The following is a 45268-nucleotide window of genomic DNA, read 5'->3' as shown; positions in this document are numbered from 1 at the left end:
GCGATGGGGCAGCCTCGACGAGGCGCCCGGCCTGGTGGTGCCGTTCAAGAAGGCGGTCTGCGAAGCCGTGGGGGACCGCTGCCTCGAATTCGGGGGCCGGCCCGGCCGGGCGGGCCCGGCGGGGGTTCACCGCGGGGGGGGCGGGGGCACACAAACATCCGCAACGCCCTTTTGTTAGGTGGACCACCGCTCGTACGACGCTCTCGGCGCGTCGGTCGGTACCCCAGACGCGCCACCAGGTGTCCACAGGTACAGCGACGCGATGCCTGTCCACAGCCTGGAGACGGAGGGCCGAGCCGATGGACGGTCAGCGTGGCCGAATCAGGCCATGTTCGCGATTCCCGAGCCCCTGCTCCACGGCCCGTTCGCGCGGGCGACCGCCCTTGACGCCCGGGTGCCGGAGCGCGTCCTCGAAGGCACTCGCTTCAGGCGGCTGCACAAGGGCGTGTACTGCCATCGCGACCACGAGATGACATGGGAGGACCGTGTCCTCGCCGCGCAGCTCGCGCTCCCGGCCGGGGCGCGTACGACGGGTGTGACCCGGCTCCAGCAGCTCGGGGTGGACGTCGGCTCGCGCGACACCCTGCATTTCGTCGTCGAGGGTGACCTCCACCTGGTGCTGGACGGCGTGTTCCTGCATCGCACGGTGAAGATGCCTCCGCACGACGGCGACGGCGTCACGGTGGAGGCAGCCTTCGTCGCCTTCTGCGCCGACGCCCGTCTGGTCGACGCCATCAAGGTCGGCTGCTTCCTGCTCCACAAGGGGTGGCTCGACGGCCACCTGCTCGACCGGCTGCTGACCGAGGAGAAGTGGCGCCGCGGCGTGCCCGAGACGGCGTACGTCCTGCCGTTCCTCGACGACCGGCCGCGCTCGGTCCCCGAGGGGGAGCTGCTGGCGTACGTCGTGTTCTCCGGCCTGCCGACGCCCGAGGTCAACGAGACGATCTCGCTCGCCGATGGCACGGAGCTCGCGCCGGACCTGTGGTTCGAGCACTACGAGATCGCCGTGGAGTACGAGGGTGGTCAGCACCAGGACGACCGCGGGCAGTACGTCGCCGACATCGATCGCTACGCCGCCTACCGCCGCAACCGCGTCGACTACGAGCAGGTGACCAAGGAGCTGATGCGCTCGCCGAAGGCGACCGTGCGTCGGGTGCATGCAGCCCTCGTGGCGAAGGGGTACGACGGTCCGCCGCCGAACTTCGAGGACGCGTGGCCGCTGCTCTCCATGCGGCTGACGGACGTCGTACGGCCGCTGCGTGCGGCGTGAGCGTCGCGGTGGTCCACCCACATTCCTGACCTGCCGAATGTAGGTGGACCACCGCCACCGGGCGTGTCGTGGACAAACGCGCGGGTGAGCGGTGGTCAGCCCACATTCCGAGCGCGGGAAATGTAGGTGGACCACCGCCCGGCAGGCGCGGGTACGACGAAGGGCCCGGGGAGACCCCGGGCCCTTCGTCGTGCGGATCGATCAGTGGCCGTGCTTGATCGCGGTGCGGAGGTCCTTGTTGAGCTGGGAGATCACGTCGAGCGGGATCTCCTTGGGGCAGGCGGCGGTGCACTCGCCGATGTTGGTGCAGCCGCCGAAGCCCTCGAAGTCGTGCTGGGCGACCATGTTGACCACGCGCTCGTCACGCTCGGGCTGGCCCTGGGGGAGCAGGCCGAGGTGGGTGACCTTGGCGCCCATGAAGAGCGAGGCCGAGCCGTTGGGGCAGGCGGCGACGCAGGCGCCGCAGCCGATGCAGGTCGCGACGTTGAAGGCGCGGTCGGCGTCGTCCTTGGGCACGGGCACCGAGTGGGCCTCCGGGGCCGAGCCGGTGTTGACCGAGATGAAGCCACCCTGCTGGATGATCCGGTCGAAGGCGCTGCGGTCGACCACGAGGTCCTTGACGACCGGGAAGGCGTCGGAGCGCCACGGCTCGATGGTGATGGTCTCGCCGTCGCTGAACGAGCGCATGTGCAGCTGGCAGGTCGTGGTGACCTCCGGCCCGTGGGCGTCGCCGTTGATCATCAGGCCGCACATGCCGCAGATGCCCTCGCGACAGTCGGAGTCGAACGCGATCGGCTCCTCGCCCTGGGCGTTGAGCTGCTCGTTGAGCACGTCGAGCATCTCGAGGAACGACATGTCGGGGGAGACGTCGGCGAGCTGGTAGGTGTGCATCGCACCCGGGGTCGCGGCGTCGGGCTGGCGCCAGATCTTCAGGGTCAGGTTCACTTGTAGCTCCGCTGCTTCATCTCGATGGCCGTGTAGACCAGGTCTTCCTTGTGCAGGACAGGTGCTGCGTCCTCGCCGGCCCACTCCCACGCGGACACGTAGGCGAACTCGTCGTCGTGGCGCAGCGCCTCGCCGTCCTCGGTCTGCGACTCGCCACGGAAGTGGCCGCCGCAGGACTCGCGCCGGTTGAGCGCGTCGATGCACATGAGCTCGCCCAGCTCGAAGAAGTCGGCGACGCGGCCGGCCTTCTCCAGGGACTGGTTGAGGGTCTCGGCGCCGCCGAGGACCTTCACGTTGCGGTAGAAGTCCTCCTTGAGCGACCGGATCAGGTCGATGGCCTTCTTCAGACCGGTCTCGGTCCGCTCCATGCCGCAGTACTCCCACATGATGTTGCCGAGCTCGCGGTGGTACGAGTCCACGCTGCGCTCGCCGTTGACCGTGAGGAAGTGCTCGATCCGACCCTTGACCGACTCGCGCGCCTCGACCACCGCGGGGTGGTCCTCGCCGATCTCCTCGAACGGCCCGTCGGCGAGGTAGTCGCGGATGGTGTGGGGGAGAACGAAGTAGCCGTCGGCCAGGCCCTGCATCAGCGCCGAGGCGCCGAGGCGGTTGGCGCCGTGGTCGGAGAAGTTCGCCTCACCGGTCACGAACAGGCCGGGGATCGTGGACTGCAGGTCGTAGTCGACCCAGAGGCCGCCCATGACGTAGTGCACGGCCGGGTAGATGCGCATCGGCACGGAGTACGGGTCCTCGCCGGTGATCCGGGCGTACATGTCGAACAGGTTGCCGTACTTCGACTCCACGGCGTCGCGTCCCAGACGGGCGATGGCGTCGGCGAAGTCGAGGTAGACACCGCGTCGTACGCCGTCCACCTCGGGCCCGACGCCACGACCGTCGTCGCACTGGTACTTCGCCGCACGCGACGCGATGTCGCGCGGCACCAGGTTGCCGAAGGAGGGGTAGATCCGCTCCAGGTAGTAGTCGCGGTCCTCCTCGGGGATGTCGCGCGGGTTCTTGTCGCAGTCGGCCTGGTTCTTGGGCACCCAGATCCGGCCGTCGTTGCGCAGCGACTCCGACATCAGCGTCAGCTTGGACTGGTGCGTGCCGGTCACCGGGATGCAGGTCGGGTGGATCTGCGTGTAGCAGGGGTTCGCCATGTAGGCGCCCTTGCGGTGCGCCCGCCACGCGGCGGTGACGTTGGAGCCCATCGCGTTGGTGGAGAGGTAGAAGACGTTGCCGTAGCCACCGCTGGCCAGGACCACCACATCGGCGAGGTGGGTCTGGATCTCGCCGGTGATCATGTCGCGGGCGATGATGCCGCGGGCCTTGCCGTCGACGACGACGAGCTCGAGCATCTCGTGGCGGGCGTACATCGAGACCGTGCCGGCCGCGACCTGGCGCTCGAGCGCCTGGTAGGCGCCGATCAGCAGCTGCTGGCCGGTCTGGCCGCGGGCGTAGAAGGTGCGGGACACCTGCACGCCACCGAAGGAGCGGTTGTCGAGCAGGCCGCCGTACTCACGGGCGAACGGCACGCCCTGCGCCACGCACTGGTCGATGATGTTCGTGCTGACCTCGGCCAGGCGGTAGACGTTGGACTCGCGCGAGCGGTAGTCGCCGCCCTTGACCGTGTCGTAGAAGAGCCGGTGGACGGAGTCGCCGTCCTCCTTGTAGTTCTTCGCGGCGTTGATGCCGCCCTGCGCGGCGATCGAGTGCGCACGGCGCGGGGAGTCCTGGTAGCAGAACGTCTTCACGTTGTAGCCGGCCTCGCCGAGCGTGGCGGCGGCCGAGGCGCCGGCCAGGCCGGTGCCGACGATGATGATGTCGAGCTTGCGGCGGTTGGCCGGGTTGACCAGGCGCGCCTCGAACTTGCGGTTCTGCCAGCGGTCCGCGATCGGGCCCTCGGGCGCCTTCGCGTCGACCAGCGGCGAGCCGGGGGTGTAGTAGCCGGCGGCGTCGTCGTAGTCGCCGTCGAGCGACCCGCTGGCCGAGGCCTCCGTCGAGGTGACGGTGTCGGGCATGTCCATGTCGTGGCTCACGAGTGAGGACCCCTTACTTGGTGATGATGCCGGCGAGGACGGCGAGCGGGACGAGGGAGAAGCCGACCGAGACGATCAGCGCGATGACGAAGGCGATCGTCTTGGCGCGGGCCCGCTTCGCGGCGGTGCCGGTCCAGCCGAGCGTCTGCGCGGCGCTCCAGATGCCGTGGTGCAGGTGGGCACCGAGGGCGAGCATCGCGACGAGGTAGATCAGCGTCAGCCACCACACGTCGAAGGTGTCGACGAGGAGGTTGTAGGGGTCGTTCGTCTCCCCGCCCTGCACGTTGACCTTGCCGATGGTGAAGTTGAGCAGGTGCCAGATGATGAAGAGGAGCAGCGTCACGCCGCCCCAGCGCATCAGCCGGCTGGCGAAGATCGCGCCGGTGTGCTTCTTCATGACGTACTTGGTGGTGCGGGCGTTGGCCGCACGACGCCACAGCACCGCGGCGCAGTAGACGTGGACGACGAGCGCGAGCAGCAGGCCAGCACGCAGGATCCACAGCGCACCCTCGTGCGGGAGCATCGGCTCGCCGAGCTCGCGGAGGTGGTGGGCGTACTCGTTGAACGCGTCGTGGCCGCCGAAGGCCTTGAGGTTGCCGTACATGTGCGCGAGCACGAAGCCGAGGAAGACGATGCCGCTGATCGCCATGCCCATCTTGAGGGCGATGGTGGTCCGAGAGGCCCGTGCGCCCTTCACCAGGGTCGGGGGAGTGAGTTGGGTTGCCACAAGGGCACGGTATCCCCTCGCTGCGGGGCGCGACGCGCCGCGTCCGTGTGACGTTTTCCTTGGCGCGTTGACTTCCGCTGGAGTGTGACACAGGCCATAGTCGGGGGCGTTGCCCCGACCCCTTTCCGGGCCTCTTGGAGGACGCATGGCATCGACCGACCAGGGCGTGAGCAGTCCGGGACGTGCGCGCATCGATGCGCGCACGTTGCGCGAGGACCGGTGGTGGCTCCAGCCGCTGGCCACCTTCGTGGTCTTCTCGGGCTTCGTCGTCTTCGCGACCATCCGCGCGTTCATGGGCCGCGACTACTACGCCGAGCCCTACCTCTCGCCGTTCTACTCACCGTGCCTGGGCGACTGCGTCGAGGGCGCGTCCGACTTCGGCCAGCCCTTCGCGTGGTGGCCGCTGTCGGCGGCGCTGATCATCCTGATCTTCCCGCTGGGCTTCCGGATGACCTGCTACTACTACCGCAAGGCCTACTACCGGGCGTTCTGGCTGAGCCCGCCCGCGTGCGGGGTCGCCGAGCCCCACCAGGCCTACTCCGGCGAGTCCCGCTTCCCGCTGGTCCTGCAGAACGTTCACCGCTGGTTCTGGTACGCCGCGGTGCTGGTCGGACTCGTGCTGACGTTCGACGTGGTCCTGGCGTTCCGGCCGATGCCCGCGGAGTACGCCGTCGGCGACGGCGAGACCAGCGGCGTCCACATGGGCCTCGGCACGCTGCTGATGATCCTCAACGTCGCCTTCATCTGGCTTTACACGCTCTCGTGCCACTCCTGCCGGCACATCGTCGGGGGCCGGTTGCGCCACTTCTCCAAGCACCCCGTCCGCTACAAGCTGTGGACGTGGGTCTCGCGGCTCAACGAGAGCCACGGCAAGTGGGCGTGGTACTCCCTGTTCTCGGTCGCGATCGTCGACTTCTACATCTTCCTGCTCGCCACCGGGACGATCCAGGACCTGAGGTTCTTCTGACATGACTGAGACACGACACCCGATGACCGGCAACGAGATGTCGCCCGACGCCCGCGCCGGCATGGAGCACCACGAGTACGACGTCGTGGTGATCGGCGCCGGTGGGGCCGGCCTCCGGGCCGCGATCGCCGCCCACGAGGCAGGCGCCCGCACGGCCGTGGTCTGCAAGTCGCTGCTCGGCAAGGCGCACACCGTGATGGCCGAGGGCGGCGCCGCCGCGGCGCTGGGCAACCGCTGGCCCGAGGACAGCTGGAAGGTCCACTTCCGCGACACCATGCGCGGCGGCAAGATGCTCAACAACTGGCGGATGGCGCAGCTGCACGCGCAGGAGGCGCCCGAGCGGGTGCTCGAGCTCGAGGACTGGGGCGCGCTCTTCGACCGCACCGAGGACGGGCTGATCTCGCAGCGCGACTTCGGCGGCCACAAGTACGCCCGGCTGGCGCACGTCGGCGACCGCACCGGCCTGGAGCTGATCCGCACCCTCCAGCAGCGCACCGTGCAGCTCGGCATCGACGTCTACATGGAGTGCACGGTCACCGAGGTGCTCAAGGAGGGCGACCGCGTCGCCGGCGCCTTCGGCTACTGGCGCGAGACCGGTCGCTTCATCACCTTCGAGGCGCCGAGCGTGATCCTGGCGACCGGCGGCATCGGCAAGTCCTACAAGGTCACCTCGAACTCGTGGGAGTACACCGGCGACGGGCACGCGCTCGCGCTGCGGGCCGGGGCCAACCTGATCAACATGGAGTTCGTGCAGTTCCACCCGACCGGCATGGTCTGGCCGCCGTCGGTGAAGGGCCTGCTGGTCACCGAGTCGGTGCGCGGCGACGGCGGCATCCTGCGCAACTCCGAGGGCAAGCGGTTCATGTTCGACTACATCCCCGACTTCTTCAAGGCCGAGACAGCCGACACGGAGGAGGAGGCGGACCGGTGGTACGACGACAAGAAGAACAACCGTCGACCACCGGAGCTGCTGCCGCGTGACGAGGTCGCCCGGGCCATCAACTCCGAGATCAAGGCGGGCCGCGGATCACCGCACGGAGGCATCTACCTCGACATCGCGAGCCGCCGCGACGCCGACTACATCCGCAAGCGGCTGCCGTCGATGTACCACCAGTTCAAGGAGCTGGCGGACGTCGACATCACCGCCGAGCCGATGGAGATCGGCCCCACCTGCCACTACGTGATGGGCGGTGTCGAGGTCGACCCCGACACCCAGCAGTCCGCGGTGCCCGGCCTCTACGCCGCGGGCGAGGTGTCCGGCGGCATGCACGGCTCCAACCGGCTCGGCGGCAACTCGCTGTCCGACCTGCTGGTGTTCGGCAAGCGCGCCGGCGAGGACGCAGCGGCGTACGCCACCTCGGGCGCCCGCCCGGCGATCGCCGAGGCGGACGTGAAGGAGGCGCAGGCCAGTGCCCTGGCGCCGTTCGAGGTCGAGGGCGGGGAGAACCCCTACACGATCCAGCACGACCTCCAGCAGTCGATGAACGACCTGGTCGGCATCATCCGCACCGCCTCGGAGCTCGAGGAGTCGCTCGCCGAGCTCGAGACCTTCAAGCAGCGGGCGGCCGGGATGGTGGTCGAGGGGCACCGGCAGTACAACCCCGGCTGGCACCTCGCCCTCGACCTGCGCAACATGCTGCTGGTCAGCGAGTGCATCGCCAAGGCGGCGCTCGCCCGGCAGGAGTCGCGGGGCGGCCACACCCGCGACGACTTCCCGGGTCCCGACCCCGCGTGGGGCGCGAAGAACCTCGTGCTCTCGCTCAACGCCACCGGTGACGGCGTCGACATCGCCGAGAAGCCGCTGCCCGTGATGCCCGACGAGCTCAGCCAGCTGTTCGAGGACAAGTGAGGGGACGGCCATGGCCTATGACCTGAAGATGCGCGTCTGGCGCGGCGATGCCGAGGGCGGCGAGCTCACCGACTACACGGTGGAGGTGTCCGAGGGCGAGGTGGTGCTCGACGCGCTGCACCGGCTGCAGGCCACCCAGACCGGTGACCTGGCGATCCGCTGGAACTGCAAGGCCGGCAAGTGCGGCTCGTGCAGCGCCGAGATCAACGGCCGCCCCCGGCTCATGTGCATGACGCGGCTCTCGGACTTCGACCAGGCCGAGACGATCACGGTCACGCCGATGCGGACGTTCCCGGTGATCCGCGACCTCGTCACCGACGTGTCCTTCAACTACGAGAAGGCCAAGCAGCTGCCCTACGCCGAGCTCGGCCCGCGCGACGCCGACGGCAAGCGCCGGATGATGCAGGTCGACGTCGAGCGCGGCCAGGAGTTCCGCAAGTGCATCGAGTGCTACCTGTGCCAGGACGTGTGCCACGTGGTGCGCGACCACGAGGACAACAAGCAGCACTTCGCCGGCCCGCGGTTCTTCATCCGCTACGCCGAGCTCGACATGCACCCGCTCGACACCCACGACCGGCGCGCGCTCGCCCAGGGGGCCGCCGGCCTCGGGATGTGCAACATCACCAAGTGCTGCACCGAGGTGTGCCCCGAGGGCATCCACATCACCGACAACGGCATCATCCCGATGAAGGAGCGGGTGGTGGACCGCAAGTACGACCCGCTGGTGTGGCTGGGCAACAAGATCGGGATCCGCAACAGGGACAACGACGGCCGCACCGAGGTCTGATCAGCCGACCCTCCTCGCGCGGGTGAGGCGCCGGAGGTAGCGGTGCCCGAGCCGGGCCGCGAGGCCGTGGTCGTCGGAGCGGCGCAGCACCCACCTGCCGACGCCGAACCCGCCGGCACGCACCCGGCTGCCGAGGAGCTCCGCCGGGCCGGGCACTCGACCCTCGCGGGCCGCGACGTCGCGCCGGTAGCGGCGGAACAGCCGACCGTGGTCGAGGGCCAGCGACGCGAGTGCGGCCTCCGTGGCGGTGAGCAGCTCGTCGTCACGGACGGCGTCAGGTGGACGCGCGTCGGACCCGCCGACCGGTTGTGGCACCAGGTCCGTGAGCGGCCCGACGACCTGCAGGCCCCGGCGCTCGACCTCGGCCACCAGCTGCTCACCCTGGGCCCGGGCCCACGCGCGGTGCTCGGCAGGGAGGACGAGGGGACGGCCACCGCCATCCGCGAGGCGCGAACGGATGCCGGCCTCGATGACGAAGCGGTGCTGGCTGGCGTTCAGGCGACCCTCGACAGCGCGATTCATCCGCCGGATGGCTTCGAGCTCGGCCGCGCCGAGCGCGACGTTGCGTCGGGCCGCAGGAGCCGAGGCCGCCGTCCACCCGGGGAGCGCAGCCGCCTCGCAGAAGCGGGCCAGCAGCACACTCGCGTCGGCGCCCGGCGGCGGGACCGTCACCAGGCGCACCCGATCGGGAGGGACGTACGCCGTCCAGGTGTCGACCACGCGGAACAGGTCGTGGCCCCTCCAGAAGGCGATCCCCTCCCGCGGCGGGGCCGTCGGGTCGCCTCTCACGGACCCGATGAAGTCCGGCCACGGGGTGGTGCCCCCGTTGACGATGCGCTGCTGCCACGCCGACACGAGGGTGCGCGCCAGGTCGCGCACCCCCACCACAACGAACACCCGGTGCCCGGACAGGCCGCGCAGCAGGCGGCGCACGTGGCGCGGGCGGCAGAGCGAGAGCTCCTCCTCCGACACCACCACGTGCGGCCCGTCGTACGCCGCGACCTCGGCGAGGAGCCGGTCGAGCGCGCCAGCGACGACCTCGTCGAGGTCCCCGCGCACCCGCTGGCCGAGCAGGTCGTAGACGGCCGTCCGCTGGGCCCGGTGGCCGCCGCCCGGGATCAGCACGCCCTCGTCTGCGAGCCGGGGTGCGGCGGCGTCGAGCATCCCCTGGATGGTCGTGGTGCCGGTCTTGGGGAGCCCGATGTGGAGGTGGACGTCAGCCATGCCGGGACGCTAGGAGCGGGGCCGCTCCCGGGGCATGGGTCCAGAGGCCCGACCGACCGGGACGTCGCGGCCGTCCCGGTTGTTCAGCGGCGTCAGTCGGTCGACGGCTTGCGGCGCGCCCTGGTGGGGCGGGTGCGGTGCGCGACCTCGATCCGGGTGTCGTCGCGGTCGGCGGCCGCGCCCTGCACGGTGATGGTGACCAGGCCGTCCTCGAAGGCCGCCTCGATCTGCTCGCTGGTGACGCTCTCCGGCAGGGTGATCGCTCGCCGGAACTCGCCGTGGTAGCGCTCGCGGACGAGGAACTCCGCGCCCTCGTCGCCGGGCACCTCGCCGGCGTGGCGGGTGCCGGAGACGGTGAGGACGCCGTGGCTGAACCGCAGGTCGACGTCGGCGGGGTCCACCCCGGCGAGCTCGATCCGGATCACCAGGTCGTCGCCCCGGGCGAGGATGTCGGTGCTGGGCACCCACGCGGACGCGTGCGTGCGCTCGGGGTTGTCGGCGGAGGTCTCGAGCGCTCCGTGGATGCCCAGGGAGCGCATGCGGTAGAGCTCGCTGACGAAGTCGGTCACGCCCTCGAACGGGTTGCGGCGGTCGGGCATCGGTCCTCCTGGTGTGGGTGGGGCGCAGTCTGGCCTAGCGGCGCAACGGGGTCATCAGCCCGACCCGGCGCAGGAACGACCGGGCGACCTCGGCCTCGCTGCGGCCGTCGGTCACCTCGCCGTTCATGGCGACCATCGCGTCCTCGGTGAGCTCGGAGTTGACGGTGTCGATGACGTTCATGAAGGCCTCGGAGTCGATCGAGTCGAGCTTGCCCTCGTCGACGACCATCACGACGTTCTGCGAGCCGAAGAGCAGCTCGGGGTCGTCCAGGACCGTGTACGCCCCGCCGCGCAGCTGCGGGTCGGTGGTGAAGGCGTCGACGGCGTCGGCCTCGCCGTCGTCGAGGAGGGCGTACTGCTCACCCAGCTCGGCCGGGACGAACTCGGCGTTGTCGAGCCCGTAGACCTCCCGGAGGCCTGCGAGGCCGAGCTGCAGGTCCTCGAACTCCGGGCGCGCGCCCAGCACGAACGAGTCGAGCTCGGCGAGGTCGGCGATCGAGGCGAGCCCGTTGGCCTCGGCGTACGCGTCGGTGACGGCGATGGCGTCCTTGTTCTCGAACGGCGTCTGCTCGCTGACGACCATGTCCTGGTCCTCGTAGTAGTCCTCGACCGCGTCGTAGGTCTCGGTGGGGTCGAGCCCGGAGACCTCCTGGCCGGCGACGATCGAGAGCACGGTGCCGGTGTAGGCGACGTAGCCGTCGACCTCGCCCGCGCGCAACGCCTCGTCGAGGTCCTCGGCAGGACCGACCGCCTTGCGCAGGTCGACGGTGTAGCCGTTGACCGCCAGCGCCTGGCGCCACAGCTCACCGAGCACGAGGGCCTCGGGGAACGCCTGCGTGCCGATGGTGACCCGCAGCGTCGCCCCCTGCGGCTGCTGCGAGGCGTCGCGCTCGGAGTTCTCGCCGCAGGCCCCGAGCAGGAGGAGCGCCGCGAGGGCGAGGGCCGCCGGCAGCGCGCGGCGGCTGGTCACGACGCACCGCCGGAGCGCACCCGCTCGCGCGAGCCCACGTCGGGTTCCGGCTCCTCGCGCGTCTCCTCGCGCAGCGCCTTGATCCAGCACCACGCGACGCCGACGAGCACGAACATGAACGGCACCGACCCGAGCACCGCCGCCTGTTGCAGCGCGGTCAGGCCGCCGACCAGCAGCATCGCGCAGGCGATCCCGCCCATCAGCAGGCCGAGCACCACGACCACGAACTTCGAGGGGCGGATCGAGCCGCGCGAGGCCATCGTCGCCATCACCACCGACGCCGCGTCGGCGCCGCTGATGAAGAACAGGGCGATCAGCACGATGCACAGCGCCGTGCTGACGACCGGCAACGGGAGGACGTCGAGGGCGGTGAAGAGCACCAGCTCCGGCGTGGAGAGCGAGCCGACGATGTCGGCCTGGCCGGTGCGCTGCAGCTCGATGCCGGTGCCGCCGACGACGGCGAACCACAGGAAGCCGAAGCCGGTGGGCGCCGCGACGACGCCGATGATGAACTCGCGGATGGTGCGCCCGCGGGAGATCCGGGCGACGAACATGCCGACGAAGGGCGCCCAGGAGACCCACCAGGCCCAGTAGAAGATCGTCCAGCCTGCCATCCACTGCTCGTCGCCGACGCCGGTCTGGAGCGACATCGGCAGGACCTGGAGGACGTAGGTGCCGATCGACTCGATGCCCTGCGAGATGACCAGCACGGTCGAGCCGCCGACCGCGAGGAAGAACAGGAAGAGCCCGATCGTGGCGAAGGAGCCGAGGTTGGCGAGGAAGTTGATGCCCTTCTCGACGCCTGAGGTCGCCGAGACGACGAAGAGCAGCGTGACGACCAGGATGATGCTGACGGCCACGGCGTTGGACTTCGGCACGCTGTCCGTCAGGTAGTTCAGACCGCTGTTGAGCTGGAGCCCGTTGAGCCCGAGCGCGGTCGCGGTGCCGAAGAGGGTGGCGACGATGGCCAGCGCGTCCACCAGCCGGCCGAGCGGCTTGTTGGAGGCGTCGTCGCCGAGGACCGGGGTGAACGCCGAGCTCACCAGGACCGGCAGGCCCTTGCGGAAGCTGAAGTAGGCCATCGCGCCGCCCATGACGGCGTACATCGCCCAGCCGTTGAAGCCCCAGTGGAAGTAGGTGTAGCGCAGCGCGACCAGCGCCGCCGCCTCCGACTCCGGCTCCGCCAGGCCGTGCGGCGGGGACGACCAGTGGGAGACCGGCTCGGCGATGCCGTAGAAGAGGAGCCCGGCGCCGAGGCCGGCGGCGAACATCATCGAGATCCACGAGAACGTGCCGAACTCGGGTCGCGAGTCGTCGGGCCCCAGGCGCAGCCGGCCCCAGGGGTGGAGCACCAGGAAGATGCAGAGCACCAGCACGGAGAAGGCGATGAGGACGAACATCCACCCGAAGTTGCCGATCACCCAGCCGAGCGCGCTCCCCATCACCGAGCCCAGGCTGGTCGGGGCGAGGAGGCCCCAGCCGACGAAGCCGGCGATCAGCAGGGCCGACCCCCAGAAGACGATCGGGTCGACGTCCTTGAGCATCCGCTTCACGGTCGAGCTCCCCCCCCGCTGCACGGGCGAGGACTCACCCGAGATCGATCCACCATGGTGGCGGCCTCGTCGGCCTGTCAATGGATTGACCTGTTCTTGAACTGGATTTGTCCGGTTGGGTCACGCCGGCGGGTCGACCCAGATCGGCGAGGACCACGCCATCTCGCCGTCGACCTGGAAGACCCGCGCGTAGTAGAACGCCGAGCGGCCCGCGGGCGGGTCGAGGTCGGTCCAGGTGAGGTCGAGCGAGCTCGTGCCCAGGGACGAGAGGCCGCCGATGCCGGGCTGGAGCCGGAGGTGCCCGGGACCCGCACCGGGCACCTCGTGCACGGCCTGCACGAGCAGCTCGGCCAGGGTGACGTCCGTGGCCCGGTCGCCCACCCGGATCGTGACGGTGGCGTCTGGCGGGCCGGCGACGGTGACCTCGACGCCCCCGCGCTGGGAGCCGTAGGGCTCACCGAAGCTCGCGGTCGTGCACGCCCACCGGAGCGAGGTGTCCCGCACCTCGACCACCTCGGGGCTCCAGAACGGCGTACGCACGACGCGGCCGCCGGTGACCTCGAGCGTGCCGTCCCACGACGTGGTCCGGTCGCTGCCGCCCCACTCGACCCGCACCGGCACGCTGACCTCGCCGTCCGCCACCACGTGGCCGGGGTCGGTGGCGTGGACGACGACGCCGTCGCGCAGCACGTCGACGCGGGCGAGGTCGGTGTAGCCCTCGGCGTGCACGCGCAGGGTCACCGGGCCGTCGGGCACGACCGCCTCACCCATCAGCGCCTCCCCGAGGCGTACGTCGATGAGGACGTCGCGGGTGGTCGCCGCGAACGTCCGGCGTGCGTGCAGCGCCTCGAAGATCGAGGCCCGGTCGAGGGACTCGGCGAGCGCGCCGACGTAGCTGGCGCCGTGCCCGTGGTCGGAGGAGGCGATGAAGCCGAAGCGGTGCCCGCGGTGCAGCCCGTCGAGCACGAAGGTGCCCTCCTTGGTCGCGTCGCTGTACTGCCGGAACGCCCCGAGCGCCTCGTAGTTGCCGCGGCAGGCCTGGAAGATCTCGACCAGCCGGCTGTAGTCGGGGTGGTGGTAGTCCCAGTCGTTGTGGACCATCGCCGACCCGGGGTGGTGGGGGATGGTGATGGCGGGGAAGTCGGGGTGCTGCTCCATCCGCGCCCACAGGCCGGCGGGGTCGGTGGTGCCCTCCGCGAACGCGGAGAAGATGGGAGCTCCGCGGGCGACGTCGCCGAAGATGACGTTCTGGTGGCCGGTGTCGGCCGAGGTCCACTCGAAGCCGTAGAGCGGGACGAAGCGGTCGTCGATGTGGAACAGGTCCGCGATCTTCTGGATCGACCACCACTGGTGGTCCGAGGAGTTCTCCGAGTGGTCGGTCACCGCCCAGAAGTCGTACTCGCAGACGTCCCACGCGTAGCGGTAGAAGTCCTCGAGCGAGGGCTCGTCGCCGGCGGTGCACCGGCTGACGAGCGAGTGGCGGTGCAGGTCGCCCCAGTAGAGCCGGTAGGTGCGGTCGCCGGCCGTGACGGCGTACCGCTCGCGGCGGGCCGCGCGGGCGACCGGCTCCGCCCAGCGCCGGGCGTCGTCGCGGTCCCCGGCGTGCACCCGGCTGGTCCGCGCCTGCGCCGACGACGGGGCGCGGGCGACGCCGGCGGACGCCGTGCGCCCGAGCACGACCGTGCCGATGCCGTGCACGCCGTGCCAGACCACGGACCCGTGGTGCTCGTGCAGGTAGGGGCACTCCCGGCCGCCGAAGCCCTCGGTCCAGTCGAGCGCGACCTGGAGCCGCTCGTCGGTCTGTGCCGCGATCACGACCTGCGCGTCGGGACCGGCGGCCGCGGAGATCTCCTCGAGCGTCCCGTCGGTGCCGCTGAACGTCGTCGGCGGGAGCCAGCCACCCGGCCCGAGCGCCTGGGCGGCGACCTCCCAGTAGTAGGTCATCAGCGGGAGCCGCCGGTGGATCCGGTAGGCCACCACCAGCCCGCCGTCGTCGGTGGCCACGAGCTTGGGCAGGCCGGCCGGCACCACGTCGAGGGTGGGGGCGAGCTCGCCGGGCGCCTCGAGGACGCCGTGCCCGGTGACGGCCACCACCCGGATCGAGGCCGACACGTCGGGCAGCAGCTCGGGCGGCACGTTCTCGCTGCCGGGCCGCACGCCCTCCACCACGGCGGGGTCGGCGCCGACCTCGGCGTCGGCGCGCAGCCTGGTCGGGCCGCTGCCGCCGTGGCCGACCACGGTGATCAGGTCGAAGGCGCACCACAGCTGCTGGTCGCGGGTCACCGCGAGGTGCGGGTGCAGCGCGTAGTCGCTCCCCGAGGTCAGGTCCTGCGGCACGCCGAGCTCGCCGTCGGCCGAGCGTCGCCGCACCACGACCCGGTAGGCGCCGTCGGCGTACTCCGACCAGGCGTACGCCGTCGCGCCGTCGGCGAACGCCGTCACGGTCGGGTCCCACACGTTGGCCTCGACGCCGACGCTCACCCGGACCGGGTCGGCCCACCCGCCGGCCGGTGTCCAGCGGCGGGAGTGGATGGCGAAGCGGTCGTCGTCGCGGGCCTGCCAGCAGACCTCGATCCCGCCGCCCGGCAGCGCGACGACCTCCTGGTTGAAGGCGGGGTGCCCGCCCTGGCTCACCGGCTCGGGCGCGGTCCAGGCCTCGCCCCTCCAGCGGGTGCCCCAGACGGCGACGTCGCCGTCGTCGCGCCGCCCGAACAGCACCCACGCCACGCCGCCCGTCGTGATCGCGGCGGTCGGGCGGTAGACGTCCGCGAGCTCGCCGGAGACGACGGTGGACTCGCCGGCAGCGACCTGGTCGCCCAGGGCCGCGCGCACGTGCTCGCCACGGTCGGGGACCCACTCGGTCCACGCGACGAGGCGGGTGCCGTCCGGGCCGACGGCGACCGTCGGGCGAGCGGCGTCGTGCGCGCCCCGGACCACGTCGACGCCGGCGCGCGCGTGGCCGTCGTGCCGGGGCGCCTGGTCGAGCACCGCGTGGGCGCCCGCCATCATCTCGGCGACCTTGCCCTTGCCCTCGTCGACCCACATGAACCGCAGCGGGTCGGGGTCGAGCACCTCCTCGACCGCGCGGACGTCGAAGCGGTCGTTGATCGCCTCCGACATCCGGCGGTTGAAGGCCAGCACCAGGTCCAGGTCGGCCCGCTGCTGCGCGGTGTAGTCGCCCCGGTGGTGGTCGGGACCGCCACAGACGTGCGCGTGCGCGTGCCCGGTCGCATGGGAGTGCCCGTGCTCGTGACCGTGCATGCCCGCCAACCTAGCCACCGGAGGTGGACGCCGTCTCCCCGTGGGCGGACCGGTGGAAACGCGCCGACGGCGCCTCCGGAAGATCCGGAGACGCCGTCGACGAGGTGGCTGGTGCTGCTACTTCACCTTGCCGATCTTGACCTTCTCCACCACGGTGGGGAAGCCGGCGAGCCGGTAGGTGATCTTCAGGCTGAGCTTCTTGCCCTTGTCGGCGCGGACGACCTTGTAGGACGACTTGGTCGCCTTGCGGATCGCCTTGCCGTTGCGCAGCCACTTGTAGCTGATCTTGACGCCCGCCGGGGTGACGGTGCCGGGCTTGGCCTTCAGCTTCTTGCCGACCTTGGCCTTGCCCGTGACGCCCGGCTTCGTCACCGTGATGACGGCCGGCGGGGTCGTCGGCGTCACGGTCGGCGTGACCGTGGGGGTGACGGTCGGCGTGACCGTCGGGGTGACGGTGGGCACGGAGAGCGACCAGGCGAGCTTCAGGTTCCCGGTGTCGCCGCCGTAGCCGGCGCCGGCGATCCGGTACGTGGTGCCGGCGGTGACCTGGGCGACGACCCGGCTGGTGAGGACGTCGGCGGTGGGGTCGTCGTCGTTGGCCGCAACCTGGGTGAGGGCATTGACGGCCGCGCCGGTGTAGAGACCGAGCACGGTGTCGTAGTTGCTGCCCGCGGTGGTCAGCGTGGCGCTCCCGGTGGCGGGTGCGGTCCAGGAGAACCACACCGAAGCCGCGCCGTTGCCGGTGGGCGACGGCTCACCGGGCTCGTCGGTGGCGTACTCGGTGGACTGGCTCTCGGACCCGCTCGCGCCGTTGATGACCTTCGCGTCGGCGAAGTCGTCGTTGGCGGGCGGTGCCGGCGGCGGCGAGGCGGCGCCGGGGGTCACGTCGATGACCATCGGAGAGCCGCACGCGGTGGAGTCCACGTGGACGTCCAGGCCCGACGCCACGCCGGTGTGGAAGGCGGTGTTCGGGTCGCTGGTCGCGTCGAGGTCCTGGTTGCCGCTCGTGCCGGGGTAGGGGTCGCCGCCGGTGCCGCCGTAGGTCGTGCCGTTGTCCAGGCTGTGGCTCCCGTCGGCCTGAAGCACGCCGACCAGGCGGTTGGTCTCGTCACTGTTTGCGAAGTTGCTCGACGTGACGGTCTCGTTGATGCGGTAGGCCACCAGCCCGCAGCCGGGGAGGCTGGCGTCGAAGCCGGTCTGCGCCCGGTTCTCCACCAGGAAGTACTCACCGGTGCCGGCGTGCTCGCCGAACACCCAGTCGACCCCGTTCGGGTTGGGGGAGAGGAGCGCGGCCTTGCCGGCTTCCAGCTGGAAGTTGTCGGTCGGGGCGGTGATCGCCTCGGGGCTCAGCCAGCCCTGGTACCAGCGGGACCAGGCGTCCGGCAGGCTCGGCGAGGAGCCGTCCAAACCGCCCGCGCTGCCCCACGAGCCACTGGCCATCAGGCTCCAGTAGCCGACGCCCGACGAGGAGCCATCGACGTCGTAGAGGTCGGGCCAGTTGATGTCGTGGCCGATCTCGTGGGCCATGATGCCCATCGTGGCCATGTGACCGCCGTCGCCCTCGCTGTCGGCACAGTGCCACTCGCCGAAGGTGGTGTAGCCACCCCTGCCCGCGATGACGCCGTCGACCTCAGGGGCCACGACATCGGCCGAGTCGAGGTCCCACTGGTGTCCCCACGTGCTGGGACCGCAGACGTCCTCCTCGCCGGAGTAGGACGTCTCGTAGCCGGCGGTGATCACGGTGATGTGCAGCTCGTCGGTGTCGAGGTTGCCGTCGCCGTCGCCGGCGGCGTCGAAGGAGGCGAAGTCGACGAAGGGGTCGGCCGCCTCGATCGCGTCGGCGACGTAGTCCTCGGTGGCGCTGCCGTCGACGCCGCTGTCCGGGTGGGCGTAGGGCAGGGTCACCCAGCCCACGACGCCATTGCTGGGACCGTCGGTGTCGGCGGCCGGGGCGAGGCCGTACACATCGCCGCTCGCCTGGTTGTAGAACGCGTCGACGCTGCCGCCGGCGCCGAAGAACGAGTTCGACCAGTCGGCCTGGGTGCTGTCCACGGAGGACTGGTCGGTGAACTGGGCGAGGATGACCAGCGCCTTGTCGTCACCGGTGCCGGCCTTGGGCGCCCGCGGCGAGGTGGCCTTGGCGGTCGGCGCCGGAGCGAGGCCCTTGGCCGCCCGGGGCGCCTTGCCGGCGCCCGCGACCACGCTGGACGCGACGAGCGCGCCGTCGGCGTCGCGGCCGGAGGCGTAGCGCCAGAAGCCGTCCTTGCCCTTCACGAGGGCGTTGTCGCCCTTGGCGGTGACGACGCCCCGCGTCAGCGAGTCACCGATGTTGCGCACCTCGATGGTGGTGCCGTCGGGCTGCGTGAGCGTGTAGGGGGCGGGGTTCACCGGCGCGCCGGCGTACCCCTTGGTGGGTGTGCTCTTCGGCGCCGTCGGGGCAGCCTCGGTGGCCGTCGTGGCGAGCGCCAGGCTCGCGGCGGCGAGGGCGCTCGACGCGACCGCGGCCACGGCGGCCCGGGTGCGTGCGTTTCTGGAGATGGTCATGGTGGCGGATGTTAGGTACCTCACGCCGCCTCGTGTGCGGTTACCGCGAAATTCGGACGGAACCTCCGAGGTGGGTGAGGTATCCCATAGGTCCGGCAGGTGCCCGCGACGTGACGCTCGTCCTATCCTGCGCAGCATGACCGACCTCGAAGGTGGACTGGACGAGCCCGAGGAGCTGCAGCCGGCCGAGGGCTCGCTGAAGCTGGTGGGTGCGGACGACGCCTACGACGCCTCCGCGTGGGAGGCAGCGACCGCCGCCGTGCTGCGCAAGGCGCGCCGGCTCGGGGACGACGCGCCCGACTCCGACGTCTGGACCGCGCTGGCGCGCACCACGCTCGACGGCATCGAGGTCGCCCCGATCGGGCAGCAGGCCGACCTGGAGGGACTGACCACGAGCGGCCGTCCCGGACGCCGGGGGGCGTGGGACGTGCGCACCCAGGTCGAGGTCGTCGACGACGGGGCCGCCAACGAGGCCCTGCTCCAGGACCTGGAGAACGGCGGCACCTCGCTGCTGCTGCACCTCTCCGAGGAGACGCAGCACGACTGGTCCGCGCTGCTCGACGGCGTGCTGCTCGACCTGGCTCCCGTGGCGCTCGACCGCGCCTCGACCGGGCAGGTCGAGGCGTTCGCCGACTTCCTGGAGGGCGTCGACGGCGCCCTCCACCCCGGCACGAACCTCTCCTTCGACCTGCAGACGCTCGAGATGCTGCACTCCCGCGTGCGTGACGACGGCGCGACGGCGCGCGACCTCTTCGCACCCGTCGCGCGCCGCGGCTTCCAGCTGGGTGTCCGTGCCCTGGTGGTCGACGGCACCGCGCTGCACGACCAGGGCGCCAGCGACGCCCAGGAGCTCGGCTGGGCTGTCGCGACGGGCGTGGCCTACCTCCGCCTGCTCGCCGACGAGGGCTTCTCCGCCGAGCACGCGGCCCGGCTGGTCGAGTTCCGACTGGCCGCCACCGACGAGCAGTTCCCGACGATCGCCAAGCTGCGCGCGGCTCGCCGGCTGTGGGCGCGGGTGCTGGAGGCATCCGGCGCGAGCGGTGAGATGTCCCTCCACGCGGTCACCAGCCGGGCGATGACCAGCCGGCGCGACCCCTGGGTCAACATGCTCCGCGGCACCGTCGCCGCCTTCGCCGCCGGCGTCGGGGGCGCCGACGCCGTCACGGTCGTGCCCTTCGACGAGCCGTTGGGCGCGCCCGACGCGTTCGGCCGCCGGATCGCGCGCAACACCTCCTCGCTCCTGATCGAGGAGTCGCACGTCGCCGCCGTCACCGACCCGGCCGGCGGCTCGTACGCCGTCGAGAAGCTCACCGACGACCTCGCCGTCGCCGGCTGGGCCGAGCTCGGCCGGATCGAGGCGGCCGGTGGTGCGCTCGCCGACGACGCCCGGGCGGGCGTGAAGGAGCGGGTGCGGGCGGTCCGCGCGGCGCGTGACGCGCAGGTCGCGGACCGGTCGCGGCCGCTGACCGGCGTCTCGGAGTTCCCCGACCTCGCCGAGGTGCTGCCCGAGCGGGACGACCGCCCGCACCGCTACGTCCACCACTACGGCTGGGCCTTCGAGGACATGCGCGCCCAGCCCGCCGAGCGGCGGGTCTTCCTGGCCACGATGGGTCCGATCTCCGCGCACACCGCGCGCGCCACGTTCGCCACCAACCTCCTCGCCGCCGGAGGCGTGGCCGTCGAGTCGGCCGGTGCCACCTCGGACGTCGCCTCCGTGACGGCGGCCTACGCCGGCCAGCCCGTGGTGTGCCTCGCCGGCACCGACGCGGCCTACGCCGAGTGGGGCGCCGACCTGGTCGCCGCGCTGCGGGCGGCAGGAGCGTCGTACGTCGTGCTGGCGGGCAAGCCGGGGGAGAAGACGGTCACCGACGTCGACGACTCGTGCGCCCTGGGGGTCGACGCGCTCGGCTTCCTCGGCCGGATCCGAGAGGAGCTCGCCCGATGAGCATCCCGAAGAACTTCGCCGAGGTGGAGCTGGGTCTCGACACGCCTCGTTCCTCGGCTGCTCGACCAACTGATGAAGGCCCGTGGGCGAGCCCGGAGGGGATCGACATCCTCCCGGTCTACGGCCCCGAGCACCTCGAGGGCCTCGACGGCCTCGACACGTGGCCGGGCCTCGCGCCGTTCCTGCGCGGGCCTTACCCGACGATGTACACGACCCAGCCGTGGACGATCCGGCAGTACGCCGGCTTCTCCACCGCCGAGGAGTCCAACGCCTTCTACCGCCGCAACCTCGCGGCAGGGCAGAAGGGCCTCAGCGTCGCCTTCGACCTCGCCACCCACCGCGGCTACGACTCCGACCACCCGCGGGTGCGCGGCGACGTCGGCATGGCCGGTGTGGCGATCGACTCGATCTACGACACCCGCACGCTCTTCGACGGCATCCCGCTCGACGAGATGTCGGTGTCGATGACGATGAACGGCGCGGTGCTGCCGGTGCTCGCGCTCTACATCGCGGCGGCCGAGGAGCAGGGGGTGAAGCCGGAGCAGCTGGCGGGGACCATCCAGAACGACATCCTCAAGGAGTTCATGGTCCGCAACACCTACATCTACCCGCCCGCGCCGAGCATGCGGATCATCAGCGACATCTTCGCCTTCACCTCGCAGAAGATGCCGCGCTTCAACTCGATCTCGATCTCCGGCTACCACATCCAGGAGGCCGGGGCGACGGCCGACCTCGAGCTGGCGTACACCCTGGCCGACGGCGTGGAGTACATCCGCGCGGGCCTCGGCACCGGCATGACGATCGACCAGTTCGCGCCGCGCCTGTCGTTCTTCTGGGCCATCGGGATGAACTTCTTCATGGAGGTCGCCAAGATGCGCGCGGCCCGGGCGCTGTGGGCGCGGCTGGTCGACGACTTCGACCCGCAGAACCCCAAGTCGCGCTCGCTGCGCACGCACAGCCAGACCTCGGGCTGGTCGCTCACCGCGCAGGACGTCTTCAACAACGTCGGCCGCACCTGCATCGAGGCGATGGCCTCGACGCAGGGGCACACGCAGTCGCTGCACACCAACGCGCTCGACGAGGCGATCGCGCTTCCGACCGACTTCTCCGCGCGCATCGCCCGCAACACCCAGCTGCTGCTGCAGCAGGAGAGCGGCACCACGCAGGTGATCGATCCGTGGGCCGGCTCCTACTACGTCGAGAAGCTCACCCACGACCTCGCCGAGCGCGCATGGGCGCACATCCAGGAGGCCGAGCGCGCCGGCGGCATGGCGAAGGCGATCGAGCAGGGCATCCCCAAGATGCGCATCGAGGAGGCCGCGGCCCGCACCCAGGCGCGCATCGACTCGGGCGCGCAGAAGGTCATCGGCGTCAACACCTACCGCCTCGCCGCCGAGGACAAGCTCGACGTGCTGCGCGTCGACAACGACGACGTCTACCGCCAGCAGGTCGCCAAGCTCGAGCGGCTGCGGGCCGAGCGCGACGACGACGACGTACGCCGTGCGCTGGAGGCGCTGACCGCCTCGGCCGAGCGCGGCCCGGTCGGGGGCGGCTCGCTCGAGGGCAACCTCCTCGCGCTGGCCGTCGACGCGGCGCGCGCCAAGGCCACGGTCGGCGAGATCTCCGACGCGCTGGAGAAGGTCTACGGCCGGCACCAGGCCGTGATCCGTACGATCAGCGGCGTGTACCGCGACGAGGCAGGCACCGCCGGCGACACCAAGGTCGCCGAGGTGCTGAAGGCCACCGAGGAGTTCGAGGCAGAGGAGGGCCGCCGCCCGCGGATCCTGGTCGCCAAGATGGGCCAGGACGGTCACGACCGCGGCCAGAAGGTCGTGGTCACCGCCTTCGCCGACCTCGGCTTCGACGTCGACGTGGGGCCGCTGTTCTCCACGCCCGAGGAGGTCGCCCAGCAGGCGATCGACGCCGACGTGCACATCGTCGGCGTCTCCTCGCTGGCCGCCGGCCACCTGACGCTGCTGCCCGCGCTGAAGCAGGCGCTGGCCGACCAGGGGCGCCCGGACATCATGGTCGTCATCGGTGGCGTGATCCCGCCCGACGACGTCCCGGTGCTCGAGGAGATGGGCGCCGCCGCGGTGTTCCTGCCCGGCACGGTCATCGCCGAGTCGGCGCTCGACCTGCTGGCGCGGCTGCGGGACGAGCACGCCTCCTGATGGCCCGTCCGGTCGACGTCGCCGCGCTGGCGGAGGGGGTGCGAGCGGGGCAGCGTGCTGCCGTCTCCCGCGCCATCACGCTCGTCGAGTCGTCCCGCGGCGAGCACCGTGCCCTGGCCCGTGAGCTGCTGACGTCGCTCGCCGCCGGCGACGCGCCGCTGGCCACCCGGGTGGGCATCTCGGGGGTGCCGGGCGTGGGCAAGTCGACGTTCATCGAGTCGCTCGGCACCCGCCTGACCGCGGCAGGCCACCAGGTCGGGGTGCTGGCCGTCGACCCTTCGTCCGTCCGCACCGGTGGCTCGGTGCTCGGCGACAAGACCCGGATGGCGGCGCTCTCGGTCGACCCCCACGCGTTCATCCGGCCCTCGCCCTCGGCCGGCACCCTCGGCGGGGTCGCGCGCGCCACCACGCAGGCGATGCTGGTGCTCGAGGCCGCCGGCTACGACGTGGTGCTCGTCGAGACCGTCGGCGTCGGGCAGTCGGAGGTGACCGTCGCCGGGATGGTCGACACGTTCCTCTTCCTCACCCTCGCTCGCACCGGCGACCAGCTCCAGGGCATCAAGAAGGGCATCCTCGAGATCGCCGACGTGGTCGCGGTCAACAAGGCCGATGCGCAGGGCGGGGAGGACCACGAGGGCGAGGCGCGCGTCGCCGCCCGGGAGCTCGCCGGTGCGCTGCGCCTGGTCCGCGGCCACGCCGAGTGGGCCCCGCCCGTGGTCACCTGCTCGGGCCTGACCGGCGCCGGGGTCGACGACGTCTGGTCCCGGATCGGGGCCCACCGCGACCACCTCGGCGTCGACGGGCTGGCCCACAAGCGGGCCGGCCAGCAGCTGGACTTCACGTGGGCGCTGGTCCGCGACGAGCTCGACCAGCGGCTGCGCTCCTCACCGGGCGTGGCGGCCGTGCGCGACGACGTACGACGTGCGGTGCTCGCGGGCGAGCTGCCCGCTCCACTGGCCGCAGATCGGCTTCTCGCCGCCTACGACGGGGACAGCAACTAGGCTGGACCGGTCATGCCGAACCCCGCGAACCCCGCCACCGCCGTCATCGCCGAGGCCGTCGACAAGTACGCCGACGAGCTCGTCGCGCTCCGCCGCGACCTCCACGCCCACCCCGAGCTGAGCTGGCAGGAGGACCGCACGTCGGAGTCCGTGACCATCGCGCTCGAGGACGCCGGGTGGTCCGTGACGCGCCCCGAGGGCGGGGGAGTGCTGGCGGAGATCGGCTCCGGGGATGCGCTGGTGGCACTCCGCGCCGACCTCGACGCGCTGCCCGTCGACGACCTGACGCCCGACCCGTGGAAGAGCACGACGCCCGGCGTCGCGCACGCCTGCGGGCACGACGTGCACACCGCCGGCCTCGTCGGCGCGGGGCTCGCGCTCTCCGAGGTCGCGGCCCGCGGGCTGCTGGCCGGCCGGGTGCGGCTGCTCTTCCAGCCCGCCGAGGAGGTCATGCCCGGCGGAGCGCTGCACCTGATCTCCACGGGGGCGCTCGAGGGGGTCAGCCACATCTTCGGCCTGCACTGCGACCCGAGCCTCGACGTGGGGCGCATCGGCCTGCGCGAGGGTCCGCTCACCGGCGCCGCCGACGCGCTGACGGTCAAGCTCACCGGCAAGGGCGGCCACACCTCCCGCCCGCACCTCACCGAGGACCTCACCTTCGCGCTCGGCAAGGTGATCACCGAGCTGCCCGCGATCCTCAGCCGCCGCCTCGACCCCCGTGCCGGGGTCAGCGTGGTCTGGGGCACGGTGCGGGCGGGCTCGGCCCACAACGTCATCCCGCACACCGGCGTCGTCGCCGGCACGGTGCGGATGCTCGACGCGGTCGCGTGGTCCGACGCCGAGCACCTGATCCGGCAGCTGATCACCACGATCATCGCGCCCTACGGCGTCGCCGCGGAGGTGACCTACCAGCGCGGCGTCCCGCCGGTGGTCAACCACCCGGTCTCCACGGCCCTCCTCGGCACCGCGCTCGACACGGTCCTCGGCCCGCACGGCCACGTGTCCACCGCGCAGAGCCTCGGCGGCGAGGACTTCGGCTGGTACCTCGACTCGGTCCCGGGCGCCATGGCCCGCCTCGGCACCCGCACGCCCGGCGGACCGACGTACGACCTGCACCAGGGCAACCTGCGCGTCGACGAGGCCGCCACCGGCATCGGCGCCCGGGTCCTCGCCGAGGCCGCGGTCACGGCGCTCAGCCTCTGATCGCGCTCAGCCGACCGGTGCTACAGCTCGTGGTCCCGGCGGACCCAGCTCGACTCGGCCGAGCCCTGCGACAAGGTGTCGGCGACGGACCTCGGCGCCGCGTAGCGACGGTGGCCGCACCGTCGGCAGACCCACTGCTCGGTCTGGCCCTCATTCGCGCGGACGTGCCGGTAGCGGTGCTCGAGGAAGGGAAGCTCGCACAGCCACCAGCCGCGGGCCTGCGAGGCCGCCGCGTCCGCCTGCTCAGTCGCGGATCGGAGCCGCAGGAACCCTTCGAGCATCGAGTAGACGGCCAGCACGTCGAGGGCCAGCAGGATCAGCATCACCCCGAGGGGCGCCTGGTCGAGCAGGAGCGTCGGCAGCCCGCTCGCCACGGCCACGACTGTGCCGAGGGTGAGGCCGAGGGCGCCGGGCCGGCGGATCCACCGCGGTTTGCTCATCCCACCACTCTCCCACCTCGTCAGTACGTCGGAGCCCTGTCGCGCCGCCGCTCGATCGTCTGGAAGACCCAGAACACGGCGATGAAGGCGATCAGGATCGCCTCGACGACGAAGGTGGCGTGGGAGTCGAGCCAGCCGGAGAACAGCCCGACCTCGTCGCCGCCCTTGAAGACGACGGCCGTCACGACCATGGCCACGCCGAGGGATCCGTAGAGCCAGAACCACTGGTGGCGCTGCGGGTCGTTCCGGTTCTCCCGCGCGGCGAGGAAGACCGCCACGATGACGAGGCCGACGGCGATGTTCGCGGACCACCCGTGGACGTCCTGGTTGAAGGCGCTGTCCGGGTCGTCGGCGTCGCGGTACAGCCAGTAGAGCAGGGCGACCACGGCTGCCGCCGCCAGCCAGGTCGCGAGGTACGCCGCCCGCATGCCCGCGCTCGGCTTCCGGCCGGCGGCCCAGGCCCGCAGCGTGAGGATCGCGACGAGCACCAGGATCACCACGAGGGCGAAGAGGAGCGCGGTGAAGCTGCGGGCCACCGTGTCCGCGTTGGCGCTGATGAGGTCGCTGTCGGAGATCCGTGCGGTCCCTGTCGTGGCCTCGCCGCCGCCCGCCGACGCGGGCACGCTGCAGTAGTTGGCGTCGAGCGTCGGGACCAGGGCGACGACCGACAGGAGCAGGCCGGCGATGTTCAGCACCGCGTCCTCGAGCGCGGTCTTGCCCCACATCACGATGAAGGCGAAGCCGATGAGCAGCAGGGCGCCCACGAAGACCGGTCTGACCGGCGTGTAGAAGTACGCGCTCAGCGAGCGTTGGACGCACGCCTCCTGCGAGCTGGCGATCTCCCGCCACACGGCGAAGCCCAGGGCGAGGATGACCATCACCACCCCGAGCCGGATGCCGGAGTAGGTGCGACGGGCGATCTCTGGTGCGGTCGGATCGGACATGGTTCCCCCCAAGAGCTGCGGCGGGCCCCCCGCCCGGCCGCGCGTCTCTCAGCGTGCACCCCGGTCCGCGGGGCGCGAATCGCTCACATGGGGGAAGTCGGCGCCTCGTCCGTGGTGAGGGGGAGGGTGACGGCGAAGGTGCTGCCCTCGCCCAGGGTGGAGGTGGCCGTCAGGCGCCCACCCATCAGTGACACCAGCTCGTGGCAGATGGTGAGACCGAGGCCGATGCCCTGGCGGTCCCCGGCGACCCTGGGCTCGACCTGCCGGAACGGCGCGACGAGGGTGGGCAGGTGGTCCTGGGAGATCCCGATGCCGGTGTCGCGGACCTCCACCTCGAGCCAGGCATCCGGCTGGGCATCCGGCTGGGCATCCGGCTGGGCCTCGCGCGCGCTGACCCGTACGTCGACGCCGCCGGCCTCGGTGAACTTGATCGCGTTGTGGACGAGGTTGGTCACCACCTGGTTGATCCGGCGGCAGTCGCCGATCGCGGTCGCGGGGACCGACGGGTCGACGGCGACGGTCGCCTCGAGGCCGCGCGTGTGGGCGAGCGAGGTGGCCCACTCCTCGATGTCGGAGACGAGGGAGCGGAGCCCGAACGGCCGCGGGTGGAGCACGGTCTGGTGGTTCTCGAGCCCGGAGAACTCGAGGATGTCCTCGACCAGCCGCATCAGCCGCTCGCTGGAGCGGTGCACGATCTCGGCGTAGTGCTCGGCCTCGGGCGGCAGGTCGATGTCCATCAGGAGGTCGGTGGCACCGACGATGGCGGCCAGCGGGGTGCGGACCTCGTGGCTCACGGTCGCGAGGAACAGCGTCTTGGCGGCGTTGGCCTCCTCGAGCTCGCGCAGGACCTGCTTGGCCTCGGTCACGTCCTCGCTGATCCCGTGAACCCCCACCACCTCGTCGTGGACGACGACCGGGATCGCGGTGCAGCGGATGTCGGTGACCTCGCCGTCGGCGCTCAGCACACGTCCCTCGAGCAGCTGTGGCTCACCGGCCATCACCCGCCGGAAGCCCTCCTGGAAGCGGTCCAGGTCGTCGGGGTGGATGACCTCCACGAAGTTCGCCTGCCGGAACTCGTCGAGGGTCAGGCCGGTCATCTCCAGCGCTCGCTGGTTGCCGTCGGTGAAGAAGCCCTGCTCGTCGAGCGACCAGGCTCCCTGCGGGTGGTGGGTGAACAGGGAGGCGTAGCGGGCTGTCGCCTCAGCCAGGTGGTCATCCGTCATCAGAACCTCCGAGTGTCCGATCGCCACGCAGGCTACGCACCCGCGTCCGTCCCGGTGGTACCCACCTCGGCGATCCGGAGTCCCTCAGCGCGTCGCCTGCCGGTGGTGCAGCTCGCGCAGCTCGTCGGTGAGCTCCGCGGCGGGACCGGCGACGGGGAGGCCGGGGGCGATCGCAGTGATCGGGAGCGGGGCGACGGGACCCGGGGCGAGGCCCCAGTCGGCGCGCCACGCGGTCAGCTGCTCGGTCGAGGCGGCGTACACGATGCGCCCGAGGCCGACCCAGGCGTGCCCGGCGGCGCACATCGGGCAGTGCTCGCCCGAGGTGTACACGGTGCAGCGGGGGCGTACGTCCGGGGCCACGTGGGTGGCCGCCCAGCGGGCCAGCTCGAGCTCGGGGTGGCGCGTCTGGTCGCCGTCCGCCGTGCGGTTGCGGTCCTCGAGCAGCACGGCGCCGTCCGGGTCGACCAGCACCGAGCCGAACGGCTCGTCGCCCGCGTCGAACGCCTCGCGGGCGAGCTCGACGCAGCGACGCAGGTGGGTGAGGTCCGCGGGCGTGAGGTCGGGCATGCCTACTGCTGTCGGTAGGGGACGCCGTCGGCCGCGGGCGGTCGCGAGCGACCGACCAGGCCGGCCACCGCGAAGATGGTCACCAGGTAGGGGAGCATCAGCATGAACTGGCTGGGCACGGGCGAGCCGATGGCCGAGAGCACGCCCTGGAGGTTGGACGCGAAGCCGAAGAGCAGCGCGGCGAGGGTGGCCCGGATCGGGTCCCACTTGCCGAAGATGACCGCCGCCAGGGCGATGTAGCCGGCGCCGCCGGTCATCTCACGGTTGAAGCCCGCGACGGAGACCAGGCTGAAGTAGGCGCCGCCCATGCCCGCGATCGCACCGGCGAGCAGGATCGTGCGGTAGCGGGTGCGGTTGACCTTGATGCCCACGGTGTCGGCGGCCTTCGGGTGCTCACCGACCGCGCGGACCCGGAGGCCCCAGCGGGTGCGGTAGAGGGCGTACGCCACGAGCGCGACGACGATGTAGAGCACGTAGACCAGTGCGGTCTGGCGGAAGAAGATCGGGCCGACGAGCGGGATGTCGCCGAGCACGGGGATCGGGACCCGCGAGAACCGCTCGGGGGAGTTGAGGGACTCGGCGTTGGGGGTCAGCACCTGACGGAAGAGGAAGTTCGTCAGGCCGACGACGAGCACGTTGAGCACCACGCCGACGATCACCTGGTCGACGAAGTAGGTGATCGCGAACAGGCCGAGGATCAGCGCGACCAGCGCACCGGCCACCATCGCCGCGAGCAGGCCCGCCCAGGGGGAGCCCGTCAGCGACGCAGTGATCGCCGCGGCGAAGGCGCCGAAGAGGAGCTGGCCCTCGATGGCGATGTTGACGACGCCGGCGCGCTCGCCCAGCACGCCGCCGAGGGCGCCGAACACGAGCGGGATCGCCAGGGCGACCGCGCCGCCGAGCAGGCTGACGATGCGGATCCGGTCGTCGGCCGCCGCCCAGCTGAGGAAGCCCGTCATCCAGGCGACCGCGAACACGATCGGGATCCACCGGGGCTGGCGCGTGTGCGCCAGCATGCGGCGCACGGCCTCCGCGGTGAGCGCGAGGCACACCACCACCATCACCCACGCCGTGGCCATGGACGGCACCACGATGTCGGGCAGCTCCACGAAGTCGGTGTCGGCGGCGAGCTGGAACGTCGTGTCGCCCGCGTGCGACGACCGGAGCAGGACGACGGCCAGCAGCGCGGTGAGCACCCCGAGGAAGATCGGCAGCTTGCGGGTGCCGCGCGCCCGGGTGGGCGTCACCGCCCGGTCGGGAGCCAGCCCGCCGTGGTCGGCGGGCGGCTGGTCGGTCACGGTGCTCACTTGGCCTCCTTGTTGGGGAGCCGGAAGATGGCGCGCACCAGGGGAGGCGCGGCGAGGAAGAGGACGATCAGCGACTGCACGACCAGGACCAGGTCGACCGAGATGTTCTCCGAGGCCTGCATGGTGAAGCCGCCGGCCTTGAGGGCGCCGAACAACAGGCCGGCCGCGAGGATCCCGAGGGGTCGCGAACGACCGAGCAGGGCCACGGTGATGGCGTCGAAGCCGATGGCGGCGTCGAGGTCGAGCGAGACGCCGCTCGTCACGGTGCCGAGCACCTGGTTGACGCCGGCGAGGCCGAGCAGCGCGCCGGCGATCATCATCACGACCGTGTAGGTCCAGCCGACGTTGATGCCCGACGCCCGGGCGGCGTGCGGGTTCTCGCCGACGGCGCGGATCCGGTAGCCGAGGGTGGACCGGCTGAGAAGCCACCACACGACCGCCACGGCGACCAGCGCGAGGACGAAGCCGAGGTGCAGGTTGAAGCGGTCGCCCAGCACCTTGGGCAGGATCGCGCTCTCCTTCATCGGCGGCGACTTGGGGTTGGCCGAGCCGGGCGTCGCCAGCAGCCACTCCTTGGTCAGGGCCCAGAAGAGGAGGTAGTAGCCGACGTAGTTGAGCATGATCGTGAGGATCACCTCGTGGGCGCCGGTGCGGGCCTTGAGGAGGCCGGCGATGCCGGCCCACAGGGCGCCGGCGGCCATGCCGACGAGGATGGCCAGCGGCAGGTGGATGACCATGGGCAGGTCGAGCTTGAAGCCGACCAGGCCGGCAGCGCCGCCCGCGATCAGCATCTGGCCGCGACCGCCGATGTTGAACAGCGCGGCCCGGAAGGCGATGCCGACGCCGAGGCCACCGAGGATGAGGGGGCCGGCGAACTTCAGGCTCTCCGTCAGCGGGCGCCACTGCTGCGCGGGGTCGTCGACGAGGTTGTTGTAGACCGCGCCTCGGAACATCGCGCTGTAGGCGCCGGAGATGGCGTCCCAGAGGGCGGTGAAGAAGTCGGACGGGCGGGCGGTGATGTAGCTGGCGGTCTCCCGGACGTTGGCGTCGGTGGCCGCGATCATCACCGAGCCGACGAAGACGGCGAGGAACACGGCGAGCACGCCGGACAGCGCGTCGCCGGACGCGATCTCGCGCAGCAGCGAGCGGGACCGGTCGCTCCGGGCCGCGCTGGCGTCCTCGGCCGTGTCGACCTCGGGCGCCTCCGGCGCGTCGGGCTTCTCGTCCGGCTTCTCGTCCGGCTTCTCGTCCGGCTGGGGCTTCTCGGTGTCGCTCACGCGACCACGTCCTTCAGGTCGTCCGGGCGCTCGCCGGTCATCATGAGACCGAGGGTCTCGCGGGGGGTGTCGGCCGGGACGATCCCGACGATCTTGCCTCGGTAGAGCACCATGATCCGGTCGGCGAGGGCGACGACCTCGTCGAGCTCGGTGGAGACCACCAGCACCGGGATGCCGCTGTCGCGGGTGGCGACGATCTGCTTGTGGATGAACTCGATCGAGCCGACGTCGACGCCACGGGTGGGCTGGGCCGCGACGAGCAGGCGCAGGTCGCGGGAGAGCTCGCGTGCCACGACGACCTTCTGCTGGTTGCCACCCGAGAGGTTCGAGGCCAGCGAGTCGATGTCGCGGGCGCGGACGTCGTACTCCTTGAGCTTCTTCTCCGCGAAGGCGCGCAGGGGACCGATGCGGAGGGCGCCGTTCTTGGCGAACGGCGACTTGAAGCTGCGGTTGAGCATCAGGTTCTCGGCGATGGTGAAGCCGGGCACGAGGCCGTCGACCTGGCGGTCCTCGGGGATGAACCCGACGCCGGCGTCGAGGATCTTGCGGGTGGACCTGCCGACCAGCTCGACCCCGTCGAGGGTGATCGACCCGCTGATGTCGTCCTGCAGGCCGAGGAGGGCCTCGGTGAGCTCGGTCTGGCCGTTGCCCTGGACACCGGCGACGGCGAGCACCTCGCCCGCCTTGATGGAGAAGCTGATGCCGTCGCACTGCTTGTGGCCGGCGGCGTCGATGACGTGCAGGTCCTTCACGACCAGGGCGTCGTCGCCCAGCTTCGGGGCGTCCTTGTGCACCACCAGCTCGACCGGGCGCCCGACCATCATCGAGGCGAGCTCGGCGTTGCTGGCCTTGGGGTCGGCCTCGCCGACGACCTTGCCGAGCCGGATGACGGTGATCCGATCGGCGACCTCGCGGACCTCGCGCAGCTTGTGGGTGATGAAGACGATGGCCTTCCCGGCCTCGCGGAGCTGGCGCATGATGTCCATCAGCTCGTCGGTCTCCTGCGGGGTCAGCACCGCGGTCGGCTCGTCGAAGACGAGGAGCTCGGCGTCGCGGGAGAGCGCCTTGATGATCTCGACCCGCTGCTGCACCCCGACCGGGAGGTCCTCCACGACCGCGTCCGGGTCGACGTGGAAGCCGAAGCGCTCGGAGATCTCGGTGACCCGCTTGCTGGCCTCGTCGAGGTCGAGCGTGCCGGCGAAACCGGTGGTCTCGTTGCCGAGCATGACGTTCTCGGCGACGGTGAAGACGGGGATGAGCATGAAGTGCTGGTGGACCATGCCGATGCCGACCGCCATCGCGTCGCCGGGCCCGGCGAAGTGCTGGACCTTGCCGTCGAGCTCGATCTCGCCCTCGTCGGCCTTGTAGAGGCCGTAGAGGACGTTCATCAGGGTGGACTTGCCGGCGCCGTTCTCACCGAGCAGGCAGTGGATCTCGCCGGGCTCGACGGTGAGGGAGATCGATTCGTTTGCCACCACGCTGCCGAAGCGTTTGGTGATGCCTCGCAGGACGAGTCTCATGGCATCGCATCCTAGGGGTCGGAATGATCGGGGGGTCAGCCCCGGGGGATGGTACGAGCGGGCGCGCGGAGGAGGCCGCGGGGAAGGTTAACCGGCACCGGACCAGTGGTCTGGCCAAAGATGTGCCAAACCTTGCGACGCCGCTCTGGCAAGACGAGCGCAAGAGAAGAGGGAGGCCGACGAACGCGTCGGCCTCCCTCCTCGGTGGAGCGTGCTGGTGATCAGTTCAGGTAGGACGTCACCTTGATCGAGCCGTCGATGATGCCGGCCTTGACCGTGTCGAGCTCGGCGGCCAGCTCGGGGTTGACCTTGCTCTCGAACTCGTGGAACGGCGCGATGCCGACACCGTCGTTCTCGAGCGTGCCGATGTAGGGGGCGAAGTCGAACTCGTCGTTGCCCGCCGCAAGGACGGCCTCGTAGGTCGACACCTTCATGCCCTTGAGGATCGAGGTCATGACGTAGGGCTGGGTGGCCGGGTCGGTCTCGTAGAGGTCGGCGTCCACGCCCAGCATGGCGATGTCCTTGCCGGAGTCCTCGATCGCGGTGATGGCGCCCTGGTAGATCGGGCCACCCACGGGGAGGATCACGTCGACGTCCTGGTCGAGGATCTGCTTGGCGGTGCTGGTCGCGGCCTCGTTGGCCTCGAAGCCACCGGTGAAGGAACCGTTCTTGCCGTCCCAGCCGACGACCTCGACGTCCTTCTTCTTCTCCTTGGCGTAGTACTCGGCGCCCTGCTTGAAGCCGTCCATGAAGATGGTGACGGTCGGGAAGGGCATGCCGCCGTAGGTGCCGACCTTGCCGGTCTTGGTGTAGTCGGCAGCGGCGTAGCCGGCCAGGAACGCGGCCTGGGCGGTGTCGTAGAGCAGCGGCTTGATGTTCTCGACGTCAGCCTTGCCGTCGAAGGTCGCGCCGTCCTCGCCGCCGTCGGCGGAGTCGTCGATCAGGACGTACTCGATGTCGGGGTTGGCCTTGGCCGACTCCTTGGTGGCCGAGGCCAGGGCGAAGCCGACGGTCACGATCACGTCGCAGCCCTGACCGACGAGGCTCTCCAGGTTGGGGCCGAAGTCGTTCTCGCTGTTGGACTCGACCTTGATCAGCTCGACGCCGAGCTCCTCGGCGGCCTGGTTGGCGCCCTCGTAGCCCAGCTGGTTGAACGACTTGTCGTCGAAACCGCCTGCGTCGGAGACGATGCAGGGCTGGAAGTCGCTCGCGGCCTCGGTCCCACTGCCGCCGCCGGTGTTGTCATCCTCGGGCGCGTCACCACACGCAGCCAGGGTCGCGGCCGCCAGGAGCGCCACGAGGCCGCTCGAGACGACCTTCCTCGACTTCTTCACAAATGCCTCCAAATTCGTGCACCCCCGGGGTGGGGTCAGCTTTCCGGCGACATGATGCCCGCAGGTTCGCCACCCGTCACGCGGATCGGGCGTACTGAAATGCGTTTGAGACCTAAAAGTCACAGGACTTCTTTCGGCGGAACCTGCCGAAGACCTTCTCGTCCGCGTATGCGCCATAGTTGCCGCGTGGATCAGACGGACTGGGACGACTTGAGGGCCGCTGCGACCGAGGTGATGCGCCACGCCTACGCGCCGTACTCCGGGTACGCCGTCGGCGCCGCCGCACGCGTGGACGACGGCCGCGTGGTGTCGGGCTGCAACGTGGAGAACGCGGCGTACGGCGTCGTGCTGTGCGCGGAGTGCGGCCTGGTGTCGCAGCTGCACGCCACCGGGGGCGGTCGGCTGACCCACTTCGTCTGCGTCAACGGCGAGGGCGAGATCATCATGCCGTGCGGGCGCTGCCGCCAGCTGCTCTTCGAGCACGGTGGCCGCGACCTGCTGGTCTGGACCGTCACGGGGGTCCGGCCCATGTCCGAGGTGCTTCCCGACGCCTTCGGACCAGACGACCTCGCCCACGTGGCGAAGCAGGAGGAGGACAGCTGATGCCCGCACACGACGCCGTCGAGGTGATCCTCGCCAAGCGCGACAAGCAGGAGCTGAGCGACAGCCAGATCGACTGGGTCATCGACGCCTACACGCGGGGCGAGGTCGCCGACGAGCAGATGTCGGCCCTGGCGATGGCGATCCTGCTCAACGGCATGAACCGCACCGAGATCGCCCGCTGGACCGCGGCGATGATCGCCTCGGGCGAGCGGATGGACTTCTCCACCCTGTCCCGGCCCACGGCCGACAAGCACTCCACGGGCGGCGTGGGCGACAAGATCACCCTGCCGCTGGCGCCGCTCGTCGCGGCCTGCGGTGTGGCGGTGCCGCAGCTCTCCGGCCGCGGGCTGGGCCACACCGGCGGCACCCTCGACAAGCTCGAGTCGATCCCCGGCTGGCGGGCGCTGCTCAGCAACGAGGAGATGTTCTCGATCCTCGAGGACGTCGGTGCGGTGGTCTGCGCCGCCGGCGACGGCCTGGCGCCGGCCGACAAGAAGCTCTACGCCCTGCGCGACGTCACCGGCACCGTCGAGGCCATCCCGCTGATCGCCAGCTCGATCATGAGCAAGAAGATCGCCGAGGGCACCGGCGCGCTGGTGCTCGACGTCAAGGTCGGCAGCGGCGCCTTCATGAAGGACCTCGGCACCGCCCGCGAGCTCGCGGAGACGATGGTGGCCCTCGGCACCGACGCCGGGGTGCACACGGTCGCACTGCTCACCGACATGGCCACGCCGCTGGGCCTGACCGCCGGCAACGCGATCGAGGTCGCCGAGTCGGTCGAGGTGCTCGCCGGCGGCGGTCCCGCCGACGTGGTCGAGCTGACCCTCGCCCTGGCCCGCGAGATGCTCGCCGGCGCGGGTCGCGACGACGTCGACCCGGCCGAGAAGCTGGCCGACGGCTCGGCGATGGACGCGTGGAAGGCGATGATCCGGGCGCAGGGCGGCGACCCCGACGCCGCGCTCCCGCAGGCGAAGGAGTCGCACGTCGTCACCGCGCCCGCGAGCGGCACGCTGACCCGGCTCGACGCGATGGCGGTCGGCCTGGCGGCCTGGCGCCTCGGAGCGGGTCGGGCCCGCAAGGAGGACCCGGTCCAGGCCGGTGCCGGCGTGGTCTGGCACGCCCGCCCGGGCGACACCGTGACCGAGGGCGAGCCGCTGTTCACCCTGCTCACCGACGAGCCGGAGCGCTTCGACCGCGCGCTGGCCTCGCTCGACGGCGGCTACGACATCGGCGACGGGTCGTCCTTCACCCCGACCGACCTCGTCCTGGACCGGATTTCCTGACCGAGCGGTCCTCACCAACTCTGGCGAAGACCCGTCGGTAACCCCCCGATCTCTTTACCTTGCGACCTAGCGTCGCGGGTGTCTCAAGGGGCGGGGGGTCCCATGAACAACCTTGACGAGCGCGACGGGGGCCGCGCGAGCATGAGGACACCCGTCCTCGTAGTCCTCCTCCTGGTGACCGGCATCGTCGTCGGCGGTGGCGCCGCCTACCTGCTGATGTCCCGCGACGGCACGTCCGCAGCCGGCGCGGACTCGTGCGGCGCCTACGACACGATCGAGCTCACCGTCGGGCCGGAGCTCTACGGCGCGGTCCTCAAGGCGGTCGAGGAGACCGCGCCCGAGTGCACGCGGGTCGAGCCGGACCTGCGCCCCGGCATCGACGTGGCCAAGGGCGTGGCCCTCGGGGGTGCCGTCCCGGACATCTGGATCCCGGAGTCCCGCTTCCTCACCACGAAGGCCTACGTCGGCAACGCCAGGCTGCGGGTGCTCGCCCGGAGCCTCGCGCACACACCGGTCCTGCTCGTGGGCGGCAAGTCCGCCCGCAGGTTCGACTCGTGGGGTGACGCCGAGACGTCCGGGCTGGTGTCGGTGCCCGACCCCGAGACGACCGTCGCCGGCACCCTCGCCGTGGTCGCACCGCAGGCGGAGGCCCGGGCGGTCGGGCGCAGCGTCGTCGACGCCCGCCAGCTCGTCGTACCGTTCGCGCAGACCTACGGTGCCCGCCGTTCGCGCGGGGACGACGCCGAGGTTGCGCCGGCGATGTTCGCCCGCAGCTCCTCGCGCCTGGTGGTGACCACCGAGCAGGAGCTCGCCTCCGTCCAGGGCCGCAGCGACCTGCGCGACCTGACCCCCGCCGTGGGTGCCCCGGCCCTGGACTTCCCGATGGCCGTGAGCGAGGACGCCGAGCCCGCCGCGCGCGAGGTGGCCCGCGCGCTCGCCGACTACCTCGGCAGCCCGGACGGCCGTGCCGAGCTCAACGCGGAGGGCCTCAGGGCCACCGGCGACCAGCGGTCACCCGGGTCCGTCTCGACCGTGACGACCGTGCTCCCGACGCCGACCGGCGCGTCCATCTCCGGCACCGTCCAGTCGTGGCGCACGCTCGCCGTGCCGTCGTCGATCCTGGCCGTCGTCGACGCCTCGGGGTCGATGGACTTCAGCGCCGGGACGGGCACCCGGATGGACCTCCTGGCCGACGCGGCCGGCATCGGCCTGTCGTTCCTGCCCGACCACGCGCGGGTCGGTCTGTGGGTCTTCTCGATCGACAAGGGCGGCCCGGGCCGGGACTGGCGCGAGCTCGAGCCGATCCGGCGCCTCGACGACCTGCGCTTCGGCCGCACCCAGCGCTACGCGCTGCGCCAGCGGGCGATGGAGATGCCGGGCCTCACCGACGGCGGCACCGGGCTCTACGACACGGCGCTGGCGGCGTACAAGGAGGCCGTGCGCAGCTACCGGCCCCACTACTCCAACGCCGTCGTGCTGATGACGGACGGTCAGAACGAGGATCCCGGGTCCATCGGGCTGCGCCCGCTGCTGGCGCAGCTGAAGGCACTGCGTGACCCGGACCGGCCGGTGCGGCTGGTGGGCATCGCGATCAGCGGCGACGCCGACCTGGCCGCGCTCGAGCAGATGGCCCACGTCACCGGTGGCGAGGCCTACCTCGCGGCGCAGCCCCAGGACATCCTCGAGGTGTTCGCGAAGGCGGTGCTGTCGCGGTAGTCAGCCGAGCAGGAGCACCACGTGGGCGGCCACGCAGGCGGGCTTGTCGTGGCCCTCGAGCTCGACGGTGTGCTCGACGATGAGCTGCTTGCCCTGGGCGAGCCCGCGCACCTCGCCGAAGCGCACGTGCGAGCGGAGCCTGCTGTCGACCGGCACCGGGCTGGGGAAGCGGACCTTCTCCAGGCCGTAGTTGAGCCGGGCGCCGGGGGTCTCGAGGCGGAACACCTCCGAGGCGAAGTGGGGGAGCAGGCTCAGGGTGAGGAAGCCGTGGGCGATCGTCGTGCCGAAGGGTCCGGCGGCGGCCGCCTCGGTGTCGACGTGGATCCACTGGTGGTCGAGCGTGGCGTCGGCGAAGGCATCGATGCGGGCCTGGTCGACCACGAGCCAGTCGCTGGTGCCGATGTCGGACCCGGCGGCCGCGACGACGTCGTCGAGCGTGGTGAAGGTGCGCATGGGCACGAACCCTAGTGCTCGCTCCCGGGCGCGCCTGATTGGATGGCCCGATGACCACTCCCACCCGCGACCAGGTGCACGCGGCACCCAAGGTGCTGCTGCACGACCACCTCGACGGCGGGCTCCGCCCCCAGACCATCGTCGAGCTGGCCGCGGACATCGGTCACGAGCTCCCGGCGGGCGACGCCGAGTCCCTGGGCCGGTGGTTCACCGAGGCGGCCGACTCCGGCTCGCTGGTGCGCTACCTCGAGACCTTCGACCACACCGTCGCGGTGATGCAGACCGGGCCCGCGATCACCCGCGTCGCCCGCGAGTGCGTCGAGGACCTGGCCGCCGACGGCGTGGTCTACGCCGAGATCCGCTACGCCCCCGAGCAGCACGTCACCGGCGGCCTGACCCTCGACGAGGTCGTCGCGGCGGTGCAGGAGGGCTTCGACGAGGGCATGGCCGCCAGCGGCGGCAGGATCGTCGTACGCCAGCTGCTGACCGCGATGCGCCACCAGGCCCGCTCGATGGAGATCGCCGAGCTCGCGATCGCCTGGCGCGACCGCGGCGTGGCGGGCTTCGACATCGCCGGCGCCGAGGCCGGCTTCCCTCCCACCCGCCACCTCGACGCGTTCGAGTACCTCCAGCGCGAGAACGCGCACTTCACGATCCACGCAGGCGAGGCCTTCGGGCTGCCGTCGATCTGGCAGGCGATCCAGTGGTGCGGCGCCGACCGGCTCGGCCACGGCGTGCGCATCATCGACGACATCACGGTCGGCGACGACGGGTCGGTCGAGCTGGGCCGGCTCGCGGCCTACGTCCGCGACAAGCGGATCCCGCTGGAGATGTGCCCGAGCTCCAACATCCAGACCGGCGCCGCGGAGTCCTTCGCCGAGCACCCGATCGGGCTGCTGACCAAGCTGCGCTTCCGGGTCACGGTCAACACCGACAACCGGCTGATGAGCGGCACGTCGATGACCGAGGAGATGCACGGCCTGGTCGAGGCGTTCGGCTACACCCTCGCGGACCTGCGGTGGTTCACCATCAACGCGATGAAGTCGGCCTTCCTGCCCTTCGACGAGCGCCTGGCGATCATCGACGAGGTCGTCAAGCCGGGCTACGCCGCCCTCATCGACGGCTGATCAGCGAGGGCTGATCACGCACCACGGCAGGTCCCACCCGGCCAGCCGGAGCGCCCCGGACTCCCAGCGCTCCCGTGGCACGTCGACGAGCCGTCCGGAGGACGGCTCGTAGGTCGTCGCGCGGTCGTCCTCGACGGCGGTGACCAGCACGACGTGGCGCGGCAGCAGCCGGCTGCCGACGTAGACGACGACCGGCCGGTCGGGCGCCACGGCGGCCAGGTGCGGCCAGACCCGCCGGCGCAGCCGCACCGGGTGGACGGCGTACGGCACGCCGGTGACCAGGCGGAGGTCGCGCGCGGCCGCCCACGGCGGGGTGCCGACCGCCCGCAGCCAGGGGACCTGCCAGCCGCCACGGACGTCGGCGAGGGACGTCAGCCGGCGGTGCAGGGAGGCGGCCTCGCGGGCGAAGGTGGCCTGGTCGTGGACCAAGCCGGCGTAGCGCGCATCGATGAGCCGTCGCGCCATCACGAGCGACGCGGCGCCGCAGGAGCGGCGGTCGGGCTGCTGGAGCCTGGTCACGGGCGGGTCAGCTCGGCGTAGGCCTGGTCCCCGGTGGCCCGGCGGCACCCCTGCCGGAGCGCGTGGGCGACCACCCGCTGCTGGTCGCGCATGAGGGCCACGCCGCGCCGGACGAGGACCAGCGGTGGCTTGCGGTGCTCGCGCAGGTCGCGGGTGAGCCGCCGCCAGAAGGTGACCAGCGGGTGCTGGGTGATGCAGTACGCCGCCGCCAGCATGCCCTCCGCGCGGCAGGTGGCCACCACGTCGGGGGCGAAGATGCCCTCCGCGACGAACCGCGGGCTCCCGCCCAGGTCGACGGTCCGGGAGCCGCAGCGCCCGTTCTGGGCGATCTCGTAGACCGGCACCTCGCTGCGACCGGTGGCGCACAGCTCGCGCAGCGAGGCGAGGGCGTCCTCCCGGTGCCAGGAGTCGGGATGGTCCCAGTCGACGAGTCCGGCGTTGGCTCCCGAGGCGATCCGGGGGAGCGAGGGGTCGTCACCGTCCTTGTAGAAGTCGTCGAGGCGGAGGACCGGCAGGCCGAGGCGCTCGGCCAGGCGGGACTTCCCGGCGCCGCTGGGACCGGCCAGGACGACCACCTGGGCGTGTGTCATTTGTTACTGACTCGTTTCGTTGTTCGGCCACGGACGGACAGGCTGGAGATTAGTCTCGCCCAGACCCCTGATTGACAGTTCCTCTGGGAGGACTCCAATGAGTCTTGACGACTCGACTCCCGCGCCCGAGAGCGCGGACAACCCCGGGCACGCGAAGCGGCGTCCCGGCCTGACCGGCAACCCCCTGCTGCTCGTCGGTCTCGCGCTGCTCCTGGTGATCGGCCTCGTCGGCTTCTTCGCCCTGCGCGGCGGCGACGACAGCGAGGCGGCGGACTGCGTCTCCGAGCAGGTGACGCTGACCACCGCCCCCGTGATGGAGAGCCTGGTCGAGCAGGCGGTCAAGGACGTCAACGCGGACGAGCCGTGCATCGACATCAAGGTCACTTCCGGGACCGTGAAGGACGTCGTGGCGCTGCTGGCCGACCCCAACGCCGAGCTCCCGGAGATCTGGATCCCGGACAGCCCGACGTGGAAGGGCCAGCTCACCTCCGCCGGCTGGACCGGCACGCCGGTCGCCGACGTCCTCGCGCAGACCCCCGTCGGCCTGGTCGGCGGCCCCGCCGCCAAGGCGCCCGCCTCCTGGGCCGCGGCCCTCGACGGCGGCAGCCTGGCCATGGCCGACCCGAGCGCCCAGGGCGCCTCCGCGCTGGCCCTGCTCGCGCCGTACGCCGAGATGAAGACCACCGGCGAGACCCCGGCCTCCATCGAGGAGAAGACCGTCCCGGTCGCGCAGACCTACGGCGAGCGTGCCGTGGCAGGCGGCAGCTCCGAGACCGACCTGACCACGATCTCGGCGACCAGCACCCAGCTGGTGCCGGCGACCGAGCAGGCCTACCTCGCGGCCCGCCGCAGCAACGACCAGCTCACGCTCGTCGCGCCCGCCACCGGCGTGCCGATGCTGCAGTTCCCGCTGATCGACGTCAACCGCGGCAGCAAGGACATCCTGGCCTCCGGCGGCGACCTGTCCGCCCGCGTGGGCCGGGCGATGGCACGCTGGTTCACCTCCAGCGCCGGCGTCGAGGCGATCGCCGAGGCCGAGCTGCGTGGCCCCGACGGCACCGCCCTGCCCGAGGGCATCGGGATGGGCGACTCCAAGATCCTGCCCAAGGTCCCGCAGAAGACCACCGACGACACCCTGCGCCAGTGGCGCGTGCTGTCGGTCCCCTCGAGCATCCTGGCGGTCGTCGACCTGTCCGGCTCGATGAAGATGGCGATCGGCGACACCACCCGCATCGGGCTCGCCGTCCAGGCCTCGCAGGTGGCGCTCGACGCCTTCCCGGCCCAGGCCCGCATCGGCATCTGGGGCTTCTCCAAGAACCGCGGCGCCAACGGCGCCTCGTGGGAGGAGTACGCCACCCTCGACCGCCTCGACGCCCCGGCCGCCGACGGCCAGACCCACGGCGACGTGGTCCGGTCGGAGGCCGACAAGCTCGTCAGCCGCGTCAAGGGCGGCACCGGCGTCATGGACACCACCCTGGCGGCCTACAAGTACGCCCAGGAGAAGTGGGACCCGGCCTGGTTCAACTCCGTGGTGATCTTCACCGACGGCGCCAGCGACGACTCGAGCTCGCTCACCCTGGAGTCGCTGGTCAACCAGCTGAAGTCGATCCGCGACCCCGCGAAGCCGGTCAAGGTGATCATCATCGGCATCTCGCAGGACGCCGACACGGGCGAGCTCGACCAGATCGCCGCGGCGACCGGTGGCCAGAACTACCTGGTGAACAACCCCAACGAGATCCTCGGGGTGCTCGCCTCGGCGCTGCTCAACCGCTGATCTGCCTCTGACACCGGTCCAGGGATGGATTTCCACTCGCACGAGTGGAGATCCATCCCTGTTCTGCGTGGTCCACGCTCAGGGCCAGATGAAGGTCCACCCGTGTGCGTGGAAGTTCATCGGGCCCGCTGATGACGCTCCCCGTGCGCGAAGCTGGCCACTGCGGCGGCGATCGGCTCGAGCTGGCCAAGGCATCCGGATCTGTCGATGTGCGGATGAAGGGGACAGGGTGCGGCAGGGACTACCTGGGGTCACGATCGTTGACCTCGCGAGCGGGCCTCCCGCCTGCCGCCCTCTACTCCTGCCGCTTCGGCTTTCGCCTCGGGCTCCCCTGAGAACCTGTTGTCGGGATGGGACGAGAGTACTGAGCAGTGTCCGCACGTGCCGCGATGTGCGTGATGACGCCGGCCGCCGGACGTCAGGAGTTCTTCCGGCTCGAATCGGAGGTTCTCATGACGTCATGGCCGGTGTTCGCTGGGATGACCTAGAGCCACGACGTCCCGCGATGACGCACCCTGCAACGAAGGCCCCCGGAGATCGCTCCGGGGGCCTTCGTCGTGTCGTGCGGCGCTCAGACGCCGATCGGGTGCCAGACCGTCTTGGTCTCCAGGAACCGGGTCATCCGGTCCAGGTCGGGCTCGACGAGCCAGTCGGTGTCGGGGGCGGGACGGCGTACGCGCTTGAGGTTGTCGGCCGCGGCCACCTCGAGCCCGGTGGCCAGCTCGGCGTCGTCGACGCCGGTCAGGTCGATGCCGTTGACGTCCATGTGCGAGGCCAGCCAGGGCGCGATCTCGGCCTGCGAGCCGGTGAGCACGTTGACCACGCCCCCGGGCAGGTCGCTGGTCGCCATGACCTCGCCGAGGGTGATCGCGGTCAGCGGGTTGTCCTCGCTGGCGACCACCACGACGGTGTTGCCGGTGATGATGAGCGGCGCGACGACGCTGACCAGGCCCAGGAGGGCCCCGCGGGGCGCGACCACGGCGATGACACCGCTCGGCTCGGGCGTGGACAGGTTGAAGAACGGGCCGGCGACCGGGTTGGCGTTGCCGACGACCTGGGTGATCTTGTCGGCCCAGCCGGCGTACCAGACGAGGCGGTCGATCGCGGCGTCGACGTAGGTGCGCGCCCTGGCCGCGGTGATGCCCTCCGCGGCACGGAGCTCGGCCTCGAACTGCTCGCGGCGGCCCTCGAGGACCTCGGCGACGCGGTAGACGACCTGCGCCCGGTTGTACGCCGTCTTGCCAGACCAGCCGGGGAAGGCCGCACGAGCCGCCACGACGGCGTCGCGGGCGTCCTTGCGCGAGGCCTGGGCGGCGTTGGCGAGCAGGCGGCCCTTGGCGTCGTTGACGACGTAGGAGCGGCCCGACTCCGAGCGGGGGAACTGGCCCCCGATGTAGAGCTTGTAGGTCTTGCGTACGTCGATGCGGCTCACGCGTCCGCTCCCTTCAGGTAGGCCTCGAGGCCGTGGCGGCCGCCCTCGCGGCCGTATCCGGACTCCTTGTAGCCGCCGAACGGCGAGGTCGGGTCGAACTTGTTGAAGGTGTTGGCCCAGACCACGCCCGCACGGAGCCGGTTGGCCATGGAGAGGATGCGGGAGCCCTTGTCGGTCCACACGCCCGCGGACAGGCCGAACGGGGTGTTGTTGGCCTTCTCGATCGCCTCCGAGGGCGTGCGGAAGGTCAGCACCGACAGCACCGGGCCGAAGATCTCCTCGCGGGCGATCCGGTGGGCCTGGGAGACGCCGGTGAAGATCGTCGGCGGGAACCAGAAGCCCTTGGTGGGCAGGTCGCAGGCGACCTCCCAGCGCTCGGCGCCCTCGGCGTCGCCGACCTGCGACAGCTCGCGGATCCGCATGAGCTGCTCGCCGGAGTTGATGGCGCCGATGTCGGTGTTCTTGTCCAGCGGGTCGCCCATGCGCAGCGTCGACATGCGCCGCTTGAGGCGCTCGAGCAGGTCGTCGGCGATGGACTCCTGCACGAGCAGGCGGGAGCCGGCGCAGCAGACGTGGCCCTGGTTGAAGAAGATGCCGTTGACGATGCCCTCGACCGCCTGGTCGATGGGGGCGTCGTCGAAGACGATGTTGGCGGCCTTGCCGCCGAGCTCGAGGGTGACCTTCTTGTCGGTGCCGGCCACGGCCCGGGCGATGGCCTTGCCGACCTCGGTCGACCCGGTGAACGCCACCTTGTCGACGTCGGGGTGCGACACGATGGCGCGGCCGGTGTCGCCCGCGCCGGTGACGATGTTGACGACGCCGGGCGGGAGGTCGGCCTGCTGGCAGATCTCCGCGAACAGCAGCGCGGTCAGCGGGGTCGTCTCGGCCGGCTTGAGCACGACCGTGTTGCCGCACGCCAGCGCCGGGGCGATCTTCCACGCCAGCATCAGCAGCGGGAAGTTCCACGGGATGACCTGGCCGGCGACGCCGAGCGGGGTCGAACCGTAGCCGGAGTACTCCAGCTTGTCGGCCCAGCCGGCGTAGTAGAAGAAGTGCGCGGCGACGATCGGGACGTCGACGTCGCGCGACTCCTTGATCGGCTTGCCGTTGTCGATCGACTCCAGGACGGCGAGCTCGCGGCCACGCTCCTGGATGATCCGGGCGATCCGGTAGAGGTACTTGGCGCGCTCGGCGCCCGACATCCGCGACCAGACGCGGGTGTAGGCGCGGCGGGCGGCCTTGACGGCCTCGTCGACGTCGGCGTCGCTGGCCTCGGCGACCTCGGCGAGGACCTCCTCGGTCGCGGGGTTGATGGTCTTGAACGCGGTGCCGGTGCCGTCGGTGGACTCACCGTTGATGAACAGGCCGTAGGACGGCTTGATGTCGACGACGGCTCGCGACTCCGGTGCGGGGGCGTACTCGAAAGACATGTCTGAAATCGCCTCAGTCCAGCGTGAAGTAGTCGGGACCGGAGTAGCGACCGGTCGTCATCTTGGTGCGCTGCATCAGCAGGTCGTTGAGCAGCGTGGACGCACCGAAGCGGAACCAGTCGGGGTCGAGCCAGTCGTCGCCGCAGATCTCGTTGACCATCACGAGGTACTTGATGGCGTCCTTGGTGGTCTTGATGCCACCGGCGGGCTTCACGCCGACCATCTGGCCGGTCTGCTCGCGGAAGTCACGCACCGCCTCGAGCATGATCAGCGTGACGGGCAGCGTGGCCGCCGGCTGCACCTTGCCGGTGGAGGTCTTGATGAAGTGGCCGCCGGCCATCATCGCGAGCCAGCTGGCGCGGCGGACGTTGTCGTAGGTCTGCAGCTCGCCGGTCTCGAAGATCACCTTGAGGTGCGCGTCCCCGCACGCCTCCCGGACCTGGGCGATCTCCTCGAAGACCTGGAGGTAGCGGCCGGAGAGGAACGCGCCACGGTCGATGACCATGTCGATCTCGTCGGCGCCGGCCTCGACGGCGTCCTGCGTGTCGGCGAGCTTGATGTCCAGGGCCGCGCGGCCGCTCGGGAAGGCCGTCGCCACGGCGGCGACGTGGACGCCGGAGTCGCCCAGCGTCTCCTTCGCGGTGGCGACCATGTCGGGGTAGACGCAGACGGCCGCG

The 45268-nt window shown here is 71.3% G+C and carries 36 protein-coding genes; 13 read left to right on the top strand and 23 right to left on the bottom strand.

Features of this window, described 5'->3' with window-relative positions:
- The first annotated feature begins 328 nt into the window (after positions 1-328).
- A complete protein-coding gene (locus ACE3QY_RS21760) occupies positions 329-1270 on the top strand; it encodes a hypothetical protein (RefSeq protein WP_374458160.1) in 942 nt (313 codons plus the stop codon).
- A gap of 201 nt (positions 1271-1471) precedes the next feature.
- Here ACE3QY_RS21760 and ACE3QY_RS21755 read toward each other — a convergent pair whose 3' ends face one another.
- Genes ACE3QY_RS21755 through ACE3QY_RS21745 form a run of 3 tightly spaced genes read right to left on the bottom strand, consistent with a single transcriptional unit; the run spans position 1472 to position 4978 of the window.
- Positions 1472-2215 carry a succinate dehydrogenase/fumarate reductase iron-sulfur subunit gene (locus ACE3QY_RS21755; RefSeq protein WP_374458159.1) on the bottom strand — a complete coding sequence of 248 codons (744 nt, stop codon included), beginning with the start codon at positions 2213-2215 and terminating at the stop codon, positions 1472-1474.
- The gene (locus ACE3QY_RS21750; protein ID WP_374458162.1) at positions 2212-4233 is read right to left on the bottom strand and encodes a fumarate reductase/succinate dehydrogenase flavoprotein subunit; all 2022 of its coding nucleotides are present in this window, start codon (positions 4231-4233) and stop codon (positions 2212-2214) included. The genes ACE3QY_RS21755 and ACE3QY_RS21750 overlap by 4 nt, the downstream gene beginning before the upstream one ends.
- 31 nt (positions 4234-4264) lie before the next feature.
- Positions 4265-4978, bottom strand: coding sequence for a succinate dehydrogenase cytochrome b subunit (locus tag ACE3QY_RS21745; protein WP_374458158.1), 714 nt, complete (start codon positions 4976-4978; stop codon positions 4265-4267).
- 145 nt (positions 4979-5123) lie between these two features.
- Between ACE3QY_RS21745 and ACE3QY_RS21740 the strand changes: the two genes are divergently transcribed.
- Genes ACE3QY_RS21740 through ACE3QY_RS21730 form a run of 3 tightly spaced genes read left to right on the top strand, consistent with a single transcriptional unit; the run spans position 5124 to position 8581 of the window.
- Positions 5124-5945, top strand: coding sequence for a hypothetical protein (locus ACE3QY_RS21740; RefSeq protein ID WP_374458157.1), 822 nt, complete (start codon positions 5124-5126; stop codon positions 5943-5945).
- Between the two features lies 1 nt (position 5946).
- Positions 5947-7794 carry a fumarate reductase/succinate dehydrogenase flavoprotein subunit gene (locus ACE3QY_RS21735; protein WP_374458156.1) on the top strand — a complete coding sequence of 616 codons (1848 nt, stop codon included), beginning with the start codon at positions 5947-5949 and terminating at the stop codon, positions 7792-7794.
- A gap of 10 nt (positions 7795-7804) precedes the next feature.
- Positions 7805-8581, top strand: coding sequence for a succinate dehydrogenase/fumarate reductase iron-sulfur subunit (locus tag ACE3QY_RS21730; protein WP_374458155.1), 777 nt, complete (start codon positions 7805-7807; stop codon positions 8579-8581).
- Here the strand turns inward: ACE3QY_RS21730 and ACE3QY_RS21725 are convergent, their stop codons facing one another.
- From ACE3QY_RS21725 to ACE3QY_RS21700, 6 genes are all read right to left on the bottom strand, one after another.
- The gene (locus ACE3QY_RS21725) at positions 8582-9805 is read right to left on the bottom strand and encodes a hypothetical protein (RefSeq protein ID WP_374458154.1); all 1224 of its coding nucleotides are present in this window, start codon (positions 9803-9805) and stop codon (positions 8582-8584) included. It abuts the gene before it with no gap.
- Between the two features lie 92 nt (positions 9806-9897).
- A complete protein-coding gene (locus ACE3QY_RS21720; protein ID WP_374458153.1) occupies positions 9898-10404 on the bottom strand; it encodes an Hsp20/alpha crystallin family protein in 507 nt (168 codons plus the stop codon).
- Between the two features lie 34 nt (positions 10405-10438).
- Positions 10439-11374: a glycine betaine ABC transporter substrate-binding protein gene (locus tag ACE3QY_RS21715; protein ID WP_374458152.1), complete on the bottom strand. Its 936-nt coding sequence runs from the start codon at positions 11372-11374 to the stop codon at positions 10439-10441.
- The gene (locus ACE3QY_RS21710) at positions 11371-12918 is read right to left on the bottom strand and encodes a BCCT family transporter (protein ID WP_374458161.1); all 1548 of its coding nucleotides are present in this window, start codon (positions 12916-12918) and stop codon (positions 11371-11373) included. The genes ACE3QY_RS21715 and ACE3QY_RS21710 overlap by 4 nt, the downstream gene beginning before the upstream one ends.
- 129 nt (positions 12919-13047) lie before the next feature.
- Complete coding sequence (locus ACE3QY_RS21705; protein ID WP_374458151.1) at positions 13048-16188, bottom strand: DUF3604 domain-containing protein; 3141 nt, start codon at positions 16186-16188, stop codon at positions 13048-13050.
- 117 nt (positions 16189-16305) lie between these two features.
- Positions 16306-18732: a M6 family metalloprotease domain-containing protein gene (locus ACE3QY_RS21700; RefSeq protein WP_374458150.1), complete on the bottom strand. Its 2427-nt coding sequence runs from the start codon at positions 18730-18732 to the stop codon at positions 16306-16308.
- A 136-nt stretch (positions 18733-18868) separates the two neighbouring features.
- Here ACE3QY_RS21700 and ACE3QY_RS21695 point away from each other — a divergent pair, with 136 nt between their 5' ends.
- The 4 genes from ACE3QY_RS21695 to ACE3QY_RS21680 are packed head-to-tail and all read left to right on the top strand — an operon-like array spanning position 18869 to position 25052.
- Complete coding sequence (locus ACE3QY_RS21695; RefSeq protein WP_374458149.1) at positions 18869-20677, top strand: methylmalonyl-CoA mutase family protein; 1809 nt, start codon at positions 18869-18871, stop codon at positions 20675-20677.
- A complete protein-coding gene (gene scpA, locus ACE3QY_RS21690; protein WP_374458148.1) occupies positions 20674-22848 on the top strand; it encodes a methylmalonyl-CoA mutase in 2175 nt (724 codons plus the stop codon). The genes ACE3QY_RS21695 and scpA overlap by 4 nt, the downstream gene beginning before the upstream one ends.
- Entirely contained in the window at positions 22848-23849 is a 1002-nt protein-coding gene (gene meaB, locus ACE3QY_RS21685; protein WP_374458147.1) for a methylmalonyl Co-A mutase-associated GTPase MeaB, read from the top strand. Before scpA ends, meaB begins: the two co-directional genes overlap by 1 nt.
- Before the next feature lie 12 nt (positions 23850-23861).
- Entirely contained in the window at positions 23862-25052 is a 1191-nt protein-coding gene (locus ACE3QY_RS21680) for an amidohydrolase (RefSeq protein ID WP_374458146.1), read from the top strand.
- Positions 25053-25072: 20 nt separating this feature from the next.
- Here ACE3QY_RS21680 and ACE3QY_RS21675 read toward each other — a convergent pair whose 3' ends face one another.
- The 8 genes from ACE3QY_RS21675 to ACE3QY_RS21640 all read right to left on the bottom strand — a co-directional run bounded on the left by ACE3QY_RS21675 (position 25073) and on the right by ACE3QY_RS21640 (position 33664).
- On the bottom strand, positions 25073-25492 hold the full coding sequence (locus ACE3QY_RS21675) for a hypothetical protein (RefSeq protein ID WP_374458145.1): 420 nt from the start codon (positions 25490-25492) through the stop codon (positions 25073-25075).
- 20 nt (positions 25493-25512) lie between these two features.
- Positions 25513-26436, bottom strand: a complete 924-nt coding sequence (locus ACE3QY_RS21670) for a hypothetical protein (RefSeq protein WP_374458144.1) — start codon at positions 26434-26436, stop codon at positions 25513-25515.
- A gap of 83 nt (positions 26437-26519) precedes the next feature.
- Positions 26520-27659 (bottom strand): sensor histidine kinase, encoded by a 1140-nt coding sequence (locus tag ACE3QY_RS21665; RefSeq protein ID WP_374458143.1) that lies wholly within the window; start codon positions 27657-27659, stop codon positions 26520-26522.
- A gap of 84 nt (positions 27660-27743) precedes the next feature.
- On the bottom strand, positions 27744-28226 hold the full coding sequence (locus ACE3QY_RS21660; protein ID WP_374458142.1) for a nucleoside deaminase: 483 nt from the start codon (positions 28224-28226) through the stop codon (positions 27744-27746).
- Positions 28227-28228: 2 nt separating this feature from the next.
- Entirely contained in the window at positions 28229-29533 is a 1305-nt protein-coding gene (locus ACE3QY_RS21655) for an ABC transporter permease (protein ID WP_374458141.1), read from the bottom strand.
- Positions 29530-30810: an ABC transporter permease gene (locus tag ACE3QY_RS21650; RefSeq protein ID WP_374458140.1), complete on the bottom strand. Its 1281-nt coding sequence runs from the start codon at positions 30808-30810 to the stop codon at positions 29530-29532. The genes ACE3QY_RS21655 and ACE3QY_RS21650 overlap by 4 nt, the downstream gene beginning before the upstream one ends.
- Positions 30807-32330 (bottom strand): ABC transporter ATP-binding protein, encoded by a 1524-nt coding sequence (locus ACE3QY_RS21645; protein WP_374458139.1) that lies wholly within the window; start codon positions 32328-32330, stop codon positions 30807-30809. The genes ACE3QY_RS21650 and ACE3QY_RS21645 overlap by 4 nt, the downstream gene beginning before the upstream one ends.
- 221 nt (positions 32331-32551) lie before the next feature.
- A complete protein-coding gene (locus tag ACE3QY_RS21640; protein WP_374458138.1) occupies positions 32552-33664 on the bottom strand; it encodes a BMP family protein in 1113 nt (370 codons plus the stop codon).
- Between the two features lie 186 nt (positions 33665-33850).
- On the opposite strand from ACE3QY_RS21640, the gene ACE3QY_RS21635 reads away from it, so the two are divergent.
- From ACE3QY_RS21635 to ACE3QY_RS21625, 3 genes are all read left to right on the top strand, one after another.
- Complete coding sequence (locus ACE3QY_RS21635; protein WP_374458137.1) at positions 33851-34267, top strand: cytidine deaminase; 417 nt, start codon at positions 33851-33853, stop codon at positions 34265-34267.
- Entirely contained in the window at positions 34267-35550 is a 1284-nt protein-coding gene (locus ACE3QY_RS21630) for a thymidine phosphorylase (RefSeq protein WP_374458136.1), read from the top strand. The genes ACE3QY_RS21635 and ACE3QY_RS21630 overlap by 1 nt, the downstream gene beginning before the upstream one ends.
- Before the next feature lie 102 nt (positions 35551-35652).
- Positions 35653-37266: a substrate-binding domain-containing protein gene (locus tag ACE3QY_RS21625; RefSeq protein WP_374458135.1), complete on the top strand. Its 1614-nt coding sequence runs from the start codon at positions 35653-35655 to the stop codon at positions 37264-37266.
- On the opposite strand, the gene ACE3QY_RS21620 is transcribed toward ACE3QY_RS21625, so the two are convergent.
- Positions 37267-37719, bottom strand: a complete 453-nt coding sequence (locus ACE3QY_RS21620; protein WP_374458134.1) for a MaoC family dehydratase — start codon at positions 37717-37719, stop codon at positions 37267-37269. It abuts the gene before it with no gap.
- Positions 37720-37769: 50 nt separating this feature from the next.
- On the opposite strand from ACE3QY_RS21620, the gene ACE3QY_RS21615 reads away from it, so the two are divergent.
- On the top strand, positions 37770-38846 hold the full coding sequence (locus tag ACE3QY_RS21615; RefSeq protein WP_374458133.1) for an adenosine deaminase: 1077 nt from the start codon (positions 37770-37772) through the stop codon (positions 38844-38846).
- Here ACE3QY_RS21615 and ACE3QY_RS21610 read toward each other — a convergent pair whose 3' ends face one another.
- Entirely contained in the window at positions 38847-39365 is a 519-nt protein-coding gene (locus ACE3QY_RS21610; protein ID WP_374458132.1) for a hypothetical protein, read from the bottom strand.
- Positions 39362-39955: an ATP-binding protein gene (locus ACE3QY_RS21605; RefSeq protein ID WP_374458131.1), complete on the bottom strand. Its 594-nt coding sequence runs from the start codon at positions 39953-39955 to the stop codon at positions 39362-39364. Before ACE3QY_RS21605 ends, ACE3QY_RS21610 begins: the two co-directional genes overlap by 4 nt.
- A 97-nt stretch (positions 39956-40052) precedes the next feature.
- Between ACE3QY_RS21605 and ACE3QY_RS21600 the strand changes: the two genes are divergently transcribed.
- On the top strand, positions 40053-41729 hold the full coding sequence (locus tag ACE3QY_RS21600; protein WP_374458130.1) for a substrate-binding domain-containing protein: 1677 nt from the start codon (positions 40053-40055) through the stop codon (positions 41727-41729).
- Between the two features lie 571 nt (positions 41730-42300).
- On the opposite strand, the gene ACE3QY_RS21595 is transcribed toward ACE3QY_RS21600, so the two are convergent.
- The 3 genes from ACE3QY_RS21595 to deoC form a co-directional block, all read right to left on the bottom strand.
- Entirely contained in the window at positions 42301-43161 is an 861-nt protein-coding gene (locus tag ACE3QY_RS21595) for an aldehyde dehydrogenase family protein (RefSeq protein ID WP_374458129.1), read from the bottom strand.
- Positions 43158-44591, bottom strand: a complete 1434-nt coding sequence (locus ACE3QY_RS21590) for an aldehyde dehydrogenase family protein (protein ID WP_374458128.1) — start codon at positions 44589-44591, stop codon at positions 43158-43160. The genes ACE3QY_RS21595 and ACE3QY_RS21590 overlap by 4 nt, the downstream gene beginning before the upstream one ends.
- A gap of 13 nt (positions 44592-44604) precedes the next feature.
- On the bottom strand, positions 44605-45268 hold a 664-nt coding region (gene deoC / locus ACE3QY_RS21585; RefSeq protein ID WP_374458127.1), incomplete at its 5' end, for a deoxyribose-phosphate aldolase.

This window comes from Nocardioides sp. (assembly GCF_041913365.1).
GTDB lineage: Bacteria > Actinomycetota > Actinomycetes > Propionibacteriales > Nocardioidaceae > Nocardioides.
The sequence above is the reverse complement of the archived record's forward strand: the minus strand, read 5'-3'. Positions and strand labels throughout refer to the sequence as shown.

Bases quoted from the DNA above. Each gene is read 5' to 3' on its own strand.
- ACE3QY_RS21760 (WP_374458160.1), top strand. From the start codon at position 329: ATGTTCGCGATTCCCGAGCCCCTGCTCCACGGCCCGTTCGCGCGGGCG.
- ACE3QY_RS21750 (WP_374458162.1), bottom strand. From the start codon at position 4,233: ATGCCCGACACCGTCACCTCGACGGAGGCCTCGGCCAGCGGGTCGCTC.
- ACE3QY_RS21740 (WP_374458157.1), top strand. From the start codon at position 5,124: ATGGCATCGACCGACCAGGGCGTGAGCAGTCCGGGACGTGCGCGCATC.
- ACE3QY_RS21735 (WP_374458156.1), top strand. From the start codon at position 5,947: ATGACTGAGACACGACACCCGATGACCGGCAACGAGATGTCGCCCGAC.
- ACE3QY_RS21730 (WP_374458155.1), top strand. From the start codon at position 7,805: ATGGCCTATGACCTGAAGATGCGCGTCTGGCGCGGCGATGCCGAGGGC.
- ACE3QY_RS21725 (WP_374458154.1), bottom strand. From the start codon at position 9,805: ATGGCTGACGTCCACCTCCACATCGGGCTCCCCAAGACCGGCACCACG.
- ACE3QY_RS21720 (WP_374458153.1), bottom strand. From the start codon at position 10,404: ATGCCCGACCGCCGCAACCCGTTCGAGGGCGTGACCGACTTCGTCAGC.
- ACE3QY_RS21710 (WP_374458161.1), bottom strand. From the start codon at position 12,918: ATGCTCAAGGACGTCGACCCGATCGTCTTCTGGGGGTCGGCCCTGCTG.
- ACE3QY_RS21705 (WP_374458151.1), bottom strand. From the start codon at position 16,188: ATGCACGGTCACGAGCACGGGCACTCCCATGCGACCGGGCACGCGCAC.
- ACE3QY_RS21700 (WP_374458150.1), bottom strand. From the start codon at position 18,732: ATGACCATCTCCAGAAACGCACGCACCCGGGCCGCCGTGGCCGCGGTC.
- ACE3QY_RS21695 (WP_374458149.1), top strand. From the start codon at position 18,869: ATGACCGACCTCGAAGGTGGACTGGACGAGCCCGAGGAGCTGCAGCCG.
- scpA (WP_374458148.1), top strand. From the start codon at position 20,674: ATGAGCATCCCGAAGAACTTCGCCGAGGTGGAGCTGGGTCTCGACACG.
- meaB (WP_374458147.1), top strand. From the start codon at position 22,848: ATGGCCCGTCCGGTCGACGTCGCCGCGCTGGCGGAGGGGGTGCGAGCG.
- ACE3QY_RS21680 (WP_374458146.1), top strand. From the start codon at position 23,862: ATGCCGAACCCCGCGAACCCCGCCACCGCCGTCATCGCCGAGGCCGTC.
- ACE3QY_RS21675 (WP_374458145.1), bottom strand. From the start codon at position 25,492: ATGAGCAAACCGCGGTGGATCCGCCGGCCCGGCGCCCTCGGCCTCACC.
- ACE3QY_RS21670 (WP_374458144.1), bottom strand. From the start codon at position 26,436: ATGTCCGATCCGACCGCACCAGAGATCGCCCGTCGCACCTACTCCGGC.
- ACE3QY_RS21665 (WP_374458143.1), bottom strand. From the start codon at position 27,659: ATGACGGATGACCACCTGGCTGAGGCGACAGCCCGCTACGCCTCCCTG.
- ACE3QY_RS21660 (WP_374458142.1), bottom strand. From the start codon at position 28,226: ATGCCCGACCTCACGCCCGCGGACCTCACCCACCTGCGTCGCTGCGTC.
- ACE3QY_RS21645 (WP_374458139.1), bottom strand. From the start codon at position 32,330: ATGAGACTCGTCCTGCGAGGCATCACCAAACGCTTCGGCAGCGTGGTG.
- ACE3QY_RS21630 (WP_374458136.1), top strand. From the start codon at position 34,267: ATGCCCGCACACGACGCCGTCGAGGTGATCCTCGCCAAGCGCGACAAG.
- ACE3QY_RS21625 (WP_374458135.1), top strand. From the start codon at position 35,653: ATGAACAACCTTGACGAGCGCGACGGGGGCCGCGCGAGCATGAGGACA.
- ACE3QY_RS21620 (WP_374458134.1), bottom strand. From the start codon at position 37,719: ATGCGCACCTTCACCACGCTCGACGACGTCGTCGCGGCCGCCGGGTCC.
- ACE3QY_RS21615 (WP_374458133.1), top strand. From the start codon at position 37,770: ATGACCACTCCCACCCGCGACCAGGTGCACGCGGCACCCAAGGTGCTG.
- ACE3QY_RS21605 (WP_374458131.1), bottom strand. From the start codon at position 39,955: ATGACACACGCCCAGGTGGTCGTCCTGGCCGGTCCCAGCGGCGCCGGG.
- ACE3QY_RS21600 (WP_374458130.1), top strand. From the start codon at position 40,053: ATGAGTCTTGACGACTCGACTCCCGCGCCCGAGAGCGCGGACAACCCC.
- ACE3QY_RS21590 (WP_374458128.1), bottom strand. From the start codon at position 44,591: ATGTCTTTCGAGTACGCCCCCGCACCGGAGTCGCGAGCCGTCGTCGAC.